General features: G+C 70.6%; 53 protein-coding genes and 2 pseudogenes (1 of these 55 cut by a window edge). 29 read left to right on the top strand and 26 right to left on the bottom strand.

Annotation, left to right across the window (positions count from 1 at the left end):
- A protein-coding gene (locus JHN63_RS05390; RefSeq protein ID WP_200677519.1) for an alpha/beta fold hydrolase crosses the window boundary here: on the top strand, positions 1-900 show its 3' portion. The gene continues 126 nt to the left of window position 1, outside the view; 900 of the gene's 1,026 nt are visible here — the last part of the coding sequence; the start codon falls outside the window, past its left edge; it ends in the stop codon at positions 898-900.
- 7 nt (positions 901-907) lie between these two features.
- On the opposite strand, the gene JHN63_RS05385 is transcribed toward JHN63_RS05390, so the two are convergent.
- On the bottom strand, positions 908-1,471 hold the full coding sequence (locus tag JHN63_RS05385) for a toxin-antitoxin system, toxin component (RefSeq protein WP_200677527.1): 564 nt from the start codon (positions 1,469-1,471) through the stop codon (positions 908-910).
- Positions 1,472-1,503: 32 nt separating this feature from the next.
- A complete protein-coding gene (locus tag JHN63_RS05380) occupies positions 1,504-2,160 on the bottom strand; it encodes a helix-turn-helix transcriptional regulator (protein WP_200677518.1) in 657 nt (218 codons plus the stop codon).
- Between the two features lie 225 nt (positions 2,161-2,385).
- On the opposite strand from JHN63_RS05380, the gene JHN63_RS05375 reads away from it, so the two are divergent.
- A complete protein-coding gene (locus JHN63_RS05375; RefSeq protein ID WP_200677517.1) occupies positions 2,386-3,048 on the top strand; it encodes a hypothetical protein in 663 nt (220 codons plus the stop codon).
- 94 nt (positions 3,049-3,142) lie between these two features.
- Here JHN63_RS05375 and JHN63_RS05370 read toward each other — a convergent pair whose 3' ends face one another.
- Both JHN63_RS05370 and JHN63_RS05365 read right to left on the bottom strand, forming a co-directional pair.
- Positions 3,143-3,898, bottom strand: a complete 756-nt coding sequence (locus JHN63_RS05370) for a cache domain-containing protein (protein ID WP_200677516.1) — start codon at positions 3,896-3,898, stop codon at positions 3,143-3,145.
- Between the two features lie 39 nt (positions 3,899-3,937).
- Complete coding sequence (locus JHN63_RS05365) at positions 3,938-4,663, bottom strand: FadR/GntR family transcriptional regulator (protein WP_200677526.1); 726 nt, start codon at positions 4,661-4,663, stop codon at positions 3,938-3,940.
- 131 nt (positions 4,664-4,794) lie between these two features.
- Between JHN63_RS05365 and JHN63_RS05360 the strand changes: the two genes are divergently transcribed.
- The 4 genes from JHN63_RS05360 (at position 4,795) to JHN63_RS05345 (ending at position 8,843) form a co-directional block, all read left to right on the top strand.
- Positions 4,795-5,832 (top strand): ABC transporter ATP-binding protein, encoded by a 1,038-nt coding sequence (locus JHN63_RS05360; protein WP_200677515.1) that lies wholly within the window; start codon positions 4,795-4,797, stop codon positions 5,830-5,832.
- Positions 5,833-5,919: 87 nt separating this feature from the next.
- Positions 5,920-7,113 (top strand): ABC transporter substrate-binding protein, encoded by a 1,194-nt coding sequence (locus JHN63_RS05355; protein ID WP_307781821.1) that lies wholly within the window; start codon positions 5,920-5,922, stop codon positions 7,111-7,113.
- 3 nt (positions 7,114-7,116) lie between these two features.
- Positions 7,117-7,980: an ABC transporter permease gene (locus JHN63_RS05350; protein WP_200677513.1), complete on the top strand. Its 864-nt coding sequence runs from the start codon at positions 7,117-7,119 to the stop codon at positions 7,978-7,980.
- 47 nt (positions 7,981-8,027) lie between these two features.
- Positions 8,028-8,843: an ABC transporter permease gene (locus JHN63_RS05345; RefSeq protein WP_200677512.1), complete on the top strand. Its 816-nt coding sequence runs from the start codon at positions 8,028-8,030 to the stop codon at positions 8,841-8,843.
- A 60-nt stretch (positions 8,844-8,903) separates the two neighbouring features.
- Here JHN63_RS05345 and JHN63_RS05340 read toward each other — a convergent pair whose 3' ends face one another.
- Complete coding sequence (locus JHN63_RS05340; protein WP_200677511.1) at positions 8,904-10,361, bottom strand: aminopeptidase P family protein; 1,458 nt, start codon at positions 10,359-10,361, stop codon at positions 8,904-8,906.
- 48 nt (positions 10,362-10,409) lie between these two features.
- Here JHN63_RS05340 and JHN63_RS05335 point away from each other — a divergent pair, with 48 nt between their 5' ends.
- From JHN63_RS05335 to JHN63_RS05285, 11 genes are all read left to right on the top strand, one after another.
- Positions 10,410-11,564, top strand: coding sequence for an FAD-binding oxidoreductase (locus tag JHN63_RS05335; RefSeq protein ID WP_200677510.1), 1,155 nt, complete (start codon positions 10,410-10,412; stop codon positions 11,562-11,564).
- Positions 11,561-11,863, top strand: a complete 303-nt coding sequence (locus tag JHN63_RS05330) for a (2Fe-2S)-binding protein (protein WP_200677509.1) — start codon at positions 11,561-11,563, stop codon at positions 11,861-11,863. The genes JHN63_RS05335 and JHN63_RS05330 overlap by 4 nt, the downstream gene beginning before the upstream one ends.
- Positions 11,856-13,274 (top strand): NAD(P)/FAD-dependent oxidoreductase, encoded by a 1,419-nt coding sequence (locus JHN63_RS05325; protein ID WP_200677508.1) that lies wholly within the window; start codon positions 11,856-11,858, stop codon positions 13,272-13,274. The genes JHN63_RS05330 and JHN63_RS05325 overlap by 8 nt, the downstream gene beginning before the upstream one ends.
- Before the next feature lie 104 nt (positions 13,275-13,378).
- Positions 13,379-14,275: a dihydrodipicolinate synthase family protein gene (locus JHN63_RS05320; RefSeq protein ID WP_200677507.1), complete on the top strand. Its 897-nt coding sequence runs from the start codon at positions 13,379-13,381 to the stop codon at positions 14,273-14,275.
- Positions 14,276-14,312: 37 nt separating this feature from the next.
- Complete coding sequence (locus JHN63_RS05315; protein WP_200677506.1) at positions 14,313-15,314, top strand: proline racemase family protein; 1,002 nt, start codon at positions 14,313-14,315, stop codon at positions 15,312-15,314.
- A 67-nt stretch (positions 15,315-15,381) separates the two neighbouring features.
- Entirely contained in the window at positions 15,382-16,077 is a 696-nt protein-coding gene (locus JHN63_RS05310; RefSeq protein ID WP_200677505.1) for a GntR family transcriptional regulator, read from the top strand.
- Positions 16,078-16,159: 82 nt separating this feature from the next.
- On the top strand, positions 16,160-17,158 hold the full coding sequence (locus tag JHN63_RS05305) for a LacI family DNA-binding transcriptional regulator (RefSeq protein WP_200677504.1): 999 nt from the start codon (positions 16,160-16,162) through the stop codon (positions 17,156-17,158).
- A 110-nt stretch (positions 17,159-17,268) separates the two neighbouring features.
- Positions 17,269-18,615: an ABC transporter substrate-binding protein gene (locus tag JHN63_RS05300; protein WP_200677503.1), complete on the top strand. Its 1,347-nt coding sequence runs from the start codon at positions 17,269-17,271 to the stop codon at positions 18,613-18,615.
- Between the two features lie 4 nt (positions 18,616-18,619).
- Positions 18,620-19,576 carry a carbohydrate ABC transporter permease gene (locus tag JHN63_RS05295; RefSeq protein ID WP_200677502.1) on the top strand — a complete coding sequence of 319 codons (957 nt, stop codon included), beginning with the start codon at positions 18,620-18,622 and terminating at the stop codon, positions 19,574-19,576.
- Positions 19,573-20,448 carry a carbohydrate ABC transporter permease gene (locus JHN63_RS05290; RefSeq protein WP_200677501.1) on the top strand — a complete coding sequence of 292 codons (876 nt, stop codon included), beginning with the start codon at positions 19,573-19,575 and terminating at the stop codon, positions 20,446-20,448. The genes JHN63_RS05295 and JHN63_RS05290 overlap by 4 nt, the downstream gene beginning before the upstream one ends.
- Before the next feature lie 40 nt (positions 20,449-20,488).
- Positions 20,489-22,090, top strand: coding sequence for an alpha-amylase family glycosyl hydrolase (locus JHN63_RS05285; protein ID WP_200677500.1), 1,602 nt, complete (start codon positions 20,489-20,491; stop codon positions 22,088-22,090).
- A gap of 19 nt (positions 22,091-22,109) precedes the next feature.
- Here JHN63_RS05285 and JHN63_RS05280 read toward each other — a convergent pair whose 3' ends face one another.
- From JHN63_RS05280 to JHN63_RS05250, 7 genes are all read right to left on the bottom strand, one after another.
- Complete coding sequence (locus JHN63_RS05280; protein WP_200677499.1) at positions 22,110-22,937, bottom strand: ABC transporter ATP-binding protein; 828 nt, start codon at positions 22,935-22,937, stop codon at positions 22,110-22,112.
- Positions 22,938-22,957: 20 nt separating this feature from the next.
- Positions 22,958-23,737: an ABC transporter permease gene (locus JHN63_RS05275; RefSeq protein WP_200677498.1), complete on the bottom strand. Its 780-nt coding sequence runs from the start codon at positions 23,735-23,737 to the stop codon at positions 22,958-22,960.
- The gene (locus JHN63_RS05270) at positions 23,734-24,507 is read right to left on the bottom strand and encodes an ABC transporter permease (protein WP_200677497.1); all 774 of its coding nucleotides are present in this window, start codon (positions 24,505-24,507) and stop codon (positions 23,734-23,736) included. Before JHN63_RS05270 ends, JHN63_RS05275 begins: the two co-directional genes overlap by 4 nt.
- The gene (locus JHN63_RS05265; RefSeq protein WP_200677496.1) at positions 24,504-25,472 is read right to left on the bottom strand and encodes an ABC transporter substrate-binding protein; all 969 of its coding nucleotides are present in this window, start codon (positions 25,470-25,472) and stop codon (positions 24,504-24,506) included. Before JHN63_RS05265 ends, JHN63_RS05270 begins: the two co-directional genes overlap by 4 nt.
- Before the next feature lie 194 nt (positions 25,473-25,666).
- Positions 25,667-26,602: a PDR/VanB family oxidoreductase gene (locus tag JHN63_RS05260; protein WP_200677495.1), complete on the bottom strand. Its 936-nt coding sequence runs from the start codon at positions 26,600-26,602 to the stop codon at positions 25,667-25,669.
- Positions 26,599-26,778 (bottom strand): hypothetical protein, encoded by a 180-nt coding sequence (locus JHN63_RS05255; RefSeq protein ID WP_200677494.1) that lies wholly within the window; start codon positions 26,776-26,778, stop codon positions 26,599-26,601. Before JHN63_RS05255 ends, JHN63_RS05260 begins: the two co-directional genes overlap by 4 nt.
- Positions 26,775-27,839: an aromatic ring-hydroxylating dioxygenase subunit alpha gene (locus JHN63_RS05250; protein ID WP_200677493.1), complete on the bottom strand. Its 1,065-nt coding sequence runs from the start codon at positions 27,837-27,839 to the stop codon at positions 26,775-26,777. Before JHN63_RS05250 ends, JHN63_RS05255 begins: the two co-directional genes overlap by 4 nt.
- Before the next feature lie 166 nt (positions 27,840-28,005).
- On the opposite strand from JHN63_RS05250, the gene JHN63_RS05245 reads away from it, so the two are divergent.
- From JHN63_RS05245 to JHN63_RS05230, 4 genes are all read left to right on the top strand, one after another.
- Entirely contained in the window at positions 28,006-28,419 is a 414-nt protein-coding gene (locus JHN63_RS05245; RefSeq protein ID WP_200677492.1) for a hypothetical protein, read from the top strand.
- A 64-nt stretch (positions 28,420-28,483) separates the two neighbouring features.
- A complete protein-coding gene (locus tag JHN63_RS05240) occupies positions 28,484-28,717 on the top strand; it encodes a hypothetical protein (protein ID WP_200677491.1) in 234 nt (77 codons plus the stop codon).
- Entirely contained in the window at positions 28,714-29,412 is a 699-nt protein-coding gene (locus tag JHN63_RS05235) for an RNA polymerase sigma factor (RefSeq protein ID WP_200677490.1), read from the top strand. The genes JHN63_RS05240 and JHN63_RS05235 overlap by 4 nt, the downstream gene beginning before the upstream one ends.
- A complete protein-coding gene (locus JHN63_RS05230; RefSeq protein WP_200677489.1) occupies positions 29,409-31,451 on the top strand; it encodes a M48 family metalloprotease in 2,043 nt (680 codons plus the stop codon). Before JHN63_RS05235 ends, JHN63_RS05230 begins: the two co-directional genes overlap by 4 nt.
- Positions 31,452-31,461: 10 nt before the next feature.
- Here JHN63_RS05230 and JHN63_RS05225 read toward each other — a convergent pair whose 3' ends face one another.
- The 5 genes from JHN63_RS05225 to JHN63_RS05205 form a co-directional block, all read right to left on the bottom strand.
- Positions 31,462-31,908 (bottom strand): J domain-containing protein, encoded by a 447-nt coding sequence (locus JHN63_RS05225; RefSeq protein WP_200677488.1) that lies wholly within the window; start codon positions 31,906-31,908, stop codon positions 31,462-31,464.
- Positions 31,905-32,633 (bottom strand): hypothetical protein, encoded by a 729-nt coding sequence (locus JHN63_RS05220; protein WP_234476166.1) that lies wholly within the window; start codon positions 32,631-32,633, stop codon positions 31,905-31,907. Before JHN63_RS05220 ends, JHN63_RS05225 begins: the two co-directional genes overlap by 4 nt.
- Before the next feature lie 91 nt (positions 32,634-32,724).
- Entirely contained in the window at positions 32,725-33,510 is a 786-nt protein-coding gene (locus JHN63_RS05215; protein WP_307781820.1) for an aquaporin, read from the bottom strand.
- Complete coding sequence (locus tag JHN63_RS05210; RefSeq protein WP_200677487.1) at positions 33,492-34,229, bottom strand: YoaK family protein; 738 nt, start codon at positions 34,227-34,229, stop codon at positions 33,492-33,494. The genes JHN63_RS05215 and JHN63_RS05210 overlap by 19 nt, the downstream gene beginning before the upstream one ends.
- A gap of 96 nt (positions 34,230-34,325) precedes the next feature.
- On the bottom strand, positions 34,326-35,270 hold the full coding sequence (locus JHN63_RS05205; RefSeq protein WP_200677486.1) for a LysR family transcriptional regulator: 945 nt from the start codon (positions 35,268-35,270) through the stop codon (positions 34,326-34,328).
- A 193-nt stretch (positions 35,271-35,463) separates the two neighbouring features.
- Between JHN63_RS05205 and JHN63_RS05200 the strand changes: the two are divergent.
- The 6 genes and pseudogenes from JHN63_RS05200 to JHN63_RS05180 form a co-directional block, all read left to right on the top strand.
- A pseudogene (locus JHN63_RS05200) lies at positions 35,464-36,129 on the top strand (amidohydrolase family protein); the annotation flags it as partial.
- A gap of 44 nt (positions 36,130-36,173) precedes the next feature.
- Complete coding sequence (locus JHN63_RS52440) at positions 36,174-36,320, top strand: MFS transporter (RefSeq protein WP_234476165.1); 147 nt, start codon at positions 36,174-36,176, stop codon at positions 36,318-36,320.
- Between the two features lie 15 nt (positions 36,321-36,335).
- A pseudogene (locus tag JHN63_RS52435) lies at positions 36,336-36,614 on the top strand (MFS transporter); the annotation flags it as partial.
- 69 nt (positions 36,615-36,683) lie between these two features.
- Entirely contained in the window at positions 36,684-36,932 is a 249-nt protein-coding gene (locus JHN63_RS05190) for an Atu4866 domain-containing protein (protein WP_200677485.1), read from the top strand.
- A 12-nt stretch (positions 36,933-36,944) separates the two neighbouring features.
- Positions 36,945-37,802 (top strand): cation:proton antiporter, encoded by an 858-nt coding sequence (locus JHN63_RS52430; protein ID WP_234476163.1) that lies wholly within the window; start codon positions 36,945-36,947, stop codon positions 37,800-37,802.
- Between the two features lie 764 nt (positions 37,803-38,566).
- Positions 38,567-39,943, top strand: coding sequence for an amidohydrolase family protein (locus tag JHN63_RS05180; RefSeq protein WP_200677484.1), 1,377 nt, complete (start codon positions 38,567-38,569; stop codon positions 39,941-39,943).
- A gap of 57 nt (positions 39,944-40,000) precedes the next feature.
- Here JHN63_RS05180 and JHN63_RS05175 read toward each other — a convergent pair whose 3' ends face one another.
- Entirely contained in the window at positions 40,001-41,074 is a 1,074-nt protein-coding gene (locus tag JHN63_RS05175; protein WP_200677483.1) for a glycosyl hydrolase family 18 protein, read from the bottom strand.
- A 141-nt stretch (positions 41,075-41,215) separates the two neighbouring features.
- Positions 41,216-42,031, bottom strand: a complete 816-nt coding sequence (locus JHN63_RS05170) for a GntR family transcriptional regulator (RefSeq protein WP_200677482.1) — start codon at positions 42,029-42,031, stop codon at positions 41,216-41,218.
- A 174-nt stretch (positions 42,032-42,205) separates the two neighbouring features.
- On the opposite strand from JHN63_RS05170, the gene JHN63_RS05165 reads away from it, so the two are divergent.
- Positions 42,206-43,453 carry a 6-phospho-beta-glucosidase gene (locus tag JHN63_RS05165; RefSeq protein WP_200677481.1) on the top strand — a complete coding sequence of 416 codons (1,248 nt, stop codon included), beginning with the start codon at positions 42,206-42,208 and terminating at the stop codon, positions 43,451-43,453.
- Positions 43,454-43,491: 38 nt separating this feature from the next.
- Here the strand turns inward: JHN63_RS05165 and JHN63_RS52425 are convergent, their stop codons facing one another.
- On the bottom strand, positions 43,492-43,932 hold the full coding sequence (locus JHN63_RS52425) for an Atu4866 domain-containing protein (protein ID WP_234476162.1): 441 nt from the start codon (positions 43,930-43,932) through the stop codon (positions 43,492-43,494).
- A gap of 56 nt (positions 43,933-43,988) precedes the next feature.
- Positions 43,989-45,851: a glycoside hydrolase family 76 protein gene (locus JHN63_RS05155; protein ID WP_200677480.1), complete on the bottom strand. Its 1,863-nt coding sequence runs from the start codon at positions 45,849-45,851 to the stop codon at positions 43,989-43,991.
- Between the two features lie 401 nt (positions 45,852-46,252).
- On the opposite strand from JHN63_RS05155, the gene JHN63_RS05150 reads away from it, so the two are divergent.
- The gene (locus tag JHN63_RS05150) at positions 46,253-49,072 is read left to right on the top strand and encodes a trehalase family glycosidase (protein ID WP_200677479.1); all 2,820 of its coding nucleotides are present in this window, start codon (positions 46,253-46,255) and stop codon (positions 49,070-49,072) included.
- Positions 49,073-49,084: 12 nt separating this feature from the next.
- On the opposite strand, the gene JHN63_RS05145 is transcribed toward JHN63_RS05150, so the two are convergent.
- The 5 genes from JHN63_RS05145 to JHN63_RS05125 all read right to left on the bottom strand — a co-directional run bounded on the left by JHN63_RS05145 (position 49,085) and on the right by JHN63_RS05125 (position 56,093).
- Positions 49,085-51,010, bottom strand: a complete 1,926-nt coding sequence (locus tag JHN63_RS05145) for a glycoside hydrolase family 9 protein (protein WP_200677478.1) — start codon at positions 51,008-51,010, stop codon at positions 49,085-49,087.
- Between the two features lie 69 nt (positions 51,011-51,079).
- Entirely contained in the window at positions 51,080-52,339 is a 1,260-nt protein-coding gene (locus JHN63_RS05140) for a sensor histidine kinase KdpD (RefSeq protein ID WP_234476161.1), read from the bottom strand.
- Complete coding sequence (locus JHN63_RS05135) at positions 52,336-53,001, bottom strand: response regulator transcription factor (protein ID WP_200677477.1); 666 nt, start codon at positions 52,999-53,001, stop codon at positions 52,336-52,338. Before JHN63_RS05135 ends, JHN63_RS05140 begins: the two co-directional genes overlap by 4 nt.
- A gap of 76 nt (positions 53,002-53,077) precedes the next feature.
- The gene (locus tag JHN63_RS05130; protein ID WP_200677476.1) at positions 53,078-54,505 is read right to left on the bottom strand and encodes a cellulose binding domain-containing protein; all 1,428 of its coding nucleotides are present in this window, start codon (positions 54,503-54,505) and stop codon (positions 53,078-53,080) included.
- A 40-nt stretch (positions 54,506-54,545) separates the two neighbouring features.
- Positions 54,546-56,093: a beta-N-acetylhexosaminidase gene (locus tag JHN63_RS05125; RefSeq protein ID WP_200677475.1), complete on the bottom strand. Its 1,548-nt coding sequence runs from the start codon at positions 56,091-56,093 to the stop codon at positions 54,546-54,548.
- Between the last annotated feature and the right edge of the window lie 47 nt (positions 56,094-56,140).

Genomic DNA, 56,140 nt, shown 5'->3' with positions numbered 1-56,140 from the left:
GGCCCGGCGCTGGTCCTGATCCACGGCATCGGCGACTCCTCCGCGACCTGGGCCGACCTGATCCCCGATCTCGCCCGCACCCACACGGTGATCGCCCCCGATCTCCTCGGGCACGGCGCCTCCGACAAACCGCGCGCCGACTACTCGGTCGCCGCCTACGCCAACGGCGTGCGCGATCTGCTCACCACGCTCGGCATCGAGTCCGCGACCCTGCTCGGGCACTCGCTGGGCGGGGGAGTGGCGATGCAGTTCGCCTACCAGTTCCCCGAGCGCACCGAACGCCTCGTCCTGGTCAGCGCGGGCGGTGTGGGCCGCGAGGTCAATCCGGTGCTCCGGCTCGTCTCGCTCCCCGGCTCCCATCTCGCCCTGTCCGCGCTGCGGTTGCCCGGCATGCGCCTCCAAGTCGGCCTCACCGTCGGGCTGTTGCGGCTTCTCGACACCGATCTCGGCCAGGACGCCCCCGAACTCCTCACCCTTGTCGACGCGTTGCCCGACGAGACCGCCCGCAACGCCTTCATCCGGACCCTGCGCGCGGTCGTCGACTGGCGCGGTCAGGTGGTGACCATGCTCGACCGCTGCTATCTGACCGAGGGCATGCCGACCATGCTGCTGTGGGGCGACCGGGACAGCGTGGTGCCGGTCCGGCACGCGTACGGCGCCCACGAGGCGATGCCGGGCAGTCGGCTGGAGATCTTCGAGGGCGCGGGACACTTCCCGTTCCACACCGACCCGGCCCGATTCCTCACCCTGGTCGAGGAGTTCACCCACACCACCTCGCCCGCGCACTGGAGCCGCGAGCACTGGCGCGATCTCCTGTGCGAGGGCCGCCCCGGCGTCACCGCCCAGGGCGGAGCGACGGAACGGGACCTGCGGGAGGCGAGCGAACGCAGCGCCACCTAGCCCGACTCTACGGGTGACGGACCGTCAACTCCTGGCCACGCGGCCCCGGATACCCCAGCGAAGCCTCGATGCGCCCGGCCAGATGGTCGTGCCGCGCGGGCCCCCGGAGCGACGAACCGGCCAGCCATGTACGGCATTTGCTCGCGAGCAGCAGACCGAAGCTCTCGGCCTCCCGCTCGTCGGCACGCTCGAACCGGCTGCGGGCGGCCACCCTGAGGACGGTGGCCCGCAGCGCCGCCTCGTCGACGGTCCCGTCCAGCAGCCGGGCGGCCACCGCGGCGCCCTCCACCTGCGGTCCGCAGTGGCCGGCCTTCATGTGCCACAGCTCGTGGCCCAGGATCACCAACTGGTGGTCGGGCGCGGTGCGTTCCTCGATCACCACGAGATCCTGGTCGGCCATGTCGAGCCACAGCCCGCTCGCGGTGCAGGGCGGGAAGGCGGCCGTACGGAACTGGACCGGGCGGCCCCGGCGGCGGCTCATCGCGTCGCACAGCGCTGCGTACAGGTCGTGCGGGCGTGCGGGTGCGCCGAGGCCCAGCTCCGCGACCAACTCGCCGCACAGACGACGCATCTGCCTGCCGATGCCCACAGTTCTCCCCCGGATCACGACTCGGGCCGCTTCACGCTCTCCAGGAGCATGTCCAGCCACTCGGCGACCTTGTCGCGGTGCTGGTCGGTGGGCAACTGCGCGGCGCGCCAGGCGATTCCGCGCACTCCGTGGTCCTGGAGCAGCCGCTCCAGCGGGTCCTCCGCGGCCTCGGCCGCCGCCCGCTCGCGGTCGGCGAGCTTCTGCAACAGCTCCTGCTCGGTGCGCTGCAGGGCGCCCGCGAGGGCCTCGGGGTCCTCGGCCGTGAGGAACCCGGCGTGCACGCGGAAGAAGCGCTGGAGGGCGTCGCAGTGCTCCATGGTGGGTCGCCGGTCGCCGTTGATGAGCGCGCCCGCCTGCTGGCGGGACATGCCCGCGCCGTCGGCGATCTCCTGCTGGGTGTACTTGCGCCCGTTGGGCTTGAGTCTGGTACGGCGCAGCAGGCCGAGGCGTTGCAGGAACCGGGCCTGCACATCGGGCTCACCCGCGGGACGGCCGCTCAGCAGGGCCCTGACCACGGACTCCGGGACACCGCACGCGACGGACAGCCGGCCGATGTGGACGACCTCGGACTGCGGCACGTCGAGCCGTTCGGCGAGCGCGGTGACGCGGTCGACGACGGCGGGCAGCAGTGCGGTCGCCGTCGTGCCCGGTACCTCGAAGCCATCCGACACCGACACATCTCCTCAACGTCTCTCACAGGCTTCTCGCAAACGGTGGCCGTGAACATCCCGGAGGGTATCGGTTGGTTCGAACTCGCATCCAGGTCTCGCCACAACTGTGGCCAATTTCAGCCGTCAACAAGCATGAAATGCCACGATAGTTGACACGGCTCGCGTCGGGGCACCAGGATCAAGGCGCCGCGAGAAGGCCGCATAGGCAAGAGGGGTGACCTCCCGATGGCGTACCAGGCAGGTGGGCAGCGGTCCGCGCCGCGGCCCGTCCCCGAGAGTCCCGAGGCCCAGGCGTATCTGCTGGACTACGCCACGTTGTTGGAGGCCGTCACCTTCCCCTCCGTCGTCATGGACCACCGCTGGGACGTGGTGTTGACCAACGGCGCCTTCAAGTCACTTTTCCGGGCGGTCGGCCCGCACCCGACGGCGATGCCGGGCGACAACTTCCTTCGCTTCGTGCTCTTCCACCCCGACGCGAGCACCGTTCTCGGCCAGCACGAGTCGAGTTGGTGCCTGCCGATGCTGGCCCACTTCGCCGCCGCCGTGGAGAGCCACGGACACGACCACGGCCTCCAGGCGATCCGCCGTGACATCGCCCAGGACCCGATCATGGAGGCCGCCTACCGGCAGGGCCTGCCGCACTGGATCCGCGCGGTCGGCGCGGAGGCCGTCGAGCACGACGGCGCGGTCCGCCCGCTGCTGCACCCCGACCCGCGCTGGGGCGCCACCGACTGCCGGGTCGTCGGCGAGACCCCCAAGACCCTTGAGAACATGGGCTATACGCGTCTGACGCTGGTCCTGCGCGAGGCCCGCCGCGTGCCACCGCCCAGGGTCCGCAGGGCGGGCCGCGGCGCCGGACACCTGAGGGTGGTCTCCGCCGCCGAGTGAGCGCGGGAGCCGTGCGGCTCGCCTCAACACGGCGCTCCGGCAGGTGAGTTCGACGCATGGGGCCCCAACTCGGAACTCAGGCAGAAGAGTTCGGTCACCGCTCCGCGACCACCAACACCAACGGCACCCCGTCGCACGGCACCAACCGCGCCCCCTGCGCGAACCCGGCCCGCCCCGCCGCGAGCGCCTCCGCGAAGTCCGGTCCCTTGCTCAGCGAACCGACCAGGTGTCGAGGATCGGTGGAGGCCGCCACCCGGCCGCGCGCGTTCACCAGCCGTGCCGGGCGCGGGAGTTGGTGCAGCATCGGCATCACGGCCGCCTCGAAGTGTCGTAGATACACGTCCGCCGCGGCCACTCCGGCGAACCGTCCGTCCATCTCGACCGGCGCGGACAGCGTGAGGCTGTACTCGTCCGAGCAGAGGTAGTCGACGTACGGCCCGGCCACCGCCCGCTCCCCGGTGTCGCGGGGCAGCGCGAACCAGTCCCAGTGCGTGTAGTCCGCGTACGCCGAGTGCTCGGGATCGAGCAGCAGCGGCCGGACGCCCCCGTCGCCCGTCTCCTGCCACCACTCCAGCCAGGCCGGTACGTCGCCCAGCAGTCCCGGCGCGGCTACGAAACCGACGCCGGACACCAACTCGTGCCGGGCGAGCCGGAGATGGAGGCCCGGGCGGAGCGCGGCGAGGTCGACGGTCGCCGGGCGGCGGCCCTGCGCGGCCACCTTGGCGAGCAGCGCCGTGGTGTCGGCGCGGGTGGCGGCCACGGCGTCGAAGACGGACTCCAGAGCCGAGCGGACCCCGGCCGCGACGGACTGCTCGGGTGCCGTGGCTGGCGTTGCCGTCGCGAGGCTCATGCGTGCCCTCCAGCAGACGGGGAGCGGACGCGATGACGGTTACAGGGCCAGCCGCTCGGCGATCAGCCGCGCCGTCGACTCCTGTACGCACCGCTCGGCCGACTCCCTGGCCGAATCGTGGGCCCCATCTTGCACGGCCGAGATTACGGAGCGGTGACGGGCCGCGGCTTCTTCACGATATTCGTCGTTCCCGAGCACCAGACACAGCAGTGCGCCGACCTCCGTCTGCAACGCGACCTGCTCGCGGGTGAGCCGGGCGGACTGCGCGGCGGCGGCCAGCTCGACATGGAACCGGCCGTACACCCGGCCGCGCGCCGCCGCGTCCTGTGCGTGTGTCAACTCCTCGGCGCTGCGCCGGAGTTGGACCAGATCCTCCGGCTCGGTGCGCTGTGCGGCGAGCCGGGCCGCGGTGCCGGACAGGGCCGCCCAGTGGTCGCCGAGGTCACGCAGCTCCTCGGTGCTCCAGCCGCGCAGCCGGACCTTCAGTCGCTCCTCGCCGGGGACCTCGGGCAGTGACACGAAGCTGCCGCCGCCGCGCCCGCGGCGGGTGGTGACGAGGCCCTGCTGGCGCAGCGCCATCAGCGCCTCCCGCAGGGTCACCGTGGACACGCCGAGCTGCCCGGCGAGCTCGCTCTCGCCCGGCAGCTGCTCACCGTCGGCGAGCAGTCCGAGTTCGATGGCGTCCCCGAGCCTGCTGACGACGGCGTCCACGCGCGCCCGGTTGTCGACCGGGGCGAAGACGGCCTTTCGGGCACCGCCGTTCATGTGCTGCTGCTGGTTCACGGCCACCACCTTGCACGTTGACTCAAGCTTTACCCTAAGGGGGTCTTGAGATTTGAACTATGACTTCATATGTTTCCGTGCAACGTTACAGAGCACCAGAAAGGTTCCCGCCCATGGAGGGGATTGCGATCCGGCTGCGGGATCTGCGGAAATCGTTCGGGGAGACCACCGCCGTGGCCGGAGTCGACCTGGAGATCGGGGACGGCGAGTTCTTCTCGATGCTCGGCCCGTCCGGCTCGGGCAAGACGACCGTGCTGCGCATGATCGCCGGCTTCGAGAGCCCCACCGGCGGCACCGTCGAACTCGCCGGCCAGGACGTCACCGGCCTCGCCCCCTTCGAACGGGACGTCCACACCGTCTTCCAGGACTACGCTCTCTTCCCGCACATGACCGTCGAACAGAACGTCGCCTACGGCCTCAAGGTCCGCAGGGTCCCCAAGGCCGAACGCCTCGTCCGCGCCCGAAAAGCCCTCTCCGAAGTGCGACTCGAGGGCTACGGCACCCGCCGCCCCGCCCAACTCTCCGGCGGCCAGCGGCAACGCGTCGCCCTCGCCCGCGCCCTCGTCGGCCGCCCCCGCGTGCTGCTCCTCGACGAACCGCTCGGCGCCCTCGACCTGAAACTGCGCGAGCAGATGCAGGTCGAACTCAAGGCGCTCCAGCGGGAGGTGGGCATCACCTTCGTCTTCGTCACCCACGACCAGGAGGAGGCCCTGACGATGAGCGACCGCATCGCCGTCTTCAACGAGGGCCGCATCGAACAGGTCGGCACCCCCGCCGAGGTCTACGAACGCCCCGCGACCCCGTTCGTCGCGTCCTTCGTCGGCACCTCCAACCTGCTGGCGGGCGAGTCAGCCCAGCGCGTCGTCGGCACCGCGGGCACCTACAGCATCCGGCCCGAGAAGATCCGCGTCCTCAAGAACTCCGCCGAGCCCGGCGAACCGGATCACGAGAGCGCCGCCGGCACCGTCGCCGAGGTCGTCTACCTCGGGGACTCCACCCGCTTCCTCGTCGACCTCGACGCGGGCGGCCGGCTCACCGCGCTCCAGCAGAACCTGGAGACCTCCGCCGAGGACGTCGCCGCCTACCGCGGCAGCCGGGTGCTACTGCAATGGCACCGGCGCCACACGGTGCACGTCCCCGACCCCAGCTGATCGCCGACTGCTGACCCCGCCTGCTCCTTCATCCGTCCCTTCGCGGATCCGCTCGCTCACCCATCTCCTCCACCCATGGAGAACGCCGTGCGTCTCACCCGAACCCTCCAGGTGACGGCCTGTGCCGCCGTCCTGCTCGCCGCCACCGCCTGCGGCTCCTCCGACAGCGGCTCGTCGGGTGGCGGCCTCAACCCCCCTGACCTCACAGCCCAGTCGAAGCTCGGCAAGAGCGAGGGCGAGGTCAACCTGATCGCCTGGGCCGGCTATGTCGAGGACGGCTCCAACGACCCCAAGGTGAACTGGGTCAGCGACTTCGAGAAGCAGACGGGCTGCCAGGTCAACTCCAAGGTCGCCGCCAGCTCCGACGAGATGGTCAAACTGATGAAGACCGGCGAGTACGACGCGGTCTCCGCCTCCGGCGACGCCTCCCTGCGCCTCATAGCCTCCGGCGACGCCGCCCCCGTCAACACGAGCCTGGTCCCCAACTACAAGGACATCTTCCCGGACTTGAAGCTCCAGGCCTGGAACTCGGTGAAGGGCAAGGCCTACGGCATCCCGCACGGCCGCGGCGCCAACCTGCTGATGTACAACACCCAGAAGGTCACCCCCGCCCCGACCTCCTGGTCCGCGGTCTTCGACGACGCCTCGAAGTACAAGGGCCATGTCACCGCGTACGACTCACCGATCTACATCGCCGACGCGGCCCTCTATCTCAAGGCCACCAAGCCCGAGTTGAAGATCAAGGACCCCTACGCGCTCGACCGGACCCAGTTCGACGCCGCCGTCGCCCTGCTGAAGAAGCAGAACGCGGACATCGGCGAGTACTGGAGCGACTACCTCAAGGAGATCTCCGCCTTCAAGAGCGGCGACTCCGTCGTCGGCACCACCTGGCAGGTCATCGCCAACCTCACCGCCGACGAGGGCGCCAAGATCAAGGCCTTCGTACCCAAGGAAGGGTCGACCGGCTGGTCCGACACCTGGATGATCTCCGCCAAGGCCAAGCACCCCAACTGCGCCTACCAGTGGCTCAATTGGATCGTCTCGCCGAAGGTCAACGCCCAGGTCGCCGAGTACTTCGGCGAGGCCCCCGCCAACTCCAAGGCCTGCGCCGAGACCACCGACAAGAACTTCTGCACCACCTACCACGCCGCCGACACCGCGTACTGGAAGAACATCGCCTTCTGGAACACGCCCATCGAGCAGTGCCTCGACGGCCGCACCGACGTCAAGTGCGTGCCGTACGCCAAGTGGGTCCAGGCCTGGACCGAGATCAAGGGCTGAGCCGTGTCCCTGCTGAACCGGACCGCGGGGGCGCTGTACCGGCGCCCCCGGCTGCGGCTCTCGCTGCTGCTCACCGCACCGCTGCTGTGGCTCGCCGTGCTCTATCTCGGCTCCCTGAGCGTGCTGTTCGTCTCCGCGTTCTGGACGACGGACTCCTTCACCTCCGAGGTGGTGAAGGTCTTCTCGACCGACAACTTCCACGAGCTGTTCACGGTGCCCGTGTACCGGCAGGTCATCCTGCGCAGCATCGGCGTCGCGCTCGCCGTCACCGTCCTGTGCGCCGTGATCGCGTTCCCGCTCGCCTTCTACACCGCCCGCGTCGCCAGGCCGAAGTGGCGCCCGCTGCTGGTGGTCGCCATCCTCACGCCGCTGTGGGCCAGTTACCTGGTCAAGGTGTACGCGTGGCGGCTCATCCTGTCCCAAGGCGGCCTGGCCGACTGGATGTTGAAGCCGTTCGGCCTGAGCGGACCCGGCTTCGGACTACCGGCGACGGTCCTCACGCTCACGTACCTCTGGCTGCCGTACATGGTCCTGCCGATCCACACGGCGCTGGAGCAACTGCCCGCCAACCTCCTTGACGCCTCTGCCGACTTGGGCGCGCGGGCCGGGCGGACCCTCCGGTCGGTCGTGCTGCCGATGGTGCTGCCGTCCGTCGCCGCCGGCTCGATCTTCACCTTCTCGCTCAGCCTCGGCGACTACATCACCGTGCAGATCGTCGGCGGCAAGACCCAGCTCGTCGGCAACCTCGTCTACTCCAACATCGAACTCAACCTGCCCATGGCCGCCGCCCTCGGCACCGTCCCGGTCGTCGTCATCGTCGTGTACCTCCTCGCGATGCGCCGCACGGGCGCGCTCAGCAGCCTGTAGAACCCCGCAACAACACCTTCGACCGCCTCCGAAGGGGGTGACATGTCATGCAGCTCTCCCGTTCCGCGCGCATCGCCCTGCGCGTGGCCGCCGGGTTCGGCTTCGCGGTGATCTACGTCCCGCTCCTGCTCGTCCTCGTCAACTCCCTCAACCCCGACCGCAGCGCGAGCTGGCCGCCGTCCAGCCTCACCCTGCACTGGTGGTCCGTCGCCTGGCAGAACTCCGGCGCCCGCGCGGCCCTCTGGGTCTCGGTGAAGGCCGGACTCGGCGCCACGGCCATCGCCCTGGTGCTCGGCACCCTGATCGCCTTCGCGGTCGCCCGGTACCGGTTCTTCGGCCGCGACGCCATCTCCTTCGTCGTCGTCCTGCCGATCGCGCTGCCCGGCATCGTCACGGGCATCGCCCTCAACTCGGCGTTCAGTACGGTACTTGAGCCGCTCGGCGTGGGCCTCGGCCTGTTCACGGTGATCGTCGGACACGCCACCTTCTGCATCGTCGTCGTCTTCAACAACGTCGTCGCCCGCCTGAGGCGCACCTCCGGGTCGTACGAGGAAGCCGCGACGGACCTGGGCGCCGACACCTTCCGCGCCTTCGTCGACGTCACCTTCCCGCTGGTGCGCTCGGCGCTCCTCGCGGGCGGACTGCTCGCGTTCGCGCTGTCCTTCGACGAGATCGTGGTGACCACGTTCACCGCCGGGCCCGGCATCGAGACCCTGCCGATCTGGATCTTCAACAACATGACCCGGCCCCAACAGGCGCCGGTGGTCAACGTGGTGGCGGCCGTGCTCGTCCTGCTCTCCGTCCTGCCGATCTACGTCGCGCAGCGGCTGTCCGCCGACACGGCCACCGCCAGCCGTGTCTGACGACCGGTCACCCCGGCGCGCGCGGTGACCGCTTCGACCCACTCACTCCGCTCAACCCACTCAGCCCGCGAACTCCCGCATCCACGCCTCGACTTCGTCGGCCGAGCGGGGCAGGCCCGCCGACAGGTTCTCGTAGCCGTCGGCCGTCACCAGCAGATCGTCCTCGATCCGGACGCCGATGCCCCGCCACTCCTCCGGGACCGTCAGATCGTCCGGCTGGAAATACAGGCCCGGCTCGACGGTGAGCACCATGCCCGGTTCGAGGACCCCGTCCACGTACTCCTCGCTCCGCGCCTCGGCGCAGTCGTGGACGTCGAGCCCGAGCATGTGCCCGGTGCCCGCCATCGTGAACCGCCGCTGGAGCGCGAGCTCGTAGACCCGCTCGGCCGGCCCCTCGATGAAACCCCACTCCACCAGCCGCGCGGCCAGGGCCCGTTGGGCCGCCTCGTGGAAGTCCCGGTACTTCGCCCCCGGCCTCACCGCCGCCATGCCGGCCTCCTGGGCCTCGAACACCGCGTCGTAGACCTTGCGTTGGACCGGGCTGAAGGTGCCGTTGATCGGGAGGGTGCGGGTGACGTCGGCGGTGTAGAGGCTGTGCGTCTCCACGCCCGCGTCCAGCAGCAGGAGTTCACCGGGGCGGACCGGGCCGTCGTTGTCGGTCCAGTGCATGATCGTGGCGTGCTCACCGGCGGCGCAGATCGAGCCGTAGCCGACATGGTTGCCCTCGACGCGGGCCCGGCGGAAGAACGTGCCCTCGATCCAGCGCTCCGAGGTGGCGACCGCCTGCGACAACTCCCGTACGACATCGATGAATCCGCGCACCGTCGAGTCGACGGCCCGGCGCATCTCGCCGATCTCCCAGTCGTCCTTGACGAGCCGCAGTCCCGAGACGGCCGACTCCAGCTCGTCGTCGCGTTCCTCGTCCGTGTCGAGCGCCGCGTCCAGTGCCGGGTCGACACCGCGAACGATGCGGGTGGGGGTCCCGGAGGACTTCGCCAGGTCCTCGGCGATCGTCCGGATGTCCCGGCAGGGGAGACCGAGCACCAGGGCCGACTCGGCCAGTGTGCGGCGGCGGCCCATCCACAGTTCGGCGGTGTAGCCCGCCCAGAACTCGTCGCTGTCCCTGCTGTCGCGGGGGAGTTGGTAGCAGTGCGCGTCGTGACCGCCGTCAGGACGGGGCTCCAGGACCAGGGCACCGTCGCGTGCCTGGTCGCCGGTCAGATGCACATAGCCGGAGTACGGGCGGAACGGGTGGTGGCTGTCGTTCGAGCGGATCAGGAGGTTCCCGGACGGCACGACCAGGCGCTCGCCCGGGAAGAGCGCGGACAGCGCGGCCCGGCGGCGGGCCGCGTACGGGGCCTGCTCGGTCGGCTCCAGGTCCGTGCGCTCGGTGTCGGCCCAGCCGGTCCGCATCAGGGCGGACAACTCGTCGGAGATTCCTCGGTAGAGACCGTTCTTTCGGCCCTTGGCCACGACGGGCACCTCTTCCGTGTGCGGTGGTTCCGGGGGTGGTGACATACGCGTCGCACCATACCCAGCCAGAGAGTAATGTGACATAGTACTGCCGTGAACAAGCGACTGACCTGCGATGTCGTGGTCGTCGGAGCCGGAACGGTGGGCGCGGCCTGCGCTCTCTACGCGGCCCGGGCGGGCCTCGACGTCGTCATCGTGGACCGCGGCCCGGTCGCGGGCGGCACGACCGGCGCCGGCGAGGGCAACCTCCTCGTCTCCGACAAGGAGCCGGGCCCGGAACTCGACCTCGCCCTCCTCTCCGGCCGCCTGTGGGCACAACTCGCGGAAGAACTCGGCGAGTTCGTCGAGTACGAGGCGAAGGGCGGCCTCGTCGTCGCCGCCACGCCCGACGGGCTCGCCGCGCTGGAGCGGTTCGCCGAGGAGCAGCGCACCGCCGGAGTCGTCGCCGAGCCGGTGGACGCCGACACCCTCCACGACCTGGAACCCCACCTCGCCCCCGGCCTCCCCGGCGGCGTGTACTACCCGCAGGACTGCCAGGTGATGCCGGCCCTCGCCGCCGCCCACCTCGTGCGGGCCTCGGGCGCCCGCCTGCTCACCGGCCGTACGGTGACGGGCGTACTCCTCAGGGCGGACGGCACCGTCGACGGCGTCCGCACCGACCGGGGCGACATCCTCGCCCCCGCCGTCGTCAACGCCGCCGGCACCTGGGGCGGCGAACTCGCCGCCCTCGCCGGAGTCACCCTCCCCGTCCTCCCGCGCCGCGGCTTCGTCCTCGTCACCGAACCGCTGCCGCGCCTGGTCCGTCACAAGGTGTACGCCGCCGACTACGTGGCCGACGTGGCCAGCGACTCGGCCGCGCTTCAGACCTCACCGGTCGTCGAGGGCACGGCGGCGGGACCGATCCTGATCGGCGCGAGCCGCGAACGCGTCGGCTTCGACCGGACGTTCTCGCTGCCGGTCGTCCGGGCGCTGGCGGCGGGCGCGACGCACCTCTTCCCGTTCCTGTCCGACGTCCGCGCGATGCGCTCCTACCTCGGCTTCCGCCCGTACCTGCCGGATCACCTGCCCGCCATCGGGCCCGACCCCCGTGTCCCCGGCCTCGTCCACGCCTGCGGGCACGAGGGCGCGGGCATCGGACTTGCCACCGGCACAGGGCACTTGATCGCCCAACTGCTGGACGGCCGGGCCCCGGACCTCGACCCGGCGCCCTTCCGGCCCGACCGCTTCCCCGAGGAGGAGGGCGCATGAGCTCCCCGTCGGACCTCGCCGGGGCCCACCCGGACCCCGCCTTCACGGTCACCCTCGACGGCCGCGAGATCGAGGCGCTCCCCGGCCAGACCGTCGCCGCCGCACTGTGGGCGGCCGGTGTGACGTCCTGGCGCACCACTCGTGGCGAGGGCCGTCCGCGCGGCGTCTTCTGCGGGATCGGCGTCTGCTACGACTGCCTCGTCGTCGTCAACGCCCGCCCGAACCAACGGGCTTGCCTGGTGCCCTTGCACCCGGGGGACGCCATCCGTACGCAGGAGGGGACGGGCCACGATGACTGACCGACCGCACCTCGCCGTGATCGGCGCGGGCCCGGCGGGACTCGCCGCCACCGTCGCCGCCGCGGCACACGGCGTCCGCGTCACCCTGATCGACTCGGCGGCGCGGGCGGGCGGCCAGTTCTACCGACAGCCCGCCGCCGCACTGAACGCCCGGCGCCCGCAGTCCCTGCACCATCAGTGGCGGACGTGGGAGCGGCTCAGGGACTCCCTCGCGCGACACGTGGAGGCAGGCCAAGCAACGCACTTGACGGACCATCACGTGTGGCTCGTGGAGCGGGGGTCGGACCACTTCACCGTGCACGCCCTCCTCGGCCCCGAACAGGAGACCCCGGTCGAGGTGCGCGCGGACGCCGTCCTCCTCGCCACCGGCGGCTACGAGACGGTCCTCCCGTTCCCCGGCTGGACCCTCCCCGGAGTCCTCACCGCGGGCGGCGCCCAGGCCATGCTCAAGGGCTCCCTCGCCGTCCCCGGCCGCACCGCCGTGGTCGCCGGCACCGGCCCGCTTCTCCTCCCCGTGGCAACAGGCCTCGCGGCAGCCGGTGTCGACGTGGCCGCGCTGGTCGAGTCCGCCGATCCCAAGGCGTTCGTACGACAGACCCGCGCGCTCGCCGCGCAACCCGGCAAGGTGGTGGAGGGCGCCCAGTGCGCGGCCCAACTCCTGCGCCACCGCGTCGAGTTGCTCACCCGGCACACCGTCGTCGAGGCACACGGCGAGGAGCGGTTGGAGGCGGTGACGGTCGCCGCGCTCGACACCGGCGGGCGGGTCCGGCCCGGCACCGCACGCCGTATTGCCTGCGACACCCTCGCGATCGGCCACGGCATGCTCCCGCACACCGACCTCGCAGAGACCCTCGGCTGTCGGCTCGACGGGATCAACGTCCACGTCGACGACGAACAACGCACGGACGTCCCCGGTGTCTGGGCGGCCGGCGAGACCACCGGCATCGGCGGCGCGGCCCTCTCGCTGGCCGAGGGCCACATCGCGGGACGCTCCGCCGCCGCACGCCTGCACGGCATCGAACCCGACCCGCGCGCCTGGGCGACCGCCGCCAAGTCCCGTACCGGACTACGGGAGTTCTTCACCGCACTCGACACCGTGTACGCGCCGCCCGCCCGTTGGACCGACCTCGTCACCGACGACACCGTCGTCTGCCGCTGTGAGGAGGTCACCGGGGGAGCGATCCGCGAGGCCGTGGACGGGCTCGGCGCCGGTGACGTACGCACCGTGAAGCTGCTGACGCGGGCCGGGATGGGCTGGTGCCAGGGGCGGATGTGCGAGCCCGCCGTCGCCGGGCTCGCGGGATGCGAACTCGCCCCGTCCCGGCGGCCGTTCGCGCGACCCGTTCCGCTCGGGGTGCTGGCGCGGGCGGGTGGAACCGAGGACGGCCGATCACCCGCATCACCTGACTGACCGCCCTACCTGACTGACCGCCCTGGCTGATCGGCTGCGGCACCCTGCGCCGCCGTCGCCCTGCCCATCAGTAAAATGTCACACCCCATTGAGAGGGACTCCAGATGACCACCACTCCGAACCACCCCTGGCGCGGCGTTCTCGTCGCCACCGCGCTCCCGCTGACCGACGAACTGGCAGTGGACCACGACAAGTTCGCCGAGCACTGCGCCTGGCTGGTCGACAACGGGTGTGACGGTGTCGTGCCGAACGGCTCGCTCGGCGAGTACCAGGTGCTCACCCCCGAGGAGCGCGCCAAGGTCGTCGAGACGGCCGTCGCCGCGATCGGCGGCGCGCGCGTGATGCCCGGAGTCGCCGCCTACGGCTCCGCCGAGTCCCGCCGCTGGGCCGAGCAGGCCCGCGACGCCGGCTGCGCCTCCGTGATGCTGCTGCCGCCCAACGCCTATCGCGCCGACGAACGTTCGGTCCTCGCGCACTACGCGGAGGTCGCGAAGGCGGGGGTGCCGATCGTGGCGTACAACAACCCCATCGACACCAAGGTCGACCTCGTGCCCGAACTCCTCGCCAAGCTGCACGGCGAGGGGTACATCCACGCCGTCAAGGAGTTCTCCGGCGATGTCCGCCGCGCCTATCAGCTCGCCGAACTCGCCCCGGAACTGGACCTGTTGATCGGTGCCGACGACGTCCTGCTGGAGCTGGCGCTCGCGGGTGCGAAGGGGTGGGTGGCCGGTTACCCGAACGCGCTGCCCGCCGCGAGCGTCGAGCTGTACCACGCGGCCGTCGGCGGCGATCTGGCCACGGCGAAGAAGCTGTACGAGCAACTGCACCCGCTGCTGCGCTGGGACTCCAAGGTGGAGTTCGTGCAGGCCATCAAGCTGTCCATGGACATCGTCGGCCGGCACGGCGGCCCGGTGCGTCCGCCGCGTGTCCCGCTGCTGCCCGAGCAGGAGGCCGCCGTGCGCGCCGCCACCGAGAAGGCGGTCGCGGCCGGACTCGTGTAAATACCCTCGCACCGACATCGATCGACCAGGGAACCTCATGCGCAGCACACTCGTCCTGCACGCCGTCGACTCGCACACCGAGGGCATGCCGACCCGCGTGATCACCGGCGGCATCGGCACCATCCCCGGCGCGACCATGAACGAGCGCCGGCTGTACTTTCGCGAACACCGCGACCACATCCGGCAGTTCCTGATGAACGAGCCGCGCGGCCACTCCGCGATGAGCGGCGCGATCCTCCAGCCGCCCACCCGCCCCGACTGCGACTGGGGTGTCGTCTACATCGAGGTGTCCGGCTATCTGCCGATGTGCGGGCACGGCACGATCGGCGTGGCCACCGTGCTCGTCGAGACGGGCATGGTCGAGGTCGTCGAACCGGTCACCACGATCCGGCTCGACACCCCGGCCGGACTCGTCGTCGCCGAGGTCGCGGTCGAGAACGGCGCCGCGAAGAACGTCACCCTCAAGAACGTCCCGTCCTTCTCCGTCGGCCTGGACCGCGAGATCACCCTCGCCGACGGGCGGACGGTGACATACGACATGGCGTACGGCGGCAATTTCTACGCCATCCTGCCGCTGGACCGGTTCGGACTGCCCTTCGACCGGTCCCGCAAGGACGACATCATCAAGGCGGGCCTGTCCCTCATGGCGGCGATCAACGAGAGCGACGAGCCCGTCCACCCCGAGGACGCCTCCATTCGCGGTTGCCATCACGTCCACCTGTACGCGCCCGGCGCGACCGCCCGGCACTCCCGGCACGCGATGGCGATCCACCCGGGCTGGTTCGACCGCTCGCCCTGCGGCACGGGCACCAGCGCGCGCATGGCGCAACTCCACGCGCGCGGCGAACTCCCGTTGCACACCGAGTTCGTGAACGAGTCCTTCATCGGCACGCAGTTCACCGGGCGGCTCCTGGACACCACCGAGGTCGCCGGTGTCCCCGCCGTCCTGCCGAGCTTCACCGGCCGCGCCTGGATCACCGGCACCGCCCAGTACCTGCTCGATCCCACCGATCCGTTCCCGGGCGGATTCATCCTCTAGACCGGGGATAATCGGCGGTCACGCGTGACATTGCACCGTGTGTGACCTTGCACCACTAGGAGATTCGATGGCCGTCCAGCGAGCCGGCGCCCCGCCCACCACCGCTCCGGACCTGCCCGTGCTGGGCGGCAGGAAGAGCAGCTATCGCGAGCGGGTCGTCGACGCCCTGCGGGCCGCGATGATCGCGGGGGAGCTGCGGCCGGGCGAGGTGTACTCCGCGCCGACTCTGGCCGCCCGCTTCGGCGTCTCGGCGACGCCGGTGCGCGAGGCCATGCTGGACCTGGCCAAGGAGGGGCTGGTCGACACCGTCCCGAACAAGGGGTTCCGGGTCACCGCGGTCTCCGAGAAACAGCTCGACGAGTACACCCACATCCGCGCGCTGATCGAGATCCCCACGGTGGTCGGCCTGGCCGAGAGCGCCGACCCGGTCTCGCTGGAGGCGCTGCGGCCGGCCGCCCGGGAGATCGTCGGCGCGGCCGTGGCCGGTGACCTCATCGCGTATGTCGAGGCCGACACCCGCTTCCATCTCGGGCTGCTCGCCCTCGCCGGCAACGCCCACCTCGTCGAGGTCGTCGGCGATCTGCGCGGGCGCTCGCGGCTCTACGGGCTGACCGCGCTGGTCGAGGCCGGACGCCTACTGGCCTCCGCGCAGGAGCACTTGGAACTTCTCGACGCGTTGTTGGACCGTGACAAACGGGCGGTGCGTGAGATCATGACCCGGCATCTGGGGCATGTGCGCGGGCTGTGGGCCGCGCACGACTGACCGGCGCCGGGAGCCGTGGGTCGCTCGATCCGACTCACCCATAACGCAAACCACTTGCGTATCTTGCGCTATTCTTGCGCGCATGACGCGACGACTTGCTGAGGTGGCGAAGAAGGTCGGGGTCAGCGAGGCCACGGTCAGCCGAGTGCTCAACGGCAAACCCGGAGTCTCCGAGCCCACCCGACAGGCGGTGCTCTCGGCCCTGGACGTGCTCGGCTACGAGCGGCCCACCCAACTGCGCGGCGAACGCGCGCGGCTCGTGGGTCTGGTACTGCCCGAGCTGCAGAACCCCATCTTCCCCGCCTTCGCGGAGGTGATCGGCGGCGCGCTCGCCCAACTCGGCCTCACCCCGGTGCTGTGCACCCAGACCAAGGGCGGGGTCTCCGAGGCCGACTATGTGACGCTGCTGCTGGAACAGCAGGTCTCCGGCGTCGTGTTCGCCGGTGGGCTCTACGCACAGGCCGACGCGCCGCACGACCACTACCGGCTGCTCGCCGAGCGCAACATCCCGGTCGTCCTGGTCAATGCGGCCATCGACCACCTCGGCTTCCCCGCCGTGTCCTGCGACGACGCGGTCGCCGTCGAGCAGGCCTGGCGCCACCTCGCCTCCCTCGGTCACGAGCGCATCGGGCTCGTCCTCGGCCCCGCCGACCACATGCCCTCCGCGCGGAAGCTGGCCGCCGCCCGGGCCATCTCCGGGGATCTGCCCGACGAGTTCGTCGCCCGGGCCATCTTCTCCATCGAGGGCGGTCACGCCGCGGCCTCCCGGCTGATCGACCGGGGCGTCACGGGCATCATCTGCGCCAGCGACCCGCTCGCCCTCGGCGCGATAAGGGCCGCCCGCCGCAAGGGACTTGACGTCCCGTCACAGATTTCTGTCGTCGGTTACGACGACTCCGCCTTCATGAACTGCACCGAGCCCCCGCTGACCACCGTCCGCCAGCCCATCGAAGCCATGGGTCGGGCGGCTGTGGAGCTGCTGAACTCACAGGTCGGCGGCACGGCCGTACCGCCCGAAGAGCTGCTCTTCGAACCGGAACTGGTAGTGCGTGGTTCCACCGCGCAAGCCCCGCGCGACTGAGCGTCGCCGCGCTGTCGAATAATTACAGATTCTGCGCGATATCTTGCGGACGGATGTCGGCGGTGCTTGAGTGTGCGGCGCCCACCGCTCCTGCCCAGAGGGGTCCACCGATGAGAAGCACCGGGTTCCGCCGTACCTTCGCCGCGATCGGCGTCTGTTCTCTTGCGCTCACCGCCTCCGCCTGCGGGTCCGGCGACGACTCGGCGAGCGGCAAGACACGCATCACGGTCAACTGCGAGCCGCCCAAGAGCGCCAAGGTCGACCGCAAGTTCTTCGACTCCGATGTCGCGGCCTTCGAGAAGAAGAACACCGACATCGACGTCGTCACCCATGACGCGTTCCCCTGCCAGGACCCGAAGACCTTCGACGCCAAACTCGCCGGCGGCCAGATGGAGGACGTGTTCTACACGTACTTCACCGACGCCAAGCACGTCGTCGACATCAACCAGGCCGCCGATCTCACGCCGTACGTCAAGGAGTTGAAGAGCTACGACACCATCCAGCAGCAGCTCCGGGACATCTACACCGTCGACGGGAAGATCTACGGCATCCCGCGCACCGGCTACTCGATGGGCCTGATCTACAACCGCAAGCTCTTCCAGCAGGCCGGCCTCGACCCCGACAAGGCGCCGACGACCTGGGCCGAGGTCCGGGCCGACGCGAAGAAGATAGCCGCGCTCGGCAACGGCACCGTCGGCTACGCCGACTACAGCGCCCAGAACCAGGGGGGTTGGCACTTCACCGCCGAGATGTACTCGCAGGGCGGTGACGTCGTCAGCGCCGACGGCAAGAAGGCCACCGTCGACACACCCCAGGGCCACGCCGTGCTGCAGAACCTGCACGACATGCGCTGGACCGACAACTCGATGGGCAGCAAGCAGCTCCTCGTCATCAACGACGTGCAGCAGCTGATGGGTTCGGGCAAGCTCGGCATGTACCTCTCCGCCCCGGACAACATCCCGATCCTGGTCAAGGAGAAGGGCGGCAACTACGACGACCTCGCCCTCGGCCCGATGCCCGGCGGCCAGGGCACGCTCATCGGCGGCGACGGCTACATGTTCAACAAGCACGACACGCCCGCCCAGATCCGCGCCGGACTCAAGTGGCTCGACAGCATGTTCCTCACCCCGGGCAGCGGCTTCCTCGGCGACTACGCCCGCGCCAAGCAGGCCAACGCACCCGTCGGACTGCCCGAACCGCGCCTGTTCACCGGCGCCGCCGACGCCAAGGACCAGCAGGTCAAGAAGGCCAACTCCAATGTCCCGGTGCAGAATTACCAGGCCTTCCTGGACGGCAACCAGTCCCTCCAGATGAAGATCGAGCCGCCGGACGCCCAGCAGATCTACTCCGTCCTCGACGGAGCCGTCTCCGCCGTCCTCACCAAGAAGGACGCGAACATCGACCAACTCCTCAAGGACGCCTCCGGAAAGATCGACGGCATCCTGGCCCGGGGCTGACCCGATGACCCGGACGGCCACCCGGAGTCCCGCCCCGACGACGGCGGTACGACAGGTCCAGGCGCCGCCCCCGGCCGGGGGCCGGAGGCGGCGCCGCCTCCTGGACCAGGCCCGCGCCTACGCGTTCCTCATCGGCGGGCTCATCTGCTTCGCCCTGTTCTCCTGGTACCCGGCGATCCGCGCGGTCGTGATCTCCTTCCAGAAGTACACGCCCGGCTCCTCGCCCGAGTGGGTCGGCACCGACAACTTCACCCAGGTCTGGCACGATCCCGAGTTCACCGCGGCCTGGCGCAACACCCTCGTCTTCACCCTGCTGGCCCTCCTCGTCGGCTTCGCGATCCCGTTCGTACTCGCCCTGGTCCTCAACGAGTTGAGGCACTGGAAGGCCTTCTTCAGGATCGTCGTCTACCTCCCCGTGATGATCCCGCCGGTGGTCACCGCCCTGCTGTGGAAATGGTTCTACGACCCCGGAGCGGGCCTCGCCAACGAGACGCTGCGCTTTCTGCACCTGCCCACCTCGAACTGGTCCAACGGCACCGACACCGCCCTCATCTCCCTGGTGATCGTGGCGACTTGGGCCAACATGGGCGGCACCGTCCTGATCTACCTGGCCGCGCTCCAGTCCATCCCCGGCGACCTGTACGAGGCCGCCGAACTCGACGGCGCGAGTCTCCTCCAGCGCGTCCGGTACGTGACGATCCCTCAGACCCGCTTCGTGATCCTGATGCTGATGCTCCTTCAGATCATCGCCACGATGCAGGTCTTCACCGAACCGTTCGTCATCACCGGCGGCGGCCCGGAGAACGCCACCGTCACCGTGCTCTACCTGATCTACAAATACGCCTTCCTCTACAACGACTTCGGCGGCGCCTGCGCGCTCAGCGTGATGCTCCTCGTGCTGCTCGGTGTCTTCTCCGCCGCCTATCTGCGGCTGACCCGCTCCGGAGAGGACGACCTGTGACCACCCGCACACTGCTCTCCCCGGCGACCCTCGCCCGAGCGCGCGGAAAGGCCGTCTACTGGACGGTGTTCACCGGCGTCGTCGTGCTCTTCGCGCTCGCCTTCCTCTTCCCCGTCTACTGGATGGTCACCGGCGCCATGAAGTCGCCGGACGAGATCGCGCGGACCCCGCCCACGATCATCCCCGAGCACTGGCACCTCAGCGGCTACACCGACGCCTGGGACCTGATGCAGCTCCCGCAGCACCTGTGGAACACGGTCGTCCAGGCCGCCGGCGCGTGGATCTTCCAACTGGTCCTGTGCACGGCCGCCGCCTACGCCCTGTCCAAACTCAAGCCCGCCTTCGGCAAGGTGATCCTCGGCGGCATCCTGGCGACGCTGATGGTCCCGGCGCAGGCCCTGGTCGTACCGAAGTACCTGACCGTCGCCGACCTCCCGCTGATCCACACCAGCCTGCTGAACGACCCCCTCGGCATCTGGCTCCCCGCCGTCGCCAACGCGTTCAACCTGTATCTCCTCAAGCGGTTCTTCGACCAACTCCCGCGCGACGTCCTGGAAGCCGCCGAGATCGACGGCGCCGGAAAACTCCGCACCCTGTGGTCCATCGTGCTGCCCATGTCCCGCCCGGTCCTCGGCGTCGTCTCGATCTTCGCGCTCGTCGCCGTCTGGCAGGACTTCCTGTGGCCGCTGATGGTCTTCTCCGACACCGACAAACAGCCGATCAGCGTGGCACTCGTCCAGCTGTCCCAGAACATCCAATTGACCGTGCTCATCGCCGCGATGGTGATCGCGAGCATCCCCATGGTCGCGATGTTCCTGGTCTTCCAGCGGCACATCATCGCCGGGATCAGCGCGGGCAGCACGAAGGGCTGACACCGCCCCCTTCGACGCCCCCGACAGAAAGGCCAGCACCGTGGGACAGCCCCCCCATGCCCAGAGCCAGGACGACTGGTGGCGCTCCGCCGTCATCTACCAGGTGTACGTGCGCAGCTTCGCGGACGGCGACGGCGACGGCACCGGCGACCTCGCGGGAGTCCGCTCCAGACTGCCGTATCTCGCCGAACTCGGCGTGGACGCCCTGTGGTTCAACCCCTGGTACCTGTCACCGATGAAGGACGGCGGCTACGACGTCGCCGACTACCGCGCCATCGACCCGGCCTTCGGATCGCTCGCCGAGGCGGAGAAACTCATCGCCGAGGCACGGGAGTTGGGGATCCGCACGATCGTCGACATCGTGCCCAACCACGTCTCCGACCAGCACCCGTGGTTCCGTGCCGCCCTCGCCGGCGGCCCCGAGCGTGAGCTGTTCCACCTCCGCCCCGGACGCGGCGCACACGGTGAACTCCCGCCCAACGACTGGCCGTCGCAGTTCGCCGGCTCCACCGAACCCGTGTGGACCCGCCTCCCCGACGGCGACTGGTACCTCCACCTGTTCACCCCCGAGCAGCCCGACCTCAACTGGGCCCACCCGGCGGTGCGGCAGGAGCACGAGGACATCCTTCGCTTCTGGTTCGAGCGCGGGGTCGAAGGCGTCCGCATCGACTCGGCGGCACTCCTCGCCAAGGACCCCGCACTGCCCGACTTCGTCGAGGGCCGCGACCCCAACCCCTTCGTCGACCGCGACGAACTCCACGACATCTACCGCTCCTGGCGGGCCGTCGCCGACGAGTACGGCGCCGTCTTCGTCGGCGAGGTCTGGCTCCCCGACACCGAACGCTTCGCCCGCTATCTGCGCCCCGACGAACTGCACACCGCCTTCAACTTCGCCTTCCTGTCCTGCCCCTGGGACCCGGACCGGCTGCGCACCTCGATCGACGAGACCCTCGCCGAGCACGCCCCGATCGGCGCGCCCGCCACCTGGGTCCTCTGCAACCACGACGTGACCCGCACGGTCACCCGCTACGGCCGCGCCGACACTGGCTTCGACTTCGCCACCAAGGCCTTCGGCACCCCGACCGACCTCGCGCTGGGCACCCGGCGCGCCCGGGCGGCGGCGCTGCTGTCGCTGGCCCTGCCCGGAGTGGTCTACCTCTACCAGGGGGAGGAGCTGGGACTGCCCGAGGTCGAGCTGCCGGTCGACCGCATACAGGATCCGATGTACCTCCGCTCCGGCGGCACCGACCCCGGCCGCGACGGCTGCCGGGTGCCGCTGCCCTGGGTCGAGGACGCGCCGTACGCGGGCTTCGGTTCGCGCGGTGAGCCGTGGCTGCCGCAGCCGGTCGGCTGGACATCGTATGCGGTCGACCGTCAGCGGCGGACCGCCGACTCCATGCTCAACCTCTACCGCGAGGCGATCCGCCTCCGGCCGGCGTTCGGCAACGGTCCCCTCGCCTGGCTGCCCGCGCCCGAGGGTGTCCTCGCCTTCACCCGCACGGACGGCGCGATGTGCGTGGTCAACCTGTCGGGCACGCCCGTCGGCCTCCCCCCGCACACCCGACTCCTGCTCGTCAGCGACCCCTTGGACGACCTGGGTCGCCTGCCGCAGGACACGGCTGTCTGGCTCCGCACCGTGTAGTCGTCACCCGCGTTCGTGTTCAGTGAAGTGGAGGCGTGTCCGACTTCATGAGGCGGTCCTGAACCGGGAGTGTTCCGCGCTTCGCCGCCTGGATCTGCTCGTAGACGTGGGTCCGCAGTTCGGCGAAGCGCGGGGCGACCCGGGTGTGCAACTGGTCGCGCTCCAGGGGCAGATCGACCTTCAGCTGCTCCTGCACGACGGTCGGGGACGCGGACAGCACGACCACGCGCTCGCCCAAGTAGACGGCCTCGTCGATGTCGTGCGTCACGAACAGGATCGTGATGCCGCGCTCCCGCCACAACCCCCGTACCAGGTCCTCCAGATCGGCCCGGGTCTGCGCGTCGACCGCCGCGAACGGCTCGTCCATCAGCAGGACCTCGGGCTCGTACGCCAGCGCCCGCGCGATCGCGACCCGCTGCTGCATACCGCCGGACAACTGCCACGGATACGCCCCCGCGGCCTCCGTCAGCCCGACCGACTCCAGCGCGTCCGCGACCAGCTCACGCCTGCGCGCCTTGCTCAAGTCCTTCTGCTTCAGGGGCAGTTCGACGTTCTCGCCGACCCGCATCCAGGGGAAGAGGCTGCGCCCGTACTCCTGGAACACGAACGCCATCCCGGGCGGCGGACCGTCCACCTTCCGTCCGCCCAGGCGGACTTCGCCCGCGGTCGGGGTGAGCAGTCCGCCCATGCACTTCAGCAGGGTGGTCTTGCCGCAGCCCGACGGGCCGACGAGACACACGAGTTCGCCCGCGTCGACGGTGAAGGTGAGGTCCCGTACCGCCTCCACCCGGCGACCGGAACCCTCGTAGACCTTGTTCAGGCCGGATACGTCGAGTTGCGCGTGCATGGACCGCCCTTTCGCGATGTTCAGGAGGACCGGCGGGCGGCCGCGCGCAGGCCGTGGTACCAGCCCAGCACCCGCCGCTCGACCATCTGGAAGACGACGGAGAGCAGGAATCCCAGCATGCCCAGGACGAGGATGCCGGTCCACATGTCGGGGATGGCGAAGCTGCGTTGGAACTGGACGACGGTGAAGCCCAGTCCGTCGGTGGCCGCGAACATCTCGCTGATGACCATGAGGATGATCCCGATGGACAGCGCCTGCCGCAGCCCCGCGAAGATCTGCGGGCTCGCCGCCGGCAGCACCAGCGTGCGCAGCCGGGCGGCGCCCGTGACGCCGTAGGAGAGGACCGTCTCCTTCATGACCGGGTCGACCGCGCGGACGCCCTCGACGGTGTTGAGGAGGACGGGCCAGACGCAGCCGCTCGCGATGACCACGATCTTCATCGTGTCGCCGATGCCCGCGAACAGCATGATGACCGGGACCAACACCGGTGGCGGTACGGCCCGCAGGAACTCCAGGACCGGTTCGCACACCGCGCGCACCCGCCGGTAGGAGCCGATCACCGTGCCGAGCGCGACGCCGACGACGGCCGCCGTGGCGTAACCCGCCGCGAGCCGCAGCACGCTGGGCAGGACGTCGGCCTTGAGGCGGTCGCCGGTCCACACGTCGGGGAAGGTCTTCAGGATCGTGCGCAGCGGCGGCCAGTACACGTTGGTGCTGCCGTCCGACGCCAGCCACCACACGGCGACCAGGACGGCCGGCAGCGCGAGGGCGAACAGCAGCCGGGTCAGCGCCCGCCTCATACCGCCACCTCCCCGCGCACCGACTGGTGCCAGGCCAGCGCCCGCCGCTCCACCGTGCGCGCGCCCACGTTGATGAGCAGCCCCAGCAGACCGGTCACCACGATCAGCGCGTACATCTCGGGCACGGCCTGCGAGGACTGGGCGACCGCGATGGTCGCGCCCAACCCCGGTGCGCCGATGACCAGTTCGGCCGTGATGGTGAGGATCAGTGCGACGGCCGCGGCCAGTCGTACGCCCGTCATGACGTACGGCAGCGCGCTCGGCCACAGCACGTGCCGCACCCGGGCCCAGGTGCCGAGACCGTAGGACCGTGCCGTCTCCTCGGCGACCGGGTCGACGTCCTGGACGCCGTAGAGGACCTGGATCAGGATCTGCCAGAAGGAGGCGTAGACGACGAGCAGGAGCACCGACTTGAGTTCGGTGCCGTACAACAGCACCGCGAGGGGGATGAGGGCGACCGAGGGGATCGGGCGGAGGAACTCGATCGTCGAGGCGGTCACCTCGCGGAGGTGGGGGACGACCGAGAGCAGGACGCCTGCGACGATGCCCGCGCCGACCGCGATAGCGAGGCCGAGGGCCCAGCCGGTGAGGGTGTCGCCGAGCGCCGACCAGAAGGCGGCGTCCGTGAGTTCGTCCCAGAACGCCGACGCGATCCGGCTGGTCGGCGGGAAGTACGCCTCCTTGACGATGCCGACGCGCGGCACGACCTCGCCGAGGGCGAGGAAGGCCGCGAGTCCGGCCGCACCGAGTGCGGTGTTCAGTCCCTTCACGGAAGCAGCGTGTTCAGGTCGGGGGTCTTCTTGAAGAGGCCGTCGGTCTCGCTCAGCTTCTCCAGCGCCTCGATCGACGAACGGTTCGCGTCGGCGGGCCACTTGGGCAGGATCACCTTGGTCAGCACGCTGGCCGGGACCTTGGTGTAGGTCGCGACGATCTGGCGGACCTCGTCCGGGTGGGCGTCCGCGTAGGCGAGGGACTCGGCGGTGGCCTCCTGGAACTTCTTGACCACGTCCGGGTTCTTCGTCGCGTATGCCGTCGAGGTGAAGTACATGGCGACGGTGAGGTTCGGCGCCACGTCGACCAGCGGCCAGGCGATCTGCTGGGCGCCCTGGTCGAGCATCGTGGTGAGTGCGGGTTCGACGGCCATCGCCGCGTCGATCTGGCCCTTGTCGAGCGCGGCCGGCATCTGGTCGAAGGCCAGCTCGACGAACTTGACCTTGTCCGGGTCGCCGCCGGCCTTGCGGACGGATTCGCGTACGGCCGTCTCGTTGATGTTCTTCAGCGTGTTGACCGCGACCTTCTTGCCCTCCAGCTCCTTCGCCGACTTCAGGGTGCTGCCTTTCTTGACGACGAGGGCGCCGAAGTCCTTGCCGGACACGCCCGTTGAGGCCACACCGTTGGCGATGGCCTTCACGGGGACGTCGTTGGACTGGGCGAGCATGAGGGAGGTCATGTTGGAGAAGCCGAACTGGAACTGGCCGCTGACCACCCCCGGCACGATGGCCGCGCCGCCCTGGGCGAGCGTCATCGACAGTTTCAGGCCGTGCTTGCTGAAGATGCCCTCCTTCTGGCCGAGATAGAGCGGGGCGACATCGACGATGGGGATGACCCCCACCTTGACCGTGGTGGTGCCGGTGGACGAGCTGTTCTGATCCGACGCTCCGTTGCCGGACGAACCGCAGGCCGACGCGGCGACCAGCACTGTTCCGGCCGCGAGGCCGACGAGCAGACGACGCATGGCAACTCCTGTGCAGACGACGGTGTTCCGACAGGCTGTGCGCAGATCGCACAGTGGTGCTCAATGGGTGTTGAGCGGGAACGTAGGGCCCCGTCGCGGCCAGGTCAATGCCTAGTGCTCACAATATTGTTGACAGTTGCCGAAGTGTGCTCTTGGCGTGTTGTGCGGTGTCGTCACAGATCCGGCCCGCGTCCTCACAGATCCAGGACGAGCCGCTTTCCCAGGCAGCGCGAGACGCAGATGAGCATTGTCTCGCCGGCCGCGCGTTCGTCCTCGCTCAGCACCGAGTCGCGGTGGTCCGGGGTGCCTTCGAGGACTTCGGTCTCGCAGGTCCCGCAGGTGCCCTCGGTGCAGGAGAACAGCACCTCGACACCGGCGGCGCGCACGGTGTCGAGCACGGACACGCCCACCGGGACGGTGACCGTCCTGCCGCTCCGCTCCAGCACCACCTCGAACTCGCTGTCGGCGCCCGCCACTTGGGCCTTCGGCTGGAACCGCTCCACCCGCAGGATCCCGCCGGGACAGCGTGCCTCGACCGCGTCGAGCAGCGGCCCGGGACCGCAGCAGTAGACCAGGGTCCCTTCTGGTACGTCGTCCAGCACCGACGGCAGGTCGAGCAGTCCGACCTCGTCCTGCGGGGCGAGGGTGACACGGTCGCCGTAGCGGCTCAACTCCTCCGTGAACGCGAGTGAGTTGCGGGTGCGGCCGCCGTAGAGGAGGGTCCACCGCGCGCCCGACGCCTCCGCCGCGGCCAGCATCGGCAGGAGGGGGGTGATGCCGATGCCGCCCGCGACGAAGCGGTAGCGGGGGGCGGGCTCCAGCCGGAAGTGGTTGCGCGGCCCGCGCACCCGCACCTTGTCGCCCAGCCCCAACTGCCCGTGCACATACGCCGATCCGCCCCGCCCGTCCGATTCCCGCAGCACTGCGATCCGCCATGCTGCACGGTCGGCCGGGTCGCCGCACAGCGAGTACTGGCGCTCCAGGTCGGGGCCGAGCACGACGTCGATGTGGGCGCCCGGTTCCCAGGCGGGGAGTTGATCGCCGAGCGGGTGGCGCAGGGTGAGGGCGAGGACGCCGTCGGCTGCGAACTCCCTTTCCGCTACGACGAGTTCGGCCTCGTAGGTGGTCATGTGCCGGCTCCCTGCGGATCGTCGACCGAGTGGCCGCGGGGGTGGGCGAGCATCCACTCCCACATCTCGATCGGGTCCTGCGACGTGTGCTCGCGGCCGCAGTGACAGGTGCCGTGCAGGATGTCGGTCCCCGGCAGCCAGTCGATGCGGTAGACCTCGCCGGTCGGAGCGGTCACTGGACCTTCTCCACGGGCTTGGCGCCCTCCTCGACCAGCCGGGCGAGGATCCGGCGGGCGGCGAGACCACCGGTGTCGATGTTGATGCTCAGCTCCTGATAGCCGGCGCGCTCCGAACCCAGCGTCTTCTGAAGGAGGTTGAGCGCGTCCACGTCCTGCATCACGACGGTGTGGTTGTTGCTCCGCAGGAACTCGGTGACCTCGGCGTCGTCCGTGGCCCAGTCGCGCGAGACCGCCCAGAAGTCGTACACCTTGCCGTCCGAGGAGGGCGTGATGGCGTAGGTGATCTCGGTGTGGAAGCCGTTCGGGTCGCTGCCGTCCTCCTCGGGGAGGACGCCGACCGGGGCGATCCGGCTGTGCAGGAGGTAGAGGCAGGGCGCGTGGTACTCGATGTCCTGCCAGCGGGTGATCCGCCCCTGTATTCCTGTGGACTTGGCGTAGAACGGCGGGCACGCGGCGTCGCCCATGTGCCGGCTCACCCGGACGACGCCGGCGCCCTCGTCGACCTCCGTGGTGATCGGTGTCTCGGCGACCTCGGGGGAGCCGATGTAGCCGCCGTGCAGGTAGGTCTCGTGGGAGAGGTCGAGGAGGTTGTCGACGAGGAGGCCGTAGTCGGCGTCGATCGGTTCCATGCCGCTGACGGTGACCCAGTCGGGGGAGGCGAGGTGCGGGGCGCGGGGGATGACCTGCGGGTCCGCGAGTGCCGGGTCGCCGATCCACACCCAGACCAGCGCGTCCTGCTCGACCACGGGGTAGGAGGCGACGCGGGCGGTGCGGGGGATGCGTTTCTGGCCCGGCACGTACACGCAGGTGCCGGTCGTGTCGTAGGTGAAGCCGTGGTAGCCGCAGACGACCCGGTCGCCGTCGAGCCGGCTCTCGGAGAGCGGGAACCGCCGGTGCACACACCGGTCGTGCAGTGCCACGGCGGTGCCGTCGTCCTCGGTGCGGTAGAAGACGAGGGGCTCGCCGAGGATCGTCCGGCCGAGCAGGTCACGGCCGACCTCGTGGCTGTAGGCGGCGACATACCACTGGTTCCTGGCGAAGGCGGTCATGTGCGGCATCGTTGCGGCTCCCGTCGGTGGGTGATGGCGTCATCGTCCGGAAGGGGGGTGCGGGGCCGCAATAGCGCTTCCGTGTCACGGAAGGGGGTGGGGAAGTGGCGGTAGGTTCTGTCACCAGCACCATGGCGAACAACATCGCTTCGGACAGGGGAAGGTCGTTCCTGCCATGACGTCCTGGACCGCTCTCACCGGTGCCGTCGCTTTCGCCGCGTTCTCCGCCCGCTCCTGGATGCGAGCGGTCAGGTATTGGCGCGACCCCACGGTGCGCACGTCGCCGGGGCCCCTCTGGCGGCATCTTGGCGAGAAGGGGCAGCGGAGGCTGGAAAGCGGTTCCGTGCTCAACTCCGTGTGCCTGAGCGGCTTGACGCTCCTTTTCCTCGGCGGCGCCTGGCTGCCGGCGGCGGGGAGCCCGGGTGCGAGGAGCCCGGTCGCGTCGGGGGTCGCGGCCGCGGGGCTGATCGTCTTTCTCCTCGGGCTCGTGGCTCAGCTTTCTCTCGTGTTCTTCGGCCGGCCCTCGTTCGTGATCCCGGAGCACGCCAGGGAAACCCGTGAGGATCAGCCCAATCGCGGTCCCGGGTAAACCAGTTGGGCACGGGCGGCTGTATCAGGGTGTCACTGCTGTGATCCTGTGGAGGGACCCTGAAATGGTTGTCGAACCTGTGGTGGTGGTCGTGGTGCCGGTGTGCGCACGGCTGGTGTACGCGCTGGCGTTGCTGTGGACGCAGCCGGTGCGGGAGCGTGCGTGGGCGCACGCGCTGGCCACGGTCGTGCGGGCGGCCGGGCCCGGGGGCACGGTCGAGGTCACACGTGCCGACGGGGACACGCTGAACGCGCGAACGGCAGCGGTCGTAGCGCCGGCCGGGGTGGATCAGCGGTGAGCGCGGGACAGGAACAGGCCGTGGGGCAAAGGGAGTTCGAGGACTTCTTCGCCGGGGCGTACGGACGGGTGCTGGCGCAGGTGATCATGCTCTGCGGCAGTCGGGAGGACGCCGAGGACGTCACCCAGGAGGCGTTCCTTGAGGCCTATCGGGCCTGGGACCGGATCGCCGGGTACGAGCTGCCCGAGGCGTGGGCGTACCGGGTCGCGGTCCAGCGGCTGTGGAAGACGCACCGCAGGCGCAGAACGGGCCAGGACCGGGTCCCCGATGTGCCCGTGCCGGTCCGGGCGAGCCCCGAACAGAGCGCGGAGGCCCGCGAGGTGCTCCGGCTGCTGGCCGCTCTGCCGCCACGACAGCGCGTCACCATGGTGCTGTTCTGTCTGCACGGCTGGTCCCAGATCGAGATCGCCAAGACGCTGCGGATGACGCGCGGCGGTGTCGCCGCGAACGTGTCCAAGGCGCGCCGAACGCTCACGGAGGCGCTGGACATGGCCGCGGACGACACGAGCAGGCACGATCCGTTCACGAACAGCCCGCAGACGGCTCGTCCGAGCTGGATCCGCCTCGGCCGGGACCCCGTCGTCATCGCCCTGCGCGACACGCAGGCATGGCTGCGCGCGGCCGTCGAGGAGGATCCGGAGCGGCTCGCCAGGGCGCGGGCGGCGCTGGCCCGCAGACAGGGGGAGAGCCGGTGAGCACGGTGGTGGGGTGGTTACGCGGGCTGTTCGCCGTGGGGATGCTCGCCGGGTTCTACGTCGTGTCCTTCACCCTCCTCGCGGCCGACGCGGCACTCGTCGTCCTCATGCTGCACGGGATGGTCGAACGCCCGTCGCAGGCCGGCAACTGGTCGCTCGCCCTGGCCGGCAGCATCCCCGGGGCCGCCGCCCTGCTGTACGGGATGGCCACGGTGAGCCGCACGGAGGAGCCCCCACCCGACGCGGTCACCCTGCGCCGCGCCGACGCGCCCGGCCTGTGGCGGCTGGTCGAGGATCTGGCCGGGCAGTTGGGCACCCGGCCGCCCGGCCGGATCCTCCTGACGTCGGAGGCCAACGCGTCGGTGTCGGAGGACGCCCGGCTGCTCGGCTTCGCGGTCGGGGAACGGACCATGAACCTGGGCGTGCCCCTGCTGCTCTGGCTGAAGCCCGCGGAACTGCGGGCCGTGCTCTGCCATGAACTCGGCCACTACGCGGGCCGGCACACCCGGTTCGGCGCGATCACCTACCGAGGGGCCGCGTCGCTGCGCTCCACCCTGTTCCGGCTGCGGATGACCGCGCGGTCGGACGAGGCCCGGTTCGGGTACGCGTGGCTGTTCCAGGCGGCGATCGGCGTCTACGCCTGGGTGTACATGCGCCTGACGCTGGCGGTGCGCCGACGCCAGGAGCTGGAGGCGGACGCGGAGGCGGTCGCCATGGTCGGTCCGGAGGTGACCGCCCAGGCGCTGCGCGCCGTCCATGCGCTCGGCATCACCTGGGCCGGGTTCGAGAGCCGGTACCTACGGCCCGTGCAGCGGCTCGGGTTCGTGCCCGAGGACATGTTCGAGGCGTTCGCCGCCATGACGGGCGACCCGCTGGTCCGCAGGCGGATGGCCGACCTGCGCGCGAACCCCGTCGAGGCGGGCCGTTCCGCGCTGGACTCCCATCCGTCGCTGGCCCGGCGGCTGGCACTGATCGAGGCACGGCCCACCACACCTCCCAGGACCGTCGAGGACGAGGTCCCGCTGATCGGCGACCCGTCACCGGTGCCCCGGGTGCAGCGCAAGATGCTCGGCGAAGCCGGGCGCTCGGCCACGGCATTGCCCCGGGCGGAGTGGGCCGACCTGGCCGCCGAGGCGTTCGCCATCGAACTCGCGAGCCTCCTGCTGGACGCGGCGAGCGACCCCCGTACGACCGCGCGCCCCACGCTCGGCACCGTTCTCGGCCTGCTGGAACGCGGAGAGCAGACAGCGCTCGTACGCCGTCTCACCGACGCGCCCGAGCCCGAGGAGCAGCTCACCGAGGCCCTGTACGCGCTGACCGGGCAGGCGCTGGCCGGCGCGGGCCGCGCGCGCTGGGTGCTCAGTTGGACCCAGGGCTACCTCTTGGACTGCCCACGGGATCCGCGCGGGCGCCTGGACGATCTGGTCGCGGCCGCCGCACGCGACAAGGCGGCGGTGCCGGCCCTGCGCGCCGAACTCGCGCGCCTCGGCCTGGACTTCGAGGCGCCCGTCGTCCTGGCCCTGCGTACCGTGGCCGCACCGGCCGGCCGGACCACGCCTCGGCGGAGTACGAGGAGCGCGCCGGACCTGGTCGTCGAAGAACTCGCGCGGCAACGCAAGGTCGCCAGGGTGACCGCCGTCGCCGTGGCCGTGGCGGGCGCGGTGTGGGTGACCGCCCTGCTCGGCTCCGGCTCCGACCAGCCCTACTCACAGGCCGGGCTGCCGAGGGCGGCCGTCTCGCGGTACTCGCCGTGGCCCCTCCCCACGGCTCTCCTGCCGACACCGCACTTCACCGTGTCGCTGCCCGCGCCGAACATCACCGGGCCGATCCTGCGGCCGACGCCCTCCCTCAATTTCCGCATCCATTTCGTCGCACGCGGCGACACGCTGTCCGCCCTCGCCTGCGAGTACGGCACGACCGTCGCGGACTTGCAGGAACGCAACGACATGGGGAAGAGAACGGGTCTCGAGGTGGGGCAGATGCTGTTCGTACCGGCGAAGGGGGAGGGCTCCGGGATCGTGGCGACGGAGTGTCGGTGACCGAAGCGGGTCAGCGTCGGCGTCGCTTCCGCCCCGGTTCCTCGACGGGCTTCCACCAGGCGAACCGGTCGTCCCGCCGCCAGGAACGGTCCGGGTCGTGCACCGCGAAGGAGCCGGCCTGTACCCCCTGGTCACGCAGGTTGCCCGAGCCGGCACCCGTGCGCGGCCCGGCACCGGAGGTCCACTCGAAGGGGTCGGCCGCCGGCGGCGGTTCGGCATCGGCGACGGGCGCACCACACGACGCCGACGTGCGCCGACGGTCGTACGCCTTCCGTCGCACCGGGTCGGACAGCGTCTCGTAGGCCTGGCGCAGGCCTCGGAAGGCGTCCGCGTCGCCGCCGCGGTCAGGGTGGTGGCTCAGCGCGCTGCGGCGGAACGCGCGCACGATCTCGGCCCTGGTGGCATCGGCCGGGACGCCGAGCAGCACGTAGAAGTCCGGTTCGTCGGCCGCGGTCACCGTGCCGCGACCTCGGCCTGTCGGCAGACCAGCCGCCACGAGGCGCGGTGCGCGGGACCGGACAGACCCGAGCCGTGCCCGGACACGAAGGTCACCCACCGGCGTCCGGCCAGGTAGCACCAGATGTCCAACTCGTCGTCGTCCCCCGAGTAGAAGAAGTCGCCCCGGTCGAACTCGTCGCCGTTGACGAACGGCCACTGCAACCGCGCCTGCGCCTCCGCGGGCAGATTGCCGAGGACTCCGCGCAGGCGTGCGGGCAACGGCAGTTCCTCGCCGTACGGCTGCGGGGCGTCGCCACCCGCCGACGCGGGACGACCGGGGCGCAGGCGGGTCGGCTTCCGCACCACCACCGCGTGCCGCAACGAGGACGGCACGAACGGCACGACCGTGAGCAACTGGGCAGGCGCGCCAAGGTCGTTGAGGGTGGGTGTGGTCACGGCGAGTCCTCGCTCGCCGAACACCACCGCGTACGGCCGCTCGTCGTCCGTGCGGTGGCAGTACGCCCACCACTCGACGATCGGACCGACCCTGGTGACCATCCGGTCCCGGACCGCCTCGCTCAACTGCCGCCACCAGTAGTCGCGTCCGGGCCGGTCGACGAACCCGAGCGTCGCGGCGTCGTGCACGGGAGCGTCCCGCCCCGCCGCGCGTCCCGGCACCGGAAGCGCCCCGGGCCGACGGTCCACCGGGCCGCCCTTCGGCCGAGGCACGGGTTGCGACGCCATACGGGACCTCCCAGGGCGCGAACGCGCCGACACCGGGCGTCCATTGTGGCCGTGCGGCCGCCCCCGGGGAAGAGCGCGGCGGGAGCTTCGGCTACGGCCGGGAAGCCGACGCCGGTTCCTTCGCGGCCGGTACCGAAGTGGCCGTGCGGAGAAGGGAGTTGAGCCGGTTGATCACGACCGTCGCCGCGAGCGCGCCCAGCGCCGGTGCGAGCAGACAGACCGGCAGGAGGGTCGGACTCCCGGAGAACACCGCCGGGCCGAACTCCCGGGCGGGGTTGGCGATTCCGCCGGACAGGGTGCCGAACGCGAGGATCTGCGCGGCGATCATCGTGCCGACCGCCCAGGGAGTGAACGGGCCGAGCCTGCGGCTGGAGACGCCGATTCCGGCGACGGCGACGATGACGAACATCGTGGCGGTCTCGATCACGGCGACGGCGGCCCAACTCCAGCCGGGAGCAGGGCGGATGACGGCGAAGTCCACGGCAGGGGAGGCGAACACCGGCCCCCAGACGAGGCGTCCGGCCGCGACGCCGAGCAGCGATCCGATCACTTGACCCGCGATGAACGGTGCGACATCGCGGCCCGGTGTACGGCCGTAGCGCCACATCGCGAGGGTGATCGCCGGGTTGATGTGGCCGCCGGTCACCCGGCCCCAGGGGGAGAGCATGACGGCGGTGACCGTGTAGCCGGAGAGCGGGGCCACCGCGAGCAGGCGGCCCTCCGGGGTGTTCCACCAGCCGCCGGACGCCGGGTCGACGGTGCCCGGCAGCCAGCGGACCGTGGTGGCCACGACGAACAACATCACTGCGGTCAGGGCGAGTTCGAGGAGGGCGGAGTGCAGTGTGCGGCGGGTGCCGTTCACAGCGGCTTCGTCCACGAGGCGTCGGAGCGGGTCAGGACGAACGCGGTGCCGGAGGCCGCCACCAGCAGCAGCGCGGCGAACAGCAGGGGCAGCGCCCGGCCGCCGTGCTCGACCGCGACGGCACCGGCCAGACCGCCCGCGAACATCGCCGCGGCCGAGAGCACCCGGCGGCCGATCTTGCTGCCCTTGCCGCCCGCGAGGCGGCTGTCCGCGGCGACCCCGGTGATGGTGAGGGTCAGCACGGTCGTCGTCAGGTCGGGCACGGCCAGGGCACGGGCGGTGGCGTTCTGCACGCCCATCGCGAGGCCGAGGAGGGCGATCAGGGTGTACTGGACGGCCGTGCCGACGTGCGCGGTGTCGGTGACCTGGGCGACCACGTACGCGGCCAGGACCAGGGTCGTCTCCAGCAGCAGCGCCAGGTGCAGGACCCGGCCGCGGTGGGCGCCGGCTCCGTGCGCGAGCCGTCCGCCGAGCAGGGCGCCCGTCGCGAACGCGGCCAGTGCCGCGAGGGAGGCCGCCAGCGAGAAGCCCGCCGCGCCGGCGATCGCGAAGCCGGAGAAGACGACGTTGCCGGTCATGTTGGCGACGAAGACATGGCCCAGGACGAGATAGCTGAAGGCGTCCACGAGCCCGGTCACCACCGTCAGCGCGAGCATGAGCGGAGGGAGCGGGCCGTGCCGGTCCTTCATGTCGGGGACGACTGTGGCCCACGCGTCGTGCAGTGCGGCAGGCATGGCATTGCTCCCATTCGCTGGAGATCCGGCTTCGTTGACGAGCCTCGCCCCATGGAGGCGTTCAGTCCAACATATGGATGCGGACGCAGCGATCTGTCATGCCGATCGATCGCTCCCGTTCCGGACCGTGTGTCGCTCCACCACGTCGAGGAACGCGGCGGCAGCCGGCGCCAGCCGCTTGCTGTCGTGGACCGCGCAGATGGTGTGCACCGCCGCCTCGTCCGCGATCCGCAGCGCGCGGGCCCCGTACGGCAGCGCGGTGCGGGGACCCGGGTCCGCGACGGAGTCGTCGAACACGGACGACCGGGGGACGACCGTCACGCCGATGCCCCGCGCGGCCAGCCGGATCATGTCGTGGATCTGGCCGACCTGGAAGTGCTGGCCGGGTTCCACCCCGGCGCGGGCGAAGGCGGCCTCCACCTGGCGGCGCAGCCCGCTGCCCTGCGTGAACTGGATGAGCTGGTGGCTCTCCGGCAGATCGGCGAGGTCGACGGTGTCGTGGTCGGCCAGGGCGTGACCGGCGGGCACGATCAGCACCAGCGGATCGACGGCCAGCACCAAGTGGTCCAGCCCGTCCGGGACTTGGCGCGGACCGAGGCCGACGACCGCGATGTCGAGATCCCCGGCCAGGACCGACGCGGCCATCTCCGCGCTGGGCGCGTTGGTCACATGGAAGTCGATGCCCGGGTAGCGGGCGTGGTAGTCGGCCATCACCTCGACCAGGTCGACGGAGGAGGCCCGCGTCTGGACCAGGCCGAGCCGCAGCCGCCCGCGCCGCAGTCCGGACAGGGCGTCGAGCGCCGCCCGGGCGTTGTCGACGTCGGCGAGTATGCGGCGGGCCAGCGGTTCGAGGAGTTCCCCGGCGGCCGTCAGCCGTACGGAACGGCTGGTGCGGCTGAAGAGCTGGGCGCCGACGTCCTTCTCCAGCCGGGCGATCTGCTGGCTCAGCGCGGACTGGGCGACATAGCAACTGGCCGCCGCCTGGGTGAAGTTACGGGTCTCGGCGACGGCGAGGAAGTACTTCAGATGCCTCAGGTCCATGCCGCGCCCGTCCCTTGGTTCAGCCCATCCAGCCGATCCAATCGATCCAGTAGATTCAGCTCTTTTGGCGATCGATACATCCAGATCCATGTGTTGGACCGATCCATCGTCGCAAACCTAGCGTCGAAACGCCACCAGCCGACCGACCTCAGGAGCCGACGTGACCAGCAGCACCGCGCCCGAGGGCAGCACCATGCCCGTGGCCGGCCTACGCCCCCACGACGGAGTCGAACACCCGGCCCAACTCGTCGTCCGCAACGCCCGCATCCACACCGGTGACCCGGCCCGCCCGGCGGCGTCCGCCGTCGCCATCACCGATGGCGTCTTCAGCGCAGTAGGAGATGACGCGACAGTCGCCCCGCACATCGGCCCGGCCACCCGGGTCGTGGACGCGCTCGGCCGACGGGTGATCCCCGGGCTCAACGACTCCCATCTGCACGTCATCCGGGGCGGGTTGAACTATCTGCTGGAGCTGCGCTGGGACGGAGTACGGTCGTTGCGCACCGCGCTGCGGATGCTGCGGGAGCAGGCCGAGCGGACACCAACGGGGCAGTGGGTGCGGGTAGTTGGGGGCTGGACCGGGGAGCAGTTCGCGGAGAAGCGGCTGCCGACCGTCTCCGAGTTGAACGCCGCCGCCCCCGACACCCCCGTGTTCGTCCTGCACTTGTACCAGTCGGCGATCCTCAACCGGGCCGCGCTGGAGGCCGTCGGCTTCACGCGGGACTCGCCGAACCCGCCCGGCGGCGAGATCGTCCGCGACTTCGCGGGCAACCCCACCGGTGTGCTGCTCGCCGCGCCCGCCGCCGGGCTGCTCTACTCCACGCTCGCCAAGGGCCCGATCCTCGCTCCCGAGGACCAACATGGCTGGGCCTGACCACCGCCCTCCTCATCGGCACCGCCGTCATGCTCCTGAGCGCGCTCAGCCTCCACCGATGGCGCCTCTACGGCATGGAAGGCATCGATCCCACGCTCTCCGACCACTGGCCCACCCCGCCCCTGGTGTTCGTGCCCGGCCCCTCCGACAGCCCGGTGCTGGTCTCGGTCGTCTAGCGCGTCGCCCCGGACGACAGCGCCGAGTTCATCGACGCTATGGACAACGTCGCCCGCTCCCGGCGCCGGACCGGCGCGCTGACCTGGGGTCTCTACCAGGACGGCAACGAACCCGGCCGGTTCATCGAGAACTACCTCGTCGGCTCCTGGGCCGAGCACCTCGCCCAGCACCACCACCGCCTCACCACCACCGATCGCGGCTTCGAGGACAAGGCCCGCGCCCTGCTCCTGCCCGGCACGAGCGCCGAGGTGACCCACGCCTTCGACGCCTCCGTCGTAGGACCGGTCCACTGAGGGTGGGTGCCGGACACCCAGGAGAGGCGTGGCCTGGTTACCCCCGTGCGGGACCGCGACGGTGGAGCCATGAACACGAACGCGACACCGCACCCCTTCGTCGGCATGTGGGTCACCGCCGACGGCCACATCCGGCAGGAACTCCTGCCCGACGGCCGCTACGACGAGGCTCGCGGCAACCGGCGGAGCGCCTACACCGGCAGCTACACCGTCACCGGCAACCACATCGACTACATCGACGACACCGGCTTCACCGCCACCGGTGACGTCCGCGACGGCGTGCTCCATCACGAGCACCTCGTCCTGTACCGCGCGTAACCCGGTACGGCCATGGACAGCCTGGAACTGATCGTCGTCGTAGCGGCCGCCGTCCTGCTGATGGGCCGGCTGTCGCGGCGCACGGGTCTGAGCGAGCCGCTGCTGCTGCTCGCCGCGGGCACCCTCGTGGGGCTGACGCCGTCCTTCTCGTCGTTCGCCCTGTCCCCGGACGTCGTCCTGTTCCTCTTCCTGTCCGCGCTGCTGTACTGGGAGGCGCTCACCTCCTCGGTGCGGGAGATCCGCGACAACGTCCGCAGCATCGCGCTCCAGTCCACCGGTCTTGTCCTCGCCACCGCCGTCGCGGTCGCCGTCGTGGCCCACGCGCTGGGCTACGGCTGGCCGATCGCCTTCGTCCTCGGTGCCGTTCTCGCCCCGACGGACGCGACGGCCGTCGCCAAGGCCATGCCGCGCCGCATCCTCACCGTGCTGCGAACCGAGAGCCTCCTCAACGACGGCACCGCGCTGGTCCTGCTGGCCGTGACCGTCGACGTCGTCACCGACGAGAACCCCTTCTCCTGGTCCGGCACGGCACTGGCCTTCGTCGCGGCGTACGCCGACGGCATCGCGATCGGGGCCGCGGTCGCCCCTGCTGCTGATCCCGGTGAGGCGCCGACTGCCGGAGCCACTGCTGCACAGCGTGCTGAGCGTGGCGACGCCCTTCCTCGCCTACCTCCCCGCCGAACTCCTGCATGTCTCCGGTGTTGGCGGTCGTCGTGTGCGGTCTGGTGTCCGCCTGGTTCGGGCCGCGTGTCATCGGCTCCGAGGCCCGGATCCAGGCCGTCGCCGTCTGGGAGGTGGCCGGCTATGTGCTCAACGGCGCCCTGTTCGTCCTCGTCGGCATGCAACTCCCCTCCGCAGTATGGGCGTTGACGTCCGTGTCGCTCCTGCGAGCGACGGTCGCCGCCCTCGCCGTGAGTGTCGCGGTACTCGGCACCCGGCTGCTCTGGTTCTACTCGATGCCCTGTCTCGTACGGCTCCTGGACCGGCGCCCCCAGCAGCGGGACCGCCGGATCACCGCTCCGCAGCGGCTGCCGCCGGCCTGGGCGGGGATGCGCGGCGCGATCTCGCCGGCCGCCGCGCTGACCGTACCCGCGACGACCGCCGAGGGGCGGGTGGTCGAGCAGCGCGACGCCGTCGTGTTCCTCACCGCGGTGGTCATCGTCGTCACCCTCACCCTGCTGGGCCCCACCTTGCCGACCGTGGTCCGCCGGGCCCGCTTCCCGGCCGACGAGGACAAGAGCGCCGAACTCACCCTCGCCCGCTGCCGGTTGAGCAGCGCCGCGCTCGACGCCCTGCCGGAACTGGCCGAGCGGTTCGGGGTGCCCGAGGAGGACACCGCGCGCATGGTCCAGGACATCGAGGACCGCACGGCCCCCGCGCCCGGCTCCGCGCACCGCCGCGAGAGCGTCCGCAGCCTCCGACTCGCCCTGCTCCAGGTCAAACGAGACACCCTCACCGCCCTGCGCGACAGCGGCCGTATCGACGACATCGTCCTGCGGTCCGTGAAGGAGGTCCTCGACGGGGAGGAAGTCCGCCTGGGCAGGCCCTGAGTCAGCTTGGGCAGGCCCTGAACCCCACATCCCGCACGCGAAGCCAACTTGGCACCTTCTCAACCCACTTGAAAGGCCCTTTTCATGAACACCCACGACACTCTCGCCCAGCTCCGCCGCCAGTCCGCCGACCCCGCCAGGCGCATCCTCTTCACCGGCGCCACCATCGTCACGATGGACCCCGAACTGGGCACCCTCCAGGGCGACTTGCTCGTCGAGGGCGACCGCATCGCCGCGATCGGGCCGGACCTGGCGGCGGACGGCGCGGTGGTCGTCGACGCGTCCGGCACGATCCTGGCGCCCGGTCTCGTGGACACCCACCGGCACGCCTGGGAGGCGCAGTTGCGCCGGATCATGCCCGACGTCGACGACCTCGGCGGCTATGTGATGACCACCCTCGCCGGATACGCCACCGTCTACCGGCCCGAGGACATGTACATCGGCACCCGACTCGCGGCGCTCACCGCGCTCGACAGCGGCATCACCACCATGCTCGACTTCTCGCACAACTCCCGGACCCGCGAACACTCCGACGCGGCGATCGAAGCGCTCCGGGACACCGGCATCCGGGGAGTCCACGCCTCCATGGGCCCGCACTTCGGCGACTGGGACCGCCAGTGGCCGGCCGACCTGAACCGCCTCAAGGACCGCTGGTTCAGCAGCGACGACCAGCTCCTCACCCTGCGCCTGGCGACCCTGGCCACCGACGAGATCGCCGGACCCACCCTCGCCTACGGCCCCGAACTCGCCCGCACCGCAATGGACTTGGGCGTCGGTGTGAGCGTCGACGCGGTCTTCGGCGCCTCCGGGTCGAAGGCCGTACTGTCCTGGGCCGAGCACGGCATCCTCGGCCCCGACGTCTCCCTGATCCATGCCACGGGTCTGACCCCCGAGGCGTGGAAGGCGATGGGGGAGTCCGGTACGACGGTCGCGCTGGCCCCCACCTCGGACGCGCAGATCGGCCTGGAGACGGCGATCCCCGCGGTGGACGAGGCCCTCGCCGTCGGCATCCGCCCCGGACTGAGCATCGATGTCGAAGTCGCCCTCGCCAGCGACCTGTTCACCCAGATGCGGGCGCTGCTCGCGATCCAGCGGATGCGCGCGGTCAACGCCGCCCACGGCACCGGCGGGGAGCTCTCCCGCATCACCACGCACGACGTCCTCGACTTCGCCACCCTCCAGGGCGCCCGGACCAGCGGCCTCGGTGACGTCACCGGTTCGCTCACCCCCGGCAAGAAGGCCGACCTGCTGGTCGTCCAGGCCGAGGACCTCAACAACATGCCGCTCAACGACCCGATCGGCACCCTGGTGTCGGGCACCGACGCCCGCAACATCACCGCCGTGTTCGTGGACGGGCAGCCCCGCAAGTGGGACGGTCACGTGCTCGACGTGGACCTGCCCGCCCTGCGCGCCGAGGTCGGGGCGTCCCGCGATCACGTCCTCAACACCCCGGTCGCCTGAGGGGAGTTCGGGGCGCTCGCGGGCCCGGTCCGGGAACGCCCCGTCGCCGTGTTCAGGTCAGTTGGAGAACCAGGGGTTCCCGCCGCCCAGCGACCACACCGAGACCTTGGTGACGCCGAGGCCCTTCAGGACCGCGAGCTTGCGGTCCATGGAGACGCTGTCGACGTAGTCGTAGAGGACACCGCCGGAGGTCCAGCGGATCTCGCCGGAGGAGGCGTCCCGGCGGCTCTCCACGGTCGCCGGGTCGCTGGAGAAGCCGGGGCTCTTCTTCATGTCGCTGAACTGGATGTTGCCCGTCACCGAGTCGAGGTCGCACGGGTCGGGCGCGCTGTAGCCGTAGGAGGGCACGCCGATGATCAGACGGCTCGGGTCGGGGATCTTGCTCTGCGCGTACTGGGTGACCTTCTTCAGCCAGGCGTAGGGGCTGATGGGCAGGCAGCGGGCGCCGGACGCGGTGTCGAACTCCTCGTCGTACGCCATGATCACCACGTCGTCGACACCGGTGGCGGCCACGGCCGCGTAGTCGTAGAACGAGGCGTCCTCCGTCATCGCGGGAGCGTCGACCTGGAGGCGCTTGCCCTTCGCGTGTAGCGCGGTCGCCAACTGCCCCAGGAACGTCCTGTAGTTGGTGAAGTCGGCGGTGCTCCAGGACCAGTAGTCCTCCAGGTCGACGTCGACACCGCTGAGCCCGGCGTCGCCGACCAGGGAGGTGACCTTGGTGACGGCCGCCGTCCGCTTGGCGTTGGTGCTGACCAGGGCGTGGACGTCGGCGGTGGTCATGCCGGAGAGCGTCGGGTACTGGTACGCGGAGTGCGCCTTGAGGTCGGCGACGTTGGCCGCGCTGTAGGTGTTGCAGGTGCCGTTCGCGGTGGTCTCCAGAGTGACCGCGCCGTTGCTGCCCACCGACCAGTACTCGGGGTTGAGGGCGCCGGTCCTCACCCTGTTGTCGGCGTACTCGCTCTTGGCGGTGCAGGTGGAGTCGCCGGTGGACCCGGGGTAGAGCCAGGTCTGGAGTTGGACGCCCGAGGTGGCGGACGTGGAGTCGCCGGCCGGGACCGAGGCCGTACAGGCGAGCAGCGTGGTGACCGTGCAGGCCACGACGCCGCTCACGGTCAGAGCATGGCGGAACATGAGCGGTCCTTTCGGATGGGGACGTTCGGGTGGGGAGGTTCAGGTGGGGATGTTTACGTGGGGATGTTCACGTGGGGCGGGGCGTGCGGGACCGCCGCGTCGGCCGACGAGCCGGCGCGGTGAACTCGCTTACAGGAGTGGCTAGTTGGTCCAATAGGGGTCGAAGACCAGAGTGTCGGCGCCGGGGACGGTGGTGGCCGCCGACCAGGAGCCGTCGACGACGCGTCCGCCGTCCGGTTCGGCCGCCAGCGACAGCCTGGTGAAGATGCGGTAGCGGTCACCGCGGTAGACGGAGCGGGTGAACTCGACGACCCGGCCCGTCGCGTCCCTGGCCGCCCGTTCGAAGAGCAGGGCGGGGGTGTGCACGGAGACGCCGAGGAGTTCGGCCTCCCACTCGTCGACCACGGTCGGTTCGATGCTCTGCGCGGCGTCGGTCAGCAGGATCTCGTAGCGCCGGCCCAGCAGCCGGTAGAAGGAGTCGGTCTCCAGGTCGCGGGCGGTCAGCCCCGGGACCAGCGCGTGCGGGACGTGCAGGGTCTCCACACTCATCGGGTCGCCGTCCACCGTCCGCAGCCGGGTGACCCGCAGGATCTGCTCGCTGGGCGCGATGCCCAGCCGGCGGCCGATCCGGGGTCCGGCGGCGATGGTCTTGAAGTCGAGGGTGCGGCTCGCCCAGGTGCCGTCCACACCGCCGACGCCCAGGCCCTGCGGCTGCCCGAGGTGCTGGGCGACCTTGGCGCGGGCGACGAAGACACCGCGCCCGTGCTCCCGCACCAGCAGACCGTCCCGGACGAAGTCGTCGACGACCGCGCGCAGGGTGGGGCGCGAGACGCCGAGCCTCTCGCACAACTGCCGTTCGCCCGGGAGGGGGCGGCCGGTCCCGGTCTCCTCGATCAGATCGAGGAGGTGGGTGCGGATGCGCTCCCGCTTCTCCCAACGGCTCTCACCGCTGACCATTCCTACCAACTTTCCTTACCAGTGGTCATTCCCAGTGGTCTTCATGTTTGCCGGTTGCTTCGGAAATGCCTGCTTGACAGCCTCTGAATGGTGCCCCAGCATGTGCCCACTGGTCAATAAGTGGTAAGCGAATTCGCCGGAGGTTGGATGTCCGTGTCCGCCAGGAGTCAAAGGTTGAAGATCACCGTGATCGGCGGCGGATCCACGTACACCCCCGAACTGGTCGACGGTTTCGCCCGGTTGGGCCTGCCCGTCACCGAGATCGCCCTGGTCGACCCCGATCCGGAGCGGCTCGCGGTCGTCGCCGGGTTCGCGCGCCGCATCCTGGCCCGCCAGGGCAGTCCCGCGAAGGTCACCATGACCGCCGACCCGGACGCCGGCATCGACGGCACCGACGCCGTCCTCCTCCAGCTCCGCATCGGCGGCCAGGCCGCCCGGCACGTCGACGAGACCCTCCCGCACGCATGCGGCTGCATCGGCCAGGAGACCACCGGGGCAGGGGGGTTGGCCAAGGCGCTGCGCACCGTGCCGGTCGTCCTCGACCTCGCCGAGCGGGTCGCCCGGCGCGCGCCGAACGCCTGGATCGTCGACTTCACCAACCCCGTCGGCATCGTCACCCGCGCCCTCCTCGACGCCGGACACAAGGCAGTCGGCCTGTGCAATGTCGCCATCGGCTTCCAGCGCACCTTCGCCGACTGGCTCGGCGTCGACCACGAGCGCGTCACCCTCGACCACGTCGGCCTCAACCACCTGACCTGGGAACGGGCGGTACGGCTCGACGGCGTCGACGTCCTGCCGCGCCTCCTCGACGAACACGGCCGGGCCCTCGCCGACCGGCTGCGCATGCCGCTGGACGTCGTCCGCAGGCTGGGCGTCGTGCCCTCCTACTACCTGCGCTACTACTACGCCCACGACGAGGTCCTGCGTGAACAGCTCACCGAACCCTCCCGAGCCGAACAAGTCGCGGGCATGGAGCGCGACTTGCTGAAGATGTACGCCGACCCGACCCTGACGGAGAAGCCCGCCCTGCTCGACAGGCGCGGCGGCGCCCACTACTCCGAGGCCGCCGTGCAGTTGGTGCACGCCCTCACCGCCGACACCGGTGACGTGCGCGTGGCCAACGTCCGCAACAACGGCACCCTGCCCTTCCTCCCCGACGACGCCGTCATCGAGGTCCCGGCCCGCATCGACGCCCAGGGCGCAACTCCCTTGCCCGTCACGGCCGTAGAGCCGCTGTTCGCCGGACTGATCGCCCATGTGACGGCGTACGAGGAACTGGCCCTGGAAGCGGCCCTGCACGGTGGGGTCGACCGGGTCGCGACGGCCCTGCTGGCGCATCCCCTCATCGGGCAGCTCTCGGTCGCCGAGGAGTTGGCGGCCCGGCTCGTCGCCGCCAACCGCGAACACCTGTGGTGGGCCTGACGAGTTCGGGTCCGCCGCACGCCGAGTCGACTGATCCGCTACGACCGGGAGCCCGCCCCGAGCCGCATCGCGTACCCCGCGTGATGCAGCTCGTCGCCCCGGAACTCGCCGAAGGCCCAGAAGCCGAGGTCGTCGAGGTAGTCGATGCGGTCGCCGTCGATCCAGTAGCGGCCCTCGTAGGCGTGCGGGCGGCCGCCCCGGGTCTCGTCGTAGCGGCCGTCGGCCGTCAACTCCTGGTGCAGGAAGTCGTTCCGGTCGATCCAGACGCCGACGCGCGGGCTGCCGGTGAGGTCCTGGGCGGCGGGGACGCCCGTCTCGGGAGCGGTGGGGCGGCCGGGGGCGTCGGTGCCCTCCCAGAGAACCGGCCTGCCGTTCGCGATCAGGGCGCGGACCTCCTGGGGCCGGGTCAACAGCGTGACCTGCTCGTCGTCTGCTCCTCGGGTGGGTGGCTGCTTCCCGGCCAGCCTGGTCGCGCTCAAGGAGCGCAACCAGGCCGCCGTCACCCCAGGTGTCGCGCACCCACCCTGCACCGGGCTCAGTCCGCCGCGGCGGTCAGTGCCCCGAGCGCGCTGGCCTGTGTCCGCCAGTCGGTCTGGTTCGGGCTGGTGCCCGCCCAGCGTTCACCGAGCGCGTTGAGGTTGGACCGGTCCTGTGCCCACAGCGTGTCGGCCTGTTTCTGGATGTAGGCGCGGTAGGTGCTGGAGCCGGTCGCCTTCGCCAGGTCGGCGAAGTTCCGCATGAAGATGCCCTTGAACTGCTTCTGGTTGTCGTCGCAGGACGCCGAACCGGCGTCGCAGGACTCGGTGAGCACCCCGCCGGAGGTCAGCGCCGGACTGCTGATCGCCGCGTCCGCGAGGGTCCGGGCGGTGGCCAGCAGCGAGCTGTCCCCGTTCGTCCTCCACAGTTCGGTGAAGGCACCGATGGCCAGCCCCTGGTTGTAACTCCACACGGTGGAGCCGTTGTTGGCACAGGACGAGGACAGTCCGTCGTTGACCAGACCCGAGGAGTTGATCATCCCGCTGGCCCTGTACCAGGCCGCCGACGTCTCCGCCCGCTGGAGCCACACGGTGTCGCCCGCGATCCGCTGGTGCAGCGCGGTGGTCAGCCACAGGTACTGCCCGTTCGTCACCGCGTTCTTGTAGGTCCTCTCCCGGTCCCACCACACGCCACCGCCGCAGGTGCCGGTGTCCCAGTACTGCTGGATGTAACTGGCAATGGTGACCGCCTCGTCGAGATAGCGCGCGTCGTGCGTGTAGTCGTACGCGTCGATCCACGCGATCGCCCACCAGCCCGAGTCGTCGATCGAGCGGCTGACGAAGTCGCCCTCGATCGCGTCCGAACTCCGGGTCCCGGCCGGGAAGACGCCCTTGTTCCGGTCGAAGGTGCGGGCGACGGCCCAGTCGTAGTCGTGCGTGCCGGTGGTCTTCGCGAAGTCGATGACGGAGGTGAGGGTGGCCGCCGAGTTCCACCAACTGCTCGGCCACCAGCCGTTGTAGGGGTCGTACGACGTCATCAGTGCGTCGGCCGCCGCGCGCGCCCTGCTCGGCACGGGCCGGTACCACGCCGTGCAGCTGCCCTCGTTGTGGCTCGCCTCCCGGCCGCAGGCGCGGACCGCGCCGCCGTAGAGGAGACCGCGCGGATCACGGGTCGCGTACATCGTGGTGCGGGTCGTGGTCGCTCCGGACGGGGTGCTGGTACGGCCGAGGGAGGAGCCGTCCGGCCAGGTCGCGCCTCCGTCCCAGGAGCGGTCCAGCCAGATCTCGTCACCGGCGGCACCGGTGTCGATGCTCGCCCAGGCCGCCGCGTTCTTCTGGTCGACGTGCAGTCGAATCGTCCTGCCGTACAAGGTGGTCGAGGGGACCGGCTGGTTGTCGCCCGCCGCCTGGGCCGCGCCGGTGCCGTCGCAGACGGTGTCGCAGACCGTGGGGTAGACCCAGTTCGTGCAGCCGACGCCGGCCGCGTCGCCGCAGGCCCGGACCAGGCCGCGCCTGTGGTTGCGCGGATCGGTGATGTTGTACATCAGCGTGCGGGTGCCGGTCCAGGTGCTCGGGATGCTCGCCTTGCCGAGCAGGCCGTCCCAGGTGGCGCCGCCGTCCCAGGAACGGTCCAGCCACACCGCGTCCCCGGTCGTGCCGTTGTCGATACTGGCCCACGCCATGTCGTCCGCGTCGGACACATGGAGTTGCACACGCCGCCCGTTGAGCGTCCTGTCCGGCACTGGAAACGTTTCCTGCCTGGCCTGCGAAGGGTCCAGCGTGTCACAGGCCAGGACGCACACCTGGGTCGCGGCGGACGCCGGCGTCGCGGCCGGTACCAGTGCCACGAACGCGAGGGCGGCCGTCAGCAGGAAGTTGAGGAACCGTGGTCCGACAACGATGTCGAAGTGATGTGGGGACACCGGAACTCGCCTCGATTTCACGATGGGGGACGCCGGGTGTGAATGGATTCAGCTCTGGATCAATGGTCCATACCTCTACCGTCCTCGACGCAGTGAACCGGCTTGGTGCGGCCCTGTCAATGTCGTAAGGCGCGCTTTTTGCCCGGGAGTTGAAGGCTTCCGCGATGGGTTGACACCCGCTCTCCCGGCGCCCATCATCGGTGCGAACTTCGGCGAGTCATCTCGCGTACCCGTTGCTCTTCCTCTTCCAGGCCCTCGCGGTCGATCTATTTGAATCGATTCATCATCCTGGTTGTCCAGTTGAGCGGCTGGTTCCCCCACCGATCCGGGAGGCACTCATGCGCCGCCGCAGACCACCGCGGAACCGAAAGCCCAGACCAGTGCCGACAGTCGGGCTCACCATGGCGGTGGCAGCGGTGCTGGCCGTGACCCCGGCCCTGTCCGCCGGGGCGGCGCCGGCGACGGCAATAGCCGCTCCCAAGGCGGCACTTGACGCCGTGAACTACTCGCCTCCCTCGCGCACCGTCAAACCGACCGCCGTCTACCGCGCCTCCGGCAGCGTCGCGAACCCGACGAACGTGCTGAGCGGACAGGCGACCCGGATCTCCGGCTCGCAGTCGGCCGTCACGCTCGACTTCGGGAAGGAGGTCGGCGGCTTGGTAACGTTGTCATTCGGGAGTACCAGTTCCAGCGGTCAACGCGTCGGCCTGGCCTTCAGCGAGTCGTCACTGTACGTGGGCAACAACAGCGACCGCAGCAGTGGCCGCGACGGCGAGGACGGCGCCCTCTACGCCACGCCCTCCGCCAACGGGACGTACACGATGCCCACCGCCCAACTGCGCGGCGGGTTCCGCTACTTGACCGTCTTCCTGGACAGCTCGGGCTGGGTGGACCTCAACGGTGTCAGCCTCAACTTCACGGCGGCACCGGGGAAGTCCAACCCGGCCGACTACCCCAACTACTTCACTTCCAGCGACGAGTTGCTCAATCGCATCTGGTACGCCGGTGCGTACACGGTGCAGTTGAACACGATCGCCTCCAACCAGGGCCGCGCGTGGCCGCCGCCCTCCTCGGCGTGGGACAACGGCGCCACCGTGGGTGTCGGGGACTCCGTGCTGGTCGACGGGGCGAAGCGCGACCGCACGGTGTGGCCCGGTGACATGGGTATCGCCGTCCCCACGCAGTACGCCTACTCCAACGACCTCACCTCGACCCGCAACGCTCTCACCACGATGTACAACGCGCAGTCGGCGGCGGGTGAAATCCCTTGGTCCGGGCCGCCGTTCAACCTCACCGGCTCCGACACCTACCACACGTGGACCCTGCTGGGGACGTCCACGTACTACACGTACACCGGCGACCGGTCGTGGCTGGACTCCGAATGGTCCAACTACAAGCGGGGGATGGCCTTCATCACCGACAAGATCGACGGCAACGACCTCCTCAACGTGACCCGCACCCAGGACTGGGCCCGGGTAGGCCAGGGCGGCGAGAACATCTCCGCCAACGCACTGCTGTACGGCGCCCTCAGGGGTGGCGCGACCCTCGCCGCGGTCGAGGGCGACAGCGCCCTTGCAGCGAGTTGGAACAGCAGGGCCGACGCCATCAAGTCGGCGGCCAACTCCCGGCTGTGGGACGCCTCGAAGGGCATGTACAAGGACAACCCGACCAGCGGTCTGTACCCGCAGGACGGCAACTCCCTCGCCGTCTGGTACGGGTTGAGCGACTCCACGGCCAAGTCGAAGAGCATCATCACCGGACTCGGCAAGAACTGGGGCATCTACGGCCCCACCACTCCCGAATGGGGCGGCAACGTCTCGCCGTTCGCCGGCGGCATGGAGCTGAACGCCCGCTTCACCGCCAACGACGACTTCACCGCCCTGGACCAGATCCGCCGCACCTGGGGCCACATGCTCGACAGCGACATCGGGACGAAGAGCACGTTCTGGGAGGGCATCCAGTCCGACGGCGGTCTCGCGTACGGCGGTTCGTTCATGAGCCTCGCGCACGGCTGGTCCACCGCGCCCACCTCCACGCTCACCTTCGACGTGCTCGGCACCGCGCCCGAGTCGGCGACCGGCGCCTACCGCTTCGTCCCGCACCCCGGCGACCTGACCAGTGCCCAGGGCCGCATCACCACGCCCCAGGGCGCGATCAACGCGTCCTGGTCCCGCGATCCGTCGGCCGGCACCTACTCGGCCACGCTCTCCAGCCCGTCCGGCAGCACCGGCCGGATCGGCGTCCCGAAGCTCGGCGGCGACATCACGGTCACCGTGAACGGCGCCGTCGTATGGAGGAACGGAGCGTTCACGCCGACCTCCGGCATCACCGGCGGCAGCCAGGACGACACCTACGTCTACCTCACCGGCGTCGCCCCCGGCAGCTACAGCGTCTCCGCCACCGGCCTCGGCAATCCGGCACCGCCCGCCGAACCGGGCACCGGCGCCCTGCGCGCGGGCTACACCCGGTGCGCGGGCGAGGGCGGCACCTGCTCCTTCAGCGGCACCCGCTCGGTGGCCTACGGCGCCGGGACGTACACCTACAAGACGGTGAGCGGCAGCACCGCCTGCTCCAACGACTCCTTCGGTGGCGACCCGGCGGCGAATCTCGTCAAGTCCTGCTACGTCGCCGACTTGGGCGGCCCGCCCGGATACACCGTCTGCGCGGCCGAGAGCGGCACCTGCGCCGTGCCCGGCTACAACCGTGACGTCGCCTACGGCGCGAACGGCAACTTCGTCCACCAGGTCACCAACGGCTCCGTCGCCTGCACCAACGCCCACTTCGGCGATCCGATCGACGGCGTCGCCAAGTCCTGCTATCTGCCGCCCGCCGGGGCACCGGCCGGTGGCTGGACCAAGTGCGCGGACCAGAACGCGACTTGCGCGGCGGTGGCGGGACAACCGGTGATGTACGGCGCCTACGGAGCGTTCACCACGGCCACCGCCAGCGGCAACACCGCGTGCACCGACGCCGTGTTCGGCGACCCCATCTCGGGTGAGTCGAAAGCTTGTTACACCGCCACCGGGGGCCCGGCCGGGTATGCCACCAACTGCGTGGTGGAAGGCGGCACTTGCGGCTTCAGCGGTCAGCAGACCGTGGCCTACGGCGCCCGGGGCCGCTTCCTCTACAAGGCGTTCACCGGCTCCGCCGCCTGCACGACGGCCGCCTTCGGCACCGACCCGCTGCCGAACGTGAGCAAGTCCTGCTACCTCACGTCCTGAGACACATCGGTCCTACCGGCCTTCGTCCTGCGCCGTCAGGGCGAAGGCCAGCAGGGCCGTCGTGGTGAAGTCCAGCGAGGGCTCCACCGTCTGCCAGGCGCCCACGTCGTCCACATACCGCGAACCCTTGCCGTCGAAGTCGGTCCAGGCTCCCGACGGCGGGGCCGCGGTGCACTTCCTCATGTTCGGGAAGCCGTTCAAGTCGGTAAGTTTCTCCGCCGCGTTGGGTCCGTTGACCACCGCGCCGCGCAGGATCGCGCCCTTCCCGTCCAGGCTGCCGCGCAGGTTCGCCAACTGGTGCTCGGGGCAGTGCGGGTAGACCTCACCGGCGCCGATCATGAAACTCGTCCCCCATGGGTTGGCGCCGAGCGCCCAGCCCCGCTGCCGCCCCGCGAAGGCCGCGTAGCGGGTGTCTCCGGTCGCCTTGGCGTAGAGGCGGGTGGTGGCCACCAGACCGAAGGTGTGCGGTACGGCGTCGAAGTCGTCGTAGACCGCACCGGCACCGAACGGATCGCGCCCGGCACGCTCGACCCCGTCCTCCAACTGGCGCCGCAGATCCTTGGTGAGGTCCGCAGCCCCGACTCCGTTGCTGCGGGCGCCGTCCAGGACGGTGGCCAGGTCGGCATGGGCCAGGGCGCTGACGTCCGCGACGTTGAGGGTGCCCTTGACGTCGGAGTCCAGGTAGACGCGGGCCCAGTGGGCCGCCTCACCGGTCCAGTCGGCTTCCCGGTCGTCACCCAACTCCTGTGCGGCCAGAGCCAGTTCGGCACCCGCGAACTCCATGTCGTCCTGCCAGGATTCCTCGGGATAGAAGCCGCTGGGGAAGGCGGTGACGAGCGGCTGGTCGGGGTCCGGGTCGGTGTCGGCCTGCTCGTACACGGCGGCGGCCTTCTCCAGCCACTCCTGGGCCTGGTCCGGGTCGCTGTCGGCCGTGCGTTGCGCGGCGAGAGCGAAGGCCGCTGCCACCCGTCCCGCGAGACTCGGAGTGATCGGCTCGCCCGGCGCGTTCGCGCGGAACACCGGCCGGTGCTTGATCGGGTAGTCCGGGTCGCCGGGCGACACATCGAGCCGGTCGTCGGCCTCCGGCAGCCGCCATACGTCGTGGTCCGTGCGCACGGTGTCGTTGCCCGCGCCGATGCCGACCTGGGCGTAGAGCGTCCCGCTGTCCCCGTCCCACATCTTGTCCAGCCACTCCAGGCCGTGGTCCGCCTCGGCGGACAGCGCGGGCATGGCGGACAAGTCCTTCTCGGCGAGCAGGAGTTCGGCGGTCGAGTAGGAGGTGGTTCCGGTGAACTTGAGGAAGTCGCCCGCGTCGAACCAGCCGCCCGAGGCGTCGACCGTGTCGCCGGTCGGGGTCAGGTGCTCGTCGAGGAGTTCCTCGCCCGCCTCGTCGTAGCGCGGGTCGGCGTAGACGGTCGCGTCCTCGTCGGCGAGATGGGACGGGCCGTGCTGGAGGGCCCCGGGCAGCACGTCGGCGCCGTCGCGCTGGGCCTGGAGGAAGCGGACGTTGTCCCGGACCAGCGGGGTCATCAGTTCGCTCGCGTCGGCGATCCGGAAGGCGGGGGAGCGGCCGGTCGCGGTGCCGGACAGGACGATGCGGTAGGTGCCGGGGGTGTTGAGCTCGGAGAGGTCGACCGTGCGCACCGAGGGGTACTTGGCGTTCCAGTGGCCGGTGACGGCACCGAGCCGGCCTGCCGTGACCACCTTGTCCTTCGTGTCGACGACCTTGAAGCGTGCTCCCGCGAGTGCCTTCGTGGGTCCCATGACGTGGGCCTGCTTCGTCTCGCCGCGCACATAGCCGACCTGGTCGACCCGAACGGCCGCCTCGGGGGCGGGAGTTGGGGAGGCCGCGCCGTACAGGTTCAGGGCGACGAGTACGACGCCGAGGCTCGCGGCGGTGGTGGTGACCAGCAGGACGGGGCTGCGCGATGCGTTCATGCGTCCACGGTGCCGGGGCCTTCATGAGATGACGATGAGGACGCCCGGGGACGCGGACCGGGCGCCCTGTCAGGAAGAGGCGCCCTCTCCGTGCGCGGGGTCCGTCGGCAGCCGGAGTTCGGCGAGCAGTCCGCCGCCGGGAGCGTCCGTGAGGCGGGCGGTGCCGTGATGCAGACCGGCTACCCAGCGGACGATGGCGAGGCCCGCGCCCGTGCCGGGACCGGACCCGGTGACACCGCGGGCGAACACGCGTTCCCGGTCGGAGAGCGGCACCCCCGGCCCGTGGTCCCGGACCGTGACCAGGCCCGGCGCGACGGCGACCGCCACCGGCGAACCGGCCGGACCCCCGTGCCGCTGGGCGTTCTCCACCAGATTCCGTACCGCCTGCGCCAGCAGGTCAGGATCGCCGTGCACCACCACCGGCTCGGACGTCACCGTGACGCTCGCGTGGTCCGGCAGCTCCTCGACGGTCGTCTCCACCAACTGGTCGAGTCGCAGCGGTACCAGTTCGACCCGCTGCGCACCGGACTCCAGCCGGGCCCTGGCGAGCAGCCCGGTGACCAGTCGGCTGAGCCGGTCGACCAGCCGTAGCGTCTCGTCGGACGAGCCGCCCCGCTTGACGGTGAGCCGCAGGGTCGCCAGTGGGGTGCGCAGCTCGTGCGCCGCCTCGGCCAGGAACTGCTCCTGCTGCCCGAGTCCGCGCAGCGCCGGCCGCATGGCCCGCCCGGACAACAGATGCCCTACGGCCGCGGCGCAGCACACCAGCGCCGTGCAGCCGAGGGCCAGCCAGCGCACCAGGAGGTCGTGATCGTGCTCGCTGCGCGCCAGCTCGGTGCCGACCAGCACGGCCGCCCCGACCCGGTCCTCGTCCCAGACCGGCGCCGCCGCCCACCGCAGCCGCCCGCCCCCGGCGGCGGGATCGCTGACGAGGACGGTCTCCTGCTCGTCCAGGACACTCCGCCAGATCTCGTCCAGCCGGTCCTGATCGGGCAGCGAGGAGCGTCCCGGTACGACGTTCCGCAACGTCGGCGCCTTCCCGGGCGCGGCCTGGAGGACGGCCAACGCCTGTGCGCCCTGGGCGAGTTCGTCCTCGCGCAGCGGCTCCAGGTGCAGGACCCCCGCGTCGAACCAGACCGCCCGCGAGAGTCCTGCGGCGCGGCTGCCGACCTCGTGGTCGAGGCCGGAGCGGCGGGACGCGGCGTCGATGCGGATCGCGACCACGGCGAGTACGACGAGACAGGCCGCCGTCGTCGAGGCGAACAGGAGCGTCATCAGCCGGCGGGTGCGGCGCAGCCGGGCCACGGCGGGCGACAGGACGTGCCTCTTCATGCCTCGTCGCCCAGGCGGTAGCCGACGCCGCGTACCGTCGCGATCGGATCGGGCGGCCCGAGCCGTCTGCGCACCTGGCCGATCAGGACGTCCACGACATTGGACATCGGCTCGCTCGCCTCGTCCCAGCAGCTCTCGATCAGTTCGCTGCGTGTGACCACCTCGCCCGCGCGCAGCATCAGCAGTTCGAGCACCGCGAACTCCTTGGCGGACAGGCTGAGCAGCACCCCGGCCCGGGTCACCCGGCGCCGTGGCAGATCCAGCTCCAGATCGCCCGCCCGCAGGACGGACGGCCGCGCGGGCTGCTCCCTGCGGCACAACGCCCTTACCCGTACGACGAGTTCGGCGAAGGCGAACGGTTTGACCAGGTAGTCGTCCGCGCCGTGCTCGAAGCCGGCCACCCGGTCGGCGATCGCGTCGAGCGCCGTCAGCAGCAGGAAGGGCAGCACCGATCCCGCGCGGCGCTGTGCGGCGAGCAGCGTGAGGGAGTCGCCGTCCGGGACCGAGCGGTCGGCCACGACACAGTCGTAGCGATTGACCGAGAGCTTGAGATCCGCCTCGGCCAGCGTCCGCGCGAGGTCCACCGCGAACCCCGCGTCCCGCAGCCGATCTGCGACGACGGGGCCCAGCTCGAGATCGTCCTCCAGGACCAATACGCGCATGGCCCGGAGCTTAGGCGACGGTGGGGCGCGCACCCGGACGCCGTACACCGAGTGCGCGCCGCACCGCGTTCGGTGATCAACTGCTGGGCACGGTGTCCTCGAACGTGGTGCCCGCGCCCCGGTAGGCCGCGACCTTCGCGGCGACCTGCGCCGGCGTGAGGACCTGGTCCTTGACGTGCAGGACGTAGTCGACCTGCTCGTCGTAGGCGCGGGCGGTGGAACTGGTCAGGCCGCCGAAGTCGATCAGCCACTGGTTGAAGTTGATCGACATCGGGCGCTCCGGCAGGTACGCGGCGTCATGGGTGCCGAAGAGCTGGCCGTCGATGTAGTACTTGATGCTGCTGTTGTCGATGGTCAGCACCAGGTCGTGCCAGCCGTTGTAGCTCTGCCGGCCCTCGGTGTGCTGGTTGACCGCGATCCACGGGTCGGCCTGGTAGGTCTCCCAGGACGTCGTGTAGAGGATGTCGGAGGTCTCGCCCCAGCCGCCGTTGGGGAGGTACTCGAAGTCGTACTCGGAGTAGTCGTCCGCCAGCGGCGCGCTGAGGTCGTTGATGGTGAAGAACGTCTGGACGAGGTGGTCGCCGTCCGGGCCCGACTTGGGGGCGTCGTTGAACTTGACGCGGGCCGCGTAGGTGCCGTTCTTGAACTTCCGTGCGTTGGTGACGACTTCGGTCTGCTTGGTGCTCTCGCCGGTGCCCGCCGTCAATGTCTCCAGGTTCATCACGGAGTTGCCGCCGGCGCTGGGGAAGGTGACGTTCTGGGGCGTCCAGGTGGCACCGGAGACGCCGGGACCGCCGGAGGTGGAGCGCACGTTCCAGCCGTGAGCCGCGACCTTCGGGTCGTTGTAGGCGCTGTAGTTGAAGTCGTCGAACAGCGTGGCACCGGTGGCCGGGGGGTCGGTCGGCGGATCGGTGGGCGGGTTCGTCGGGTCGTTGCCCGCGGGGGCCGTGCCCCACAGGGTGGTGCCGGACAACTGCGCGGTGACCTTGGACCAGTCGGCGTACGAGGTCCGGGAGGCGCCGAAGGAGTAGTCGTCGCTCTGGTTCAGGGTCTGCCACGTGGACTGGTAGAAGCGCAGCTGCATGTCGCTGGTGTCGGCGCCGGGCGCGAGGGTGCCGGCGCCGGAGGTGAAGCCGATCTCCAGGTAACGGTCCGCCGTGGCCGTCGGGTTGGCGAGGGTGCCGAAGGTGCCGGTGATGTTGGCGCAGCCCTTGACGGCCCAGGAACACGCGAAGCGGTAACTCGCGTTCGCCGAGTCCGCCTTGAAGTAGTAGCGGAGCTTGACGTTCGCCAACTGCACCGTGGTGGAGCCGGTGTTCTTCACCTTGAACCAGGGCTCGGCCTGGTCGGCGGTGGCTCCCGTGGCGCTGGTGCGGTATTGGACGCTCAGCCCGTCGCCCGCCGCGCTCGCGGTGGACGGCAGCGCGGTGAGCGCGGCGGCGCCCAGGGCCACCGCTACGGCGGCGGACGCGGCGGCGCGGAGTCTGTTCTTCGCGTATCTCATGGTGGTGCCTTTCCAGAAGGTGGGGTGATTCCGGAACGGGTCAGGTCAGAGGGCGGTACCGGACGCCGAGCGCGTCCAGGCGGGCGGTGTGGTCCGCCAGCCGGGAGCGGAAGTCCGCCCAGTCGGTCGCGCCGCTCCAGGCGCGGTCGGCCAGGGCGCACAGGCGGGGGTAGGTGAGGTACTCGATCCGCTCGGGCGTCGTGACGAACTCGGTCCACAACTGGGCCTGGGTGCCCAACACCCGCTCGGCCACGGCCCGTTCGGCGTCCTCGGGCACGGGGTCGTGGGCGTGGACGGTCCGCAGATCGACGACGCCGCCCGGCTGGGCCGGGGGCTCGCCCGGGTCCTCCGACTGGGCGTAGTCGAGATAGGTCGCCCGGTGATCCGCGCTCACGACGGGGTGGCCGCGGCGGGCCGCCGTCAGGGTGTGGGCCGCGTCCCGCCAGGTCATCACCGTGAAGTCCAGGGGCAGTTCGGCCCCCGTCTCGGCCCAGCCGACCGGGCGCCGCCCGTGCCGCACGAGGAACTCGCCGATCCGCCCGAGGAACCAGCCGTGCAGTGCCGCGGGGCTCGACAGGCCCTGCGCCAGGGCCCGTTCGCGGGCGGCGGCACTGTGCGTCCACTCGGCGGTGGGGCACTCCTCGCCGCCGACGTGGATGTACGGCGAGGGGAAGACGTCCATGACCTCGTCGAGGACCGTACGGCAGAAGTCGAGGACCTCGTCGTGGACCCCGAGGACGGTGTCGCACACGCCCCAGCGGGTCCAGACGTCGAGGGTGCGCGCCGGGTTGTTGCCCAGGTGGGGATAGGCGGCGAGGGCGGCCCGTACATGCCCGGGCATCTCTATCTCCGGCATGACGGTCACCCCGCGAGCCGCCGCGTAGCTCACCAGGCCGGTGAGTTCGGCCCGTGTGTAGGACCCGCCGTGCGGGACGCCGTCGTACAAGTCGCTCCCGGCGGGCCCCTGTTGGGACTCGGCACGGTGGCCGCCGATCTCGGTGAGTTTCGGGTGGGCGGACACCGGCATGCGCCAACCCTGGTCGTCGGTGAGATGCAGATGGAACACGCCGATCTTGTGCAGGGCCAGCAGGTCGACGTACCGGCGCAGACAGGAGACGGGCTGGAAGTGCCGGGCCACGTCCAGCATCGCGCCGCGCCACGGGTGACGGGGGAGGTCGGTGATCTCGACGCACGGCAGCGTCCAGCGCGTGTCCGGCTGCGGAGTCACCGACAGGGCCTGTGGAGGCAGGAGTTGACGGATCGTCTGGATTCCGCGCAGCAGGCCGGTGAGGTGCGCGGCGCGCAGGAGTACGGCGTGCGGGGCGACGGTGAGGCCGTAGCCCTCCTCGCCGAGGCCGGCGAGACCGGCGAGTCCGGGGTCGAGCGTCAGGGCCAACTGCCCCTGCGGGGACGGCCGTAGAGGAAGGCCGGTGGCCGGGGTGAGCAGGGTGCGCAGCAGGTCCGCGGCCGGTTCGGCGCCCGTGCCGATGTGCAGTGTGGTGTCGGCGTCGAGCGTGAACCGCCCCGGCAGGACGGTCGACTTGGTGGGGCGGGGGACGAGGGAGAGCACGGAACGCTGTGCGGGCATGGATCGTCTCCGGGGCGGTTCACGCTCGACGCCGACACCACACTGCA

This window comes from Streptomyces sp. MBT65 (genome assembly GCF_016612545.1).
Taxonomy (GTDB): Bacteria; Actinomycetota; Actinomycetes; order Streptomycetales; family Streptomycetaceae; genus Streptomyces.
This window is presented reverse-complemented; position numbering and strand designations above follow the sequence as displayed.

Coding starts and splice junctions, on each gene's coding strand:
- JHN63_RS05385 (WP_200677527.1), bottom strand. CDS start 1,471: ATGCGTCGTCTGTGCGGCGAGTTGGTCGCGGAGCTGGGCCTCGGCGCA.
- JHN63_RS05375 (WP_200677517.1), top strand. CDS start 2,386: ATGGCGTACCAGGCAGGTGGGCAGCGGTCCGCGCCGCGGCCCGTCCCC.
- JHN63_RS05370 (WP_200677516.1), bottom strand. CDS start 3,898: ATGAGCCTCGCGACGGCAACGCCAGCCACGGCACCCGAGCAGTCCGTC.
- JHN63_RS05365 (WP_200677526.1), bottom strand. CDS start 4,663: ATGAACGGCGGTGCCCGAAAGGCCGTCTTCGCCCCGGTCGACAACCGG.
- JHN63_RS05360 (WP_200677515.1), top strand. CDS start 4,795: ATGGAGGGGATTGCGATCCGGCTGCGGGATCTGCGGAAATCGTTCGGG.
- JHN63_RS05345 (WP_200677512.1), top strand. CDS start 8,028: ATGCAGCTCTCCCGTTCCGCGCGCATCGCCCTGCGCGTGGCCGCCGGG.
- JHN63_RS05340 (WP_200677511.1), bottom strand. CDS start 10,361: ATGTCACCACCCCCGGAACCACCGCACACGGAAGAGGTGCCCGTCGTG.
- JHN63_RS05330 (WP_200677509.1), top strand. CDS start 11,561: ATGAGCTCCCCGTCGGACCTCGCCGGGGCCCACCCGGACCCCGCCTTC.
- JHN63_RS05325 (WP_200677508.1), top strand. CDS start 11,856: ATGACTGACCGACCGCACCTCGCCGTGATCGGCGCGGGCCCGGCGGGA.
- JHN63_RS05320 (WP_200677507.1), top strand. CDS start 13,379: ATGACCACCACTCCGAACCACCCCTGGCGCGGCGTTCTCGTCGCCACC.
- JHN63_RS05315 (WP_200677506.1), top strand. CDS start 14,313: ATGCGCAGCACACTCGTCCTGCACGCCGTCGACTCGCACACCGAGGGC.
- JHN63_RS05310 (WP_200677505.1), top strand. CDS start 15,382: ATGGCCGTCCAGCGAGCCGGCGCCCCGCCCACCACCGCTCCGGACCTG.
- JHN63_RS05305 (WP_200677504.1), top strand. CDS start 16,160: ATGACGCGACGACTTGCTGAGGTGGCGAAGAAGGTCGGGGTCAGCGAG.
- JHN63_RS05300 (WP_200677503.1), top strand. CDS start 17,269: ATGAGAAGCACCGGGTTCCGCCGTACCTTCGCCGCGATCGGCGTCTGT.
- JHN63_RS05295 (WP_200677502.1), top strand. CDS start 18,620: ATGACCCGGACGGCCACCCGGAGTCCCGCCCCGACGACGGCGGTACGA.
- JHN63_RS05280 (WP_200677499.1), bottom strand. CDS start 22,937: ATGCACGCGCAACTCGACGTATCCGGCCTGAACAAGGTCTACGAGGGT.
- JHN63_RS05275 (WP_200677498.1), bottom strand. CDS start 23,737: ATGAGGCGGGCGCTGACCCGGCTGCTGTTCGCCCTCGCGCTGCCGGCC.
- JHN63_RS05265 (WP_200677496.1), bottom strand. CDS start 25,472: ATGCGTCGTCTGCTCGTCGGCCTCGCGGCCGGAACAGTGCTGGTCGCC.
- JHN63_RS05260 (WP_200677495.1), bottom strand. CDS start 26,602: ATGACCACCTACGAGGCCGAACTCGTCGTAGCGGAAAGGGAGTTCGCA.
- JHN63_RS05250 (WP_200677493.1), bottom strand. CDS start 27,839: ATGCCGCACATGACCGCCTTCGCCAGGAACCAGTGGTATGTCGCCGCC.
- JHN63_RS05245 (WP_200677492.1), top strand. CDS start 28,006: ATGACGTCCTGGACCGCTCTCACCGGTGCCGTCGCTTTCGCCGCGTTC.
- JHN63_RS05240 (WP_200677491.1), top strand. CDS start 28,484: ATGGTTGTCGAACCTGTGGTGGTGGTCGTGGTGCCGGTGTGCGCACGG.
- JHN63_RS05220 (WP_234476166.1), bottom strand. CDS start 32,633: ATGGCGTCGCAACCCGTGCCTCGGCCGAAGGGCGGCCCGGTGGACCGT.
- JHN63_RS05210 (WP_200677487.1), bottom strand. CDS start 34,229: ATGCCTGCCGCACTGCACGACGCGTGGGCCACAGTCGTCCCCGACATG.
- JHN63_RS05205 (WP_200677486.1), bottom strand. CDS start 35,270: ATGGACCTGAGGCATCTGAAGTACTTCCTCGCCGTCGCCGAGACCCGT.
- JHN63_RS52440 (WP_234476165.1), top strand. CDS start 36,174: ATGCTCCTGAGCGCGCTCAGCCTCCACCGATGGCGCCTCTACGGCATG.
- JHN63_RS05190 (WP_200677485.1), top strand. CDS start 36,684: ATGAACACGAACGCGACACCGCACCCCTTCGTCGGCATGTGGGTCACC.
- JHN63_RS52430 (WP_234476163.1), top strand. CDS start 36,945: ATGGACAGCCTGGAACTGATCGTCGTCGTAGCGGCCGCCGTCCTGCTG.
- JHN63_RS05180 (WP_200677484.1), top strand. CDS start 38,567: ATGAACACCCACGACACTCTCGCCCAGCTCCGCCGCCAGTCCGCCGAC.
- JHN63_RS05175 (WP_200677483.1), bottom strand. CDS start 41,074: ATGTTCCGCCATGCTCTGACCGTGAGCGGCGTCGTGGCCTGCACGGTC.
- JHN63_RS05170 (WP_200677482.1), bottom strand. CDS start 42,031: ATGGTCAGCGGTGAGAGCCGTTGGGAGAAGCGGGAGCGCATCCGCACC.
- JHN63_RS05150 (WP_200677479.1), top strand. CDS start 46,253: ATGGCGGTGGCAGCGGTGCTGGCCGTGACCCCGGCCCTGTCCGCCGGG.
- JHN63_RS05145 (WP_200677478.1), bottom strand. CDS start 51,010: ATGAACGCATCGCGCAGCCCCGTCCTGCTGGTCACCACCACCGCCGCG.
- JHN63_RS05140 (WP_234476161.1), bottom strand. CDS start 52,339: ATGAAGAGGCACGTCCTGTCGCCCGCCGTGGCCCGGCTGCGCCGCACC.
- JHN63_RS05135 (WP_200677477.1), bottom strand. CDS start 53,001: ATGCGCGTATTGGTCCTGGAGGACGATCTCGAGCTGGGCCCCGTCGTC.
- JHN63_RS05130 (WP_200677476.1), bottom strand. CDS start 54,505: ATGAGATACGCGAAGAACAGACTCCGCGCCGCCGCGTCCGCCGCCGTA.
- JHN63_RS05125 (WP_200677475.1), bottom strand. CDS start 56,093: ATGCCCGCACAGCGTTCCGTGCTCTCCCTCGTCCCCCGCCCCACCAAG.